Here is a 54580-nt window from a genome sequence, read left to right as displayed (position 1 = left end):
AGTTGGGCCTGAACCGAAGCATTTCAGAGCCGATATTTACAGGCGTGTTTGTGGTCGCTTGCGTTTTGGCGGGACTGAATTTTTACAGCAACAAAAGGCAGGGGCGCCGTGCTGAGAGGGCGCGTAAAGAGGAGTGATCAATCAACTATACGTTCTGTTTCGTTCCAGTCCTTTGCGCTGCTTGGTTGTTTTGGTTTGATTGAAGGGTTGAAAGGGCGAGCGCCCGTAAAAGGTTGTCAATTAGGGGTTGCGTGGCTAGGAACTCCAGTAAGTAAGTACTTTGTTTGAAAACGAAAATGGAATTCTACGATGAAGTATAAGCTAATCGCGCTCGCTGCGGCTCTTGCGCTTGTTTCCGCCTGCAATCCCGATCCACAAGCAGCCCACGATCGCCGCCAGATTCTGATGGCTAAGGTGTTCCCAAACCCTTCGGACAGAAAGGGCCTGCATTTGACTTTTCCAGTGTCGTCAAGTCTGGAAGTTATTTATTTTCCTGGGCAGGTTCGCCAGTCTACTGTTGATCGGCGTGTTGCCGGGTATTGTGCGCGTATCAACCACCCTGAAACAAAGATACAGCGGGCGCCTGAGGCGAGTACGTCTACTCTGGCTAATGGAGTGCAGGTCGCTTCCGTTACTGTTTGGTATGACTGCGACTAACCGTTTTCGGAGTTTGAAGGTGCGGCGAGCGGCAAGTTGCGGGCCCGCCAAACCTTTCCCTTGCCCCCACCCCCTATCTCCCCTATAGGAGCACATCGCTTGGGCTAAATCCGCCTTGGATTTGTCCCCTGTGATTCTTTTCTGCACTTTTCAAGTGCGGGTTTTACATAACCCACCAGATAACAAGGTGACCCTCACGGGGCCTTCTGGTGCTTTGGACAAGGAACAAAGGCGATGAACGCCAATGATCTGCGTGACAAGACCGTGGATGAACTCCGCGATGTGCTTGCCAACATGAAAAAAGAGAGCTTCAATCTCCGTTTTCAACAAGCTACCGGTCAGCTGGAAAACACTGCAGGCATCAAAGCGGCACGCCGCAATGCTGCCCGTGTGAAAACCATCCTGAACGAAAAAGCTGCAGCCGCAGCTGCAGAATAAGGAGCCTGACAGATGCCCAAACGTATTCTCACAGGCACCGTGACCAGCGACGCCAACGCCCAGACCGTAACAGTTTCGGTTGAACGCCGCTTCACGCACCCTGTTCTGAAAAAGACCATTCGTAAGTCCAAGAAATATCGGGCGCACGATGAACAGAACGCTTTCAAGGTCGGCGACCAAGTCCGCATCATCGAATGCGCGCCGAAATCGAAAACGAAACGCTGGGAAGTTCTGACCGCTTAAGAGACCGTAAGGTCCCATAAGCGGCAAGCTGACCAGTTTGTCGAAACCCTGGGGGACTACAGCACGCATCGCTGCCCCATAGGTCGGGAGAAACCACATGATCCAGATGCAAACAAACCTGGATGTTGCTGACAACTCCGGCGCTCGCCGAGTTCAGTGCATCAAGGTTCTGGGTGGTTCCAAGCGTAAATACGCATCCGTAGGCGACATCATTGTTGTCTCGGTTAAGGAAGCCATCCCCCGCGGTCGCGTTAAGAAAGGTGATGTCCGTAAGGCCGTCGTCGTTCGCACCGCCAAAGAAGTCCGTCGTGCCGATGGTACCGCGATCCGTTTTGATCGTAACGCCGCCGTCATCCTGAACACCAACAACGAGCCCGTAGGTACACGTATCTTTGGACCAGTTGTTCGTGAGCTGCGCGCCAAGAACTTCATGAAAATCATCTCGCTTGCTCCGGAGGTGCTGTAACAATGGCTGCTAAACTCCGCAAAGGCGACAAGGTTGTCATGCTGTCCGGCAAGGACAAGGGCAAAGAAGGCACCATTGCCTCCGTTGACCCCAAAGCTGGCAAAGCCATCGTTGATGGGCTGAACATGGCAATCCGCCACACCCGTCAGTCGCAGAACGAACAGGGCGGCCGTCTGCCCAAAGCACTGCCAGTCGATCTGTCGAACCTGGCTCTGCTCGACTCCAATGGCAAAGCAACCCGTGTTGGCTTCCGTGAGGAAGACGGCAAGAAAGTGCGCTTCGCCAAAACGACTGGGGAGACTGTCTGATGCTTGATAACGCAACCTACACTCCACGTCTGAAGACTCTCTACAAGGACACCATCTGTGGTACCCTGAAAGAAGAGTTTGGCTACAAGAACGACATGCAGCTGCCAAAGCTGGAAAAAATCGTTCTGAACATTGGCTGCGGCCGGGCTGCTGTTCGTGACAGCAAAAAAGCCAAATCCGCTCAGGCTGATCTGTCGACAATCGCTGGCCAGAAAGCTCTGACCACCATTGCAAAGAACTCCATTGCTGGCTTCCGCGTTCGCGAAGGCATGCCAATGGGCGCAAAGGTGACTCTGCGCGGCGACCGGATGTTCGAATTTCTCGACCGTCTGATCACCATCGCGATGCCCCGTATCCGTGACTTCCGCGGCGTATCGGGCACTTCTTTTGATGGCCGTGGCAACTATGCCATGGGTCTGAAAGAGCATCTCGTGTTCCCAGAAATCGATTTTGATAAAATCGACGAAAACTGGGGCATGGATATCGTGATTGCCACAACCGCGAAAACCGACGCCGAAGCGAAGGCACTGTTGAAAGCTTTCAACATGCCCTTCAATAGCTGAGCGCGGGAAGGATAGTAGAGACATGGCTAAGAAAAGCATGATCGAACGCGAGAAAAAGCGCGAGCGTCTGGTGGCAAAATATGCCGCAAAACGCGCCGAGCTGAAAGAAATCGCGAATGACGAATCCAAGTCGATGGAAGAGCGTTTCAAAGCGCGCCTGACATTGGCCAAACTGCCGCGGAATTCTTCGGCAACTCGTCTTCACAATCGTTGCCAGCTGACTGGTCGTCCTCACGCTTACTACCGTAAGCTGAAGGTCAGCCGGATCGCGCTGCGGGAACTGGGCTCGAATGGCCAGATCCCCGGTATGGTGAAATCGAGCTGGTAAGGGAGAGACAGATATGAACGATCCTATCGGCGATATGCTCACCCGTATCCGTAACTCGCAAATGCGTGGCAAATCCACCGTAAGCTCCCCGGCGTCAAAGCTGCGGGCTTGGGTTCTGGACGTGCTGGCAGACGAGGGTTACATCCGCGGCTACGAGAAATCCACTGATGAACGCGGCCATCCGGCGCTGGAAATCAGCCTCAAGTACTACGATGGCGATCCTGTCATTCGCGAAGTGAAGCGGGTTTCCAAACCTGGCCGTCGCGTTTACATGGGCGTCAATGACATCCCGTCGGTCCGTCAGGGCCTGGGTGTGTCGATTGTCTCCACCCCCAAGGGTGTGATGTCGGACGCAAACGCACGCGCAGCCAATGTTGGCGGCGAAGTGCTCTGCACCGTCTTCTAAGGAGGCCTAATCGATGTCCCGTATTGGTAAAAAATCGGTCGAACTGCCCAGCGGTGTTACCGCTGCTGTGTCCGGCCAGAGCATCGAAGTCAAAGGTCCCAAAGGGACCCGCAGCTTCACTGCAACCGACGATGTCACAATCACTGTTGAAGACAACGCTGTTTCGATCACGCCTCGCGGCATGTCCAAGCGCGCCCGTCAGCAGTGGGGCATGTCCCGCACCATGGTTGCCAACTTGGTAACCGGCGTGACCACCGGCTTTAAGAAAGAGCTGGAGATCCAGGGTGTGGGTTACCGGGCTCAGATGCAGGGGAATACCCTGAAGCTGAACCTCGGTTACAGCCACGATGTCGAGTTTGTCGCTCCGGAAGGTATCACCGTTACCGCGCCGAAGCAGACAGAAATCGTTGTGGAAGGGAACGACCAGCAGCAGGTGGGCGAAGTCGCGGCGAAGATCCGTGATTGGCGCCGTCCCGAGCCCTACAAGGGCAAAGGCATCCGCTACAAAGGTGAGTTCGTCTTCCGCAAAGAAGGCAAGAAGAAGTAAGGACCAGCACAATGGCAAACAGCAAACGTACCCTGTTTCTGAAGCGTCGCCTGCGCGTCCGGAACAAACTTCGCAAGGTCAACGCTGGCCGTCTGCGTCTTTCCGTCCACCGTTCGAACAAGAACCTCTCGGTTCAGCTGATCGACGATCTGGCAGGCAAGACACTGGCGTCCGCATCGACCCTGGAAAAAGATCTTGGCTTTGTAGGCAAGAACAACATCGAAGCAGCAACCAAAGTGGGTTCGGTTATCGCCGAACGTGCCAAGGCTGCTGGCGTCTCTGAGGCGTATTTCGATCGTGGCGGCTTCCTGTTCCACGGCAAGGTGAAGGCTCTGGCCGACGCTGCGCGTGAAGGCGGCCTCAAGATCTAAAGACCTGCGGGCGGCGATAGCGCCGCCCCGATGATCCGGGGGGCACGTCTTAGGGCGTGCCTCACCAGGATTGGAACAATTGGCGCCAGTCGCCACACACAAAGGAATGCTTTATGGCAGAACGTGAAAACCGCCGGGGCAACCGTCGCGACCGCGATGAGACACCTGAATTTGCGGATCGTTTGGTTGCGATCAACCGTGTATCCAAAACTGTAAAAGGCGGTAAGCGCTTTGGTTTTGCAGCACTGGTTGTTGTTGGTGACCAAAAGGGCCGTGTTGGCTTTGGCAAAGGTAAAGCCAAAGAAGTACCTGAGGCGATCCGCAAGGCCACTGAACAGGCCAAGCGTCAGATGGTCCGTGTACCTCTGAAAGAGGGTCGTACCCTGCATCACGACATCAACGGTCGCCACGGCGCCGGCAAGGTTGTCATGCGGACGGCTCCTGAAGGTACCGGTATTATTGCTGGTGGTCCTATGCGTGCAGTTTTCGAAATGCTCGGCGTCAAAGACGTTGTGTCCAAATCGATCGGCTCGCAGAACCCATACAACATGATCCGCGCCACCATCGACGGCCTGACCAAAGAGCAGAGCCCCCGTTCGGTTGCTCAGCGTCGTGGTAAAAAGGTTGCCGACATCCTGCCCAAGCGGGACGAAGCACCTGCTGCTGAAGCAGCAGAAGCGTAAGGAGACGGACAGATGGCTAAAACAATCGTTGTTAAGCAGATCGGTTCCCCGATCCGCCGTCCCGCCGACCAGCGCGCAACGCTGATCGGTCTGGGTCTGAACAAGATGCACAAAACCCGTGAACTCGAAGACACCCCTTCGGTTCGTGGCATGGTGCGCAAGGTCTCTCACATGGTGGAGATCATCGAAGAGCGCGACTAAGCCTCTTTCGACTGACCAACTAAAGGCGCCTCCGGGAAACCGGGGGCGTTTTTTGCGATGTGCTTGGGGTTCTTTCAGGGCTAAGGGTCTCCCTGATTGTTCAAAGCAAACGCGCGGCGTACGAGGATGTTTTGCCAGCATAACATACCGCCCTATGCGCTGAATGCATAGCGGATCGTCCCTTTACGGTGGTTGTTTGTAACGAATTTATTCCTTTATTTCAGGGACACCTAAAGCAGGTTTTAAAGGGCTGGGAAATGGGTCTCGGCCGGAGATAAGGAATACCCAATTGGCATTTGTTCAAAACACCACCACCGAATTTGGCCCCATCGCGCGTCTGCGCGCACTTGTGGCGCAAGCCAGTGCAAACTGGGAAATGAGCCGCGAGTACAAGCGCACCTATGCGCAGCTGTCTCGCCTCACCAATCGCGAATTGGCGGATATTGGCGTACGGCGCTGCGATATTGCCGATATAGCGCGCAAACACGTCAATCACTGTCACTAACCAGCCTGAGCCCTCCTCCCTCGGTTTTGGCTTGTTCCAGCGCCTCTGCAGCAGTGCAGGGGCGTTTGGCGTTTCGGGCCATTTGCAGCAGGTTTGGAGCGTCGCGGTGCTGTAGCGTCAAGTTGACGTTAGTCAATACGCTTGGGGCTTGATCCATTGGGGCTGGGGGGCTATATGCCTGCGGTGGCCTCTTGGGGTCATGGAATCATATATCTAAGACATGCCGTGGTTGATCCTGTTTACGCTTCTGGGATCACATCCGGCTAAGGAGAAGCGAAATGAAACTTCACGAACTCAGCGACAATCCAGGCGCCTCCAAAAAACGCATGCGCGTTGCCCGTGGTCCCGGCTCCGGCAAGGGTAAAATGGGTGGCCGTGGTATCAAAGGTCAGAAATCCCGTTCGGGTGTTTCGATCAATGGCTACGAAGGCGGTCAGATGCCATTGTACCAGCGTCTGCCTAAGCGTGGCTTCAACAAGCCAAACCGCAAAGCTTTCGCGGTTGTGAACCTGGGCCTGATCCAGAAATTCATCGACCTTGGCAAGCTGGACGCAGCCTCGATCACCGAAGACACTCTGGTGGCTTCCGGTCTGCTGCGCCGCAAAAAAGACGGTGTCCGCGTTCTGGCCAAAGGTGAATTCACCGCCAAAGCCACCATCTCGGTAACCGGCGCATCCGCCGCTGCTGTTGAAGCAGTTGCAAAGGCCGGTGGCGCATTGACCGTGGCAACAGCAGCCGCAGCTGAGTAACACCTTGTGAGCGGCGCAAATGCCGCTTACATAGGTCATCAGTTTTCCTATACGCCGTCCGAGCCGGAAAAGGGCTCCGGGCGGCGTTTTCGCAAAAAGAGACCCATTTCATGGTATCAGCAGCAGAACAAATGGCAGCGAACACCAGCTGGTCCGCACTTGGCAAAGCCACGGATCTGCGCAATCGCATCTTGTTTACGCTTGGCCTTTTGATCGTTTATCGCCTCGGCACCTTTATTCCGGTTCCCGGCATCGACGCCAACGCCCTTCGCAACTTTATGGAAGCGGCGGGGCAGGGCATTGGCGGCATGGTGTCGATGTTCACCGGTGGCGCCCTTGGCCGTATGGGCATCTTTGCCCTCGGGATCATGCCCTATATCTCGGCCTCGATCATTGTCCAGTTGCTGACCTCGATGGTTCCGGCACTTGAGCAACTCAAAAAAGAGGGTGCTCAGGGGCAGAAGAAAATCAACCAATACACCCGTTACGGCACCGTGGCGCTGGCAACAGCCCAGGCCTATGGTCTGGCGGTCTCGCTTGAGGCCGGTGATCTGGCGACCGATCCGGGCATGTATTTCCGCATGGCCTGCATGATCACCCTGGTGGGTGGTACCATGTTCCTGATGTGGCTGGGCGAACAGATCACCCAGCGTGGTCTGGGCAACGGTATCTCGCTGATCATCTTTGTAGGCATCATTGCCGAAGTTCCGGCCTCTATCGCGCAGTTCTTTGCCTCCGGTCGCTCCGGTGCAATCAGCCCTGCCGTGATCATCGGTGTGATCCTGATGGTGATTGCTGTGATCATGTTTGTGGTCTTTATGGAACGCGCCCTGCGCAAGATCCACATCCAGTACCCGCGCCGTCAGGTCGGCATGAAGGTCTATGATGGTGGCTCCTCGCATCTGCCGGTCAAAGTGAACCCAGCAGGCGTTATCCCGGCGATCTTTGCCAGCTCGCTTTTGCTGCTGCCAACAACGATCTCTGCCTTCTCTTCCGGTGCAACCAACGGTCCGGTGATGTCCTGGATGCTGGCCAACTTTGGCCCCGGTCAGCCGCTGTACCTGTTGTTCTTTGTCTCGATGATCGTGTTCTTTGCCTATTTCTATACATTCAACGTGGCGTTTAAGCCCGAGGATGTTGCGAATAACCTGAAGAACCAGAACGGCTTTGTGCCCGGCATTCGCCCCGGCAAAAAGACCGCTGAATATATCGAATATGTGGTGAACCGGGTTCTGGTTCTGGGTTCGATGTATCTGGCGCTGGTCTGTCTGCTGCCCGAAGTGCTGCGCGGCCAGTTTGCCTTCCCGGTCTACTTCGGCGGCACTTCGGTCCTGATTGTGGTCTCTGTGACAATGGACACCATCCAGCAGGCCCAGAGCCACCTCTTGGCGCACCAGTATGAGGGGCTCATCGAGAAGAGCCAGCTGCGGGGACGCAACAAGAAACGTGCAAAACGGGGGCCGTCTCGCCGATGACCAATATTATCCTCCTGGGACCACCCGGCGCCGGTAAGGGCACGCAGGCGCGCCACCTGACGGACAGCCGCGGTATGGTTCAGCTCTCCACCGGTGACATGCTGCGCGAAGCGCAGGCCAATGGCTCCGAGATGGGCAAAAAGGTCGCGGACGTGATTGCCCGTGGTGAGCTGGTAACAGATGAGATCGTTATTGGCCTGATCCGTGAGAAAATCGCTGAGGGCGCCGAAGGGGGATTCATCTTTGACGGCTTTCCCCGCACGCTGGGGCAGGCTGATGCCCTGGGTGAATTGCTGGCGGAAATGGGTCTGTCCCTGGACGCGGTGATCGAGATGGCGGTGGATGACGCCGCGCTTGTTGCCCGTATCACGGGTCGTTCGACCTGCGGCGGTTGCGGTGAAGTCTATCACGATGAGACCAAACCCTGGGCCGCTGACGGCAAATGCACCAACTGTGGCAGCACCGACGTAAAACGCCGTGCGGACGATAATGAGGACAGCCTCAAAACCCGTCTGATGGAGTATTACAAAAAGACCTCTCCGCTGCTTGGCTATTACTATGCCAAAGGGGATCTGACCTCGATTGATGGTCTGAGTTCGATGGAAGCGGTGCGCGATGATATCGCCAAGGTGCTCGGCTAAGACCTGCAAGCTGCAGCCAGATAAATTTGAAAGTGGGAGGGCCGGGTGCCTTCCCATTTTTGTTTCTGGGTCCGAAGTCTTGGTGCAGAGAGGCAACGTTCTGTGGCGGTCTGTTGAAAACACTGAGCAAAACACGCAGTTGCGGGTATCGTGACCGAGATCCAAATTCGAGGAGCCCTGAATGCGCGTCCTAATTGCCAGTTTGATACTCGCCGGTTCTGCTCAGATGGCAGTTGGCGAAGACGTCTATCTCAACGATCCGGAAGGCTGTGCCATAGTGGCGGGGAATCCGGATGGAGTGTTGGAGTTTGCCAGCGAAGGGGGATTGATCCTGGATGAGACCGGCTATTCCTCCATCGAATATCATTGCAGTTTTGAACCCGTCTTGAGCTTTGACTGGAGCGAAGCAAAAGTCACAACGCACGTTGGCTATTGCGAGGAGCCTGGGCCCTATATCATGCCGCAGCTTTTTTCGATTTTGCTGGACCCATACGCGCCGGGAGAGGTGACAATCTTTACCGGGGAAGATGAACCAACGCGTTTCTATGCCTGCGGTCTGTGAGGTCAATTGCCTGAAAAGCCCATGCTTTGCGGAAAAACGGCCCGTTAACCTAATGACGGGTTGACGCTCTGTTGAAATCCTCATACGCAAGCCCATCCCTTCGCGGGATGATTCCATGTGGGCGGATTCTTTTGCGCGCATGACCACCTCAAAATGCTGGGCTGAACGGCTGAATGCCAAGGTCAAGCGTTGTGAAAAAAGGTTCTGGGACTACGGAACCGCAACGAAAAGGAAAGTGACACGTGGCACGTATTGCCGGCGTAAACATCCCCGCTGCTAAGCGGGTGCCTATCGCCCTCACATATATCACCGGAATCGGAAACACCTCGGCCGCGACCATCTGCGAAGCCGTGGGCATTGATGTGACTCGTCGCGTCAATGAGCTGTCTGATGCCGAAATCCTGTCCATCCGTGAATTCATTGATGCAAACTTCACCGTTGAAGGTGACCTGCGTCGTGAAGTTCAGATGAACGTCAAGCGTCTGATGGATCTGGGTTGCTACCGCGGCCTGCGCCATCGTCGTAACCTGCCCGTTCGCGGTCAGCGTACCCACACCAACGCTCGCACTCGCAAAGGTCCTGCAAAGGCCATTGCTGGTAAGAAGAAGTAAGGGAGGGTTTGATCAATGGCACGCGATAAGACTCGTACGAAGAAAAAAGAACGTAAGAATATCGCCACTGGTGTGGCGCATGTGAATTCCTCGTTCAACAACACCAAAATCCTGATCTCTGACGTTCAGGGCAACGCAATTGCATGGTCCTCTGCTGGTTCCATGGGCTTCAAGGGCTCGCGTAAGTCGACTCCCTATGCGGCTCAGATGGCGGCAGAAGATGCAGGCAAAAAAGCCCAGGATCACGGTGTTAAAACTCTTGAAGTTGAAGTTCAGGGCCCCGGTGGCGGTCGTGAATCTGCCCTGCGCGCTCTGGCCGCAATCGGTTTCAACATCACCTCGATCCGCGACGTAACACCGATGGCACACAACGGCTGCCGTCCACCTAAGCGTCGTCGCGTCTAAGACGTCGAGCATTACGCTGGGGCCCTGCTTGTTTGCTGGGCCCCAGTCCGTCATTTTAAACCTCGGGCGTCTGCACCTTCGGACATGAGGTACAGACAGGAATGGAGGGACTGCATGATCCATAAAAATTGGGCCGAGCTGATCAAGCCAACACAGCTTGAAGCAAAGCCGGGCAACGATCCCGCACGTCAGGCAACTATTATTGCTGAACCGCTTGAGCGTGGCTTTGGCCTGACGCTGGGCAACGCACTGCGCCGCGTTCTGATGAGCTCGCTGCAGGGTGCCGCGATCACATCCGTACAAATCGACAACGTTCTGCACGAATTCTCCAGCGTTGCTGGTGTGCGTGAAGACGTGACCGACATCATCCTGAACCTCAAGGGTGTTTCCCTGCGCATGGAAGTCGAAGGCCCCAAGCGCCTGTCGATCAATGCCAAAGGCCCAGCTGTTGTGACTGCTGGTGACATCTCTGAGTCCGCAGGCATCGAGGTTCTGAACCGCGAGCACGTTATCTGCCACCTGGATGACGGCGCTGACCTGTTCATGGAACTCACTGTGAACACCGGCAAGGGCTATGTCTCTGCTGACAAAAACAAGCCAGAAGATGCGCCAATCGGTCTGATCCCGATTGATGCGATCTACTCGCCTGTGAAAAAGGTCTCCTATGACGTTCAGCCCACCCGTGAGGGCCAGGTGCTGGATTATGACAAGCTGACACTGAAGATCGAAACCGATGGTTCGATCACCCCTGACGATGCGCTGGCCTATGCCGCACGCATCCTGCAGGATCAGCTGTCGATCTTCGTCAACTTCGAGGAGCCCGAGTCGGCGAACCGTCAGGACGAAGACGATGGTCTCGAGTTCAACCCGCTTCTGTTGAAGAAAGTGGACGAGCTGGAACTGTCGGTGCGTTCGGCAAACTGCCTGAAGAACGACAACATCGTTTACATCGGCGATCTGATCCAGAAGACCGAAGCAGAAATGCTGCGCACGCCAAACTTTGGCCGCAAGTCGCTGAACGAGATCAAAGAAGTGCTTTCCGGCATGGGGCTGCACCTCGGCATGGACGTCGAGGACTGGCCACCGGACAACATCGAAGATCTGGCCAAGAAGTTCGAAGACACGTTCTAAGAACCTCTGACCACACCGGTTATAAGGGCAGGCCCCGGTCTGCCCTTAATCAATGCCCGCGAGTGCGGGGAAGATCCGGGCATCTGCCCCAAGGAGATCAGCTGACACGCATCGGCTGACAGACAAAGCAAAAACGCGAAAGAAGGAATTCAACAATGCGTCACGCACGTGGTTACCGCCGCCTGAACCGTACTCATGAGCACCGTAAGGCCCTGTTTGCAAACATGGCTGGCTCGCTGATCGAGCACGAGCAGATCAAAACAACTCTGCCCAAGGCAAAAGAATTGCGCCCGATCATCGAAAAGATGATCACCCTGGCAAAACGCGGCGACCTGCACGCCCGTCGTCAGGCCAATGCGCGCCTCAAAGAAGACCAGTATGTCTCCAAACTGTTTGATATCCTGGGCCCCCGCTACAAAGACCGTCAGGGCGGCTATGTTCGTATCCTGAAAGCGGGCTTCCGCTATGGTGACATGGCGCCTATGGCGATCATCGAATTCGTCGACCGTGACGTTGCTGCAAAAGGCGCCGCCGACAAGGCCCGCGTTGCTGCAGAAATCGAAGCAGACGACGCAGAATAAGACCATCTGACATTCTCAGATGGTATGGCCCTCGCTCCGCTGGAGCGGGGGCTTTTCTTCTGAAATGATATCAGAGGCGAGTATTCAACCGCGTGGTTGCTTTGGTGCCTTTGTGCCGTTTCACAAAACCACCGCGTCCGAACCGAGGGGTGGGACGCAAAGCGCCCGCCCCGTGGGGGCGGTTCGGGCGCTGTCAAAGCTCCGCTTTGGCAATTGGTGAAACAGCTGATTGTGAAAACCCTTGAAGGGGAGCTATGCGGACTTTCCTGCCGTTCAACGTGCTGAAATCAAAGACTGCTTTGCAGAGTACTGATGAAGTCATACGTAATTTGCCATGCTCACACGCCGAATGAATTCCGGCCATAGCCCCAACCAAGTTACACTGCCCATTGGGTCGACGGGGTCGCAGGAAAAAAAGTGTGGTTTGTCAGCTTCGTCGCAAAAGCCGAAATATGAGCCACCACCGTCGCTAGCAAATATCCTCCAAGTAGCGGGGTACATTTCGGCCCTGATCGACTCATACTCTTCGATTTCTTTGGTAGTCCAAAAGACTATATAGGCCTCGCCGACTTCTCCTCCGGAAGACTCATACAGCCGATAAAACTCGTTGAGCTCAAATGCTTTCCCACAGTCTGGCCACACAGCCGTTGCCAGTCTCGACGGCTTCCGCACGATCTTATTGGGCAGCATATCAAACGTCATTTCTGGGTAGACCCTTTGCTCTGATCCGAAATGGTGTAACAGCGTTTCAACTCCTGGCGGACAACAAAGGCTGTTTGAACCGTTTTCTGGATAACCGACATTCGCGCAGAATGCAGCATCCGACACATTGTGCTCAAAGCAGACGTTGTACTTTCGTCGAAGTGTTCTCCAAGCTTGGCTAGTACGGTTTTGAAAATACCACTTCCAACTTTCCTAATGACACCCCGCCGAATCTTCGCTAGCGTCGCCGACATGACCCAAACCTATGCTGCAATCTGGTTTTATTTTTATCCGGGCCGACAGGCGGACGGAGGGGTCTTGGCGTGCAGATGACATAAGCGCGCAAAGCAGATACCACACCAACCGCCCTCAGCAGATGGCGGTTTTTTGTATCCGCCGCCACGCTCCAGGGCCTCCCGCAAGGAACCTTAGGACCATGACCAACCAAATCGAAAACCTCCGCATCACCGATATGCAGGAATTGATCTCGCCGGATGAACTGGCGGCGAAACTGCCCAGCAATGATCTGGCCAGCAAAACCGTGCTGGACAGCCGTGCCGATATTCAGAAGGTGCTGCGTGGCGGGGATGACCGCCTGATCGTAGTGGTCGGCCCCTGCTCGATCCACGACACCAAGGCCGCGCTTGAATACGCTGAACGGCTGAAGACGCTGCGCGATGAATTGGCGGGGGAGCTGGAAGTGGTGATGCGGGTCTATTTCGAGAAGCCCCGCACCATCAGCGGCTGGAAGGGGCTGGTCAATGACCCTAGACACGATGGCTCTTTCCGCATCAACGAGGGGCTGGTGATGGCGCGCAGGCTCTTGCTCGATATCAACCAGATGGGCCTGCCAGTGGGGACAGAGTTCCTCGATACAGCAGTGCCACAGTATCTGTCGGATCTGATGGCCTGGGCCGCCATTGGCGCGCGCACCACGGAGAGCCAGATACACCGCGAGATGGCCTCGGGCCTCAGCTGTCCGGTGGGCTTCAAGAACGGCACGCGGGGCAATGTGCAGATCGCCATTGATGCGGTGCGCTCTGCGGCGCATCCGCATCACTTCATGGCCCTGGCCAAAAACGGCCGCGCGGCGATTGCGGCAACCAGCGGCAACCCGGACTGTCACCTGATCCTGCGCGGGGGCGGCGGTACTAATTTTGATGCTGTGTCCGTCGATGCGGCCTGCCAGAAGGCAGAGCAGGACGGCATTCGCGGCCATGTGATGATCGACGCCAGTCACGCAAACAGCGACAAAGATCCGGCAAAGCAACCCCTGGTACTGGCGGATGTGGGCGATCAGCTACGGGCCGGCGAGCAGCGTATCACTGGTGTGATGGTAGAGAGCCACCTGGTGGCAGGACGTCAGGATCTGGGCAAAGGCGATCTGACCTACGGCCAGTCTATCACCGATGGCTGCATCGGCTGGGAGGACACGGTGACGGAACTGCATAAGCTGGCGGAGGCTGTCAAAGCGCGCCGGGCCTTGCCCTCTCAGCTGGTCGGCTAACTCGCCCAAAACTTGATGCCACCCCTTTCGGGTAACTGACCTGGGGTGGCTCAGAGCTGGTCTCTTGGGCAATGCTTGCAATTGGGCGGCGGCAGAAGCATATCCTAGAGGGACACTTTCCCGGGAGATATCATGATCCGTGCAGCTCTTTCCGCTTCCCTGACTTTTGCCTTGATGCTGGGCCTTTCCTTGGCTCCGGCGCAGCAGGCCACAGCCGAAACCCGCGTGCCACAGTCGCAGGCTGAAATCTCGCTGGGCTTTGCGCCCTTGGTCAAACAGGCCGCGCCAGCGGTGGTGAACATCTATGCCAAGATCGTGCGGCAGGCGCAGCAGCGCTCTCCCTTCATGAATGATCCCTTTTTTGACGATTTCTTCCGCAACTTCTCCAATCCCCGGCCTCGGGTCGAGAGCTCGCTGGGGTCAGGCGTTATCCTATCAGAGGATGGCATTGTGGTCTCTAACTATCACGTGGTGGCCATGGCCACCGAGATCCGGGTGGTGACAACGGATAAGCGCGAATATGAGGCCCGCGTGGTGCTGGCCGATCAGGCCAGCGATCTGGCGATTTTGCAGCTTGAGGAAGTCTCGGGCCTGCCCTATCTGAACCTGCGCAACAGCGATCAGGTCGAGGTGGGGGAGCTGGCGCTAGCCATCGGTAATCCCTTTGGCGTAGGCCAGACCGTCAGCAGCGGTATTGTCTCGGGCCTCGCGCGCTCCGGCACCGCCTCGGGTGAGGGCTTTGGCTATTACATTCAGACCGATGCGCCGATCAATCCGGGCAACTCTGGCGGGGCGCTGATCGATGTAAACGGCGATCTGATTGGTATCAATACCCGCATCCTCAGCCGCTCTGGCGGATCAAATGGCATTGGTTTTGCAATTCCGGCCAATCTGGTGCGTGAGTTTGTCAAACAGGCGCGGGCGGGATCCGAGGGTTTTCAGCGCCCCTGGGCGGGTATGGCAGGTCAGCCTGTGGATGCGGATCTGGCGGGATCCCTGGGGATGGAACTGCCCGAAGGCATGGTGATTTCCGAGCTGCATCCCCAAAGCCCCTTTGCCAAGGCCGGATTTGAGGTGGGAGATGTGATCACCGAGGTCGACGGCGAGGTTGTGAACTCTCCGTCTGAGATGGTGTTTCGCATGTCGGTCGCCGGGCTGGATGGCACCTCGCAGGTTACCCGGCTGCGCGGTGAAGAGCGCGAGACCCTGGTGGTCGAGATGTTCACGGCGCCGAATGATCCCCCGGCGCGCTCTGTGGTGATGAATGACAAGAGTGTACTGCCGGGGCTGACGGTGGGTTTGATCAACCCTGTGGTTATTGTTCGCCTGCAGTTGTCTCTTTCTGCAACTGGTGTGGCTGTTTTGGATCCGGGCCCCTATGCGGCGCGTGCTGGTGTCCGGGCGGGGGATATTCTGCTGGCCATCAATGGCGAGGCAGTGAGTGCATCGGAAGATGTGCCTGCCTTGCTGGAGGCCGCCGGGCGCCGCCTGCGTTTTGATCTGAACCGGCGCGGTCAGCGGGTCAGCCTGCATATGCGGCGCTAATCCATGGCTGATCTGTTCGATAGTGAGGCTGAGGTGAACCCTGCGAAGGCTGCAGATGCAAACCGCCCTCTGGCGGATCGTCTTCGCCCTCAATCGCTGTCAGAGGTAATTGGTCAGGCGCAGGTTCTGGGAGAAGATGCGCCGCTGGGTGTCATGCTGTCTTCAGGGTCGCTGTCTTCGTTGATTTTCTGGGGGCCACCGGGTGTCGGCAAGACGACGATTGCGCGGCTTCTGGCGCGGGAAACCGATCTGCATTTTGTTCAGATCTCTGCGATTTTCACCGGAATCCCCGACCTGCGCAAAGTGTTTGAGGCCGCCAAGATCCGGCGTCAGAACGGCCAGGGGACCCTGCTGTTTGTCGATGAGATCCACCGCTTCAACAAGGCGCAGCAGGATGGATTTCTGCCCTATATGGAAGACGGCACCATCTTGTTGGTTGGCGCCACCACGGAGAACCCCTCGTTTGAGCTGAACGCCGCTGTGTTGTCACGTTCGCAGGTTCTGGTGCTGGAGCGGCTGTCGCTGGTGGATCTTGAGCTGTTGACCCAGCGGGCCGAACGGGAGTTGGGCCGGGCCCTGCCGCTCAGCGGTGAGGCGCGGGATGCGCTGCACGAAATGGCTGATGGCGATGGGCGCACGCTGCTCAATCTGATCGAACAGGTCGCGGCCTGGCGGGTGGCGGCTCCTTTGGGGCGCGAGGCGCTGGCAACCCGGCTGATGCGGCGGGCAGCAAAATATGACAAATCCGGCGATGAACATTATAACCTGATCTCCGCCCTGCATAAATCCATCCGGGGGTCAGACCCGGACGCCGCACTCTACTGGCTGGGGCGGATGCTGGAGGGCGGCGAGGACCCAAGGTTCCTGGCCCGGCGGCTGACCATGATGTCGACCGAAGACATCGGCCTGGCGGATCCGCAGGCCAATACCGTCTGCCTCAACGCCTGGAACACCTACGAACGCCTTGGCAGCCCCGAAGGCGAGCTGGCCCTGGCCAATGCTGCGGTCTATCTGGCCTTGGCACCAAAATCCAACGCGGTCTATGTGGGAATCAAGGCGGCCCGCCGTCTGGCCAAGGAAACCGGGTCTGCACCTCCACCCAAACATATCATGAATGCGCCTACCAAACTGATGGCAGAGCAGGGATATGGCGATGGTTACGCCTATGACCACGATGCCGAGGATGGGTTTTCGGGGCAGAACTACTTCCCGGACGGGGTGCGCCGCCCGGTGCTGTATCAGCCTGTAGAACGTGGCTTTGAGCGCGAGTTGAAACGCCGCTCCGAGTATTTTGCCAAGCTCCGGTTGCAGCGTAATAGCTAGCTGTTCAGGCGGGCTATTTCGGGGGCAGGCCGGGGATCAGGAACTCTTCCATGATTTTGACCGGGAGCTTCCAGTCATCTCGCTTGTTGTAGTTGCCGGCCTGAATGACCACCACGGTTCCGGTTTTTTGGCCAACGGTCAAACGCTGACCGCCATTGCCAAAACCCGCGGCCCAGACTGGCGGTGTTCCCATAGGCGCCAGCCACCATTGATAGCCATAGCGTAGCCCACCAACAGTGGCATGGGCGGTGAAACTGCGCTTGATCCAGTTTTTGGAAACGATCTGCTGACCCCGGTACTGGCCTTTGTCTGCAAGCATGCTGCCGATCCGCGCCAAATCCGGGGCTGTCAGGCGCAGCCCTGATGCTGCCGCGTGGGTTTTGCCATCCAGTCCGATCACCCAGTCGCACTTGGTGATGCCAAGGGGGTGAAACAGGGCCTCTTTGGCAAATTGATCCAGTGTTAGACCCGAACCACGGCTGATCAGCGCCCCAAGCAATGCAGTGGAGCCACCGGAATAGGTCCATTTGGTGCCGGGGGCGTCGACGATTGGGCGGGACAGAATAAAGCGCAGCTTGTCTTCGGCCAGCTCCATAGCGATCTCTGAGTTTTTAGGGTCTGAATAGGGCAGCCGCTCGTTCCAGTCCAAACCCATCTGCATGGTCAGAACATGTTCGATTGTGATCAAGTTCCGCTGAGGGTCAGCCAAGTCGGCATATTCAGGAAACTGCGCCAGCAATCCGGCCTCGGGCGGGGGCACCAGGCCCCTGTCCAGGGCAATACCATAAAGAAGACTGACGATGCTCTTGGAGACGGAGCGCAGATCATGCAGTTCTTCAGGGCCAAACTGGCGCTCCCCGAGCGGATCGCCCCAACGTTGATCCTGGCCTTTGAAATAACCCTCTGCCAGGGTCTGCCCGTCCCGGCGCACCAGGACGCCATGTAGACCCGATAGGTCTCCGGCATCAAAGGCAGCCTGCAACTGATCTTCGACATCATTGGCATAGGAGGTCTGGACTGAAAACAGTAGAGCGGAAATCGCCGCCAGAGATTTGAAGGACATCGACATGGAGGGCGCTCCTGTTGTTCGCTTTGCATAAGAGCTAGGGCGGCACTGCATGGCTTGCAACGGGAAAACTTGACATCTTTGCTCACCCGCGCCACAGACCCTTGATGATTTCAACGGTATCTCTGGTCGCCCTTGGTGGCGCGTGCGGAGCAGCGCTTCGCTACCTGACGGGCGTCGGGGTTCTGCGCCTGTTTGGTCACCAGGATTTCCCGCTGGCGATCATCACCGTCAACGTGGTCGGCTCCTTTCTGATGGGGGTCTTTGTGGTGGCAGCGGCGCAAAAGGGGCTGAATCATCTCAGCCCGCTGGTGATGACTGGTATCTTGGGTGGCTTTACCACCTTTTCGGCCTTCTCATTGGAGAGCGCCAATATGATCGAGCGCGGTGCTTTTGGGCAGGCTGCGGTCTATGTTTTTCTATCTGTCGGCCTGTCGGTTGGTGGATTGTTTTTGGGCCTATGGCTCGCAAGAGGAGTGTTCGCATGAGCGGCGTACAGATGATTACCGTAGCCGAAGCGGATGATGACCAGCGGATCGACCGCTGGCTGCGTCGGCTGTTCCCGCATGTGAACCAGGGTCGCATTGAAAAGATGTGCCGCAAGGGCGAGCTGCGCCTGGATGGTGGTCGGGTGAAGGCCAATACACGCGTTGCTGCCGGTCAGGTAGTGCGGGTGCCGCCTTTGGCGGAGACCGATCTGAAACGGGCCGAACCTCGGGCTGCGCGGATTTCCGAGGCGGATGCCAAGATGATCCGCGGCTGTGTCATCTACAAGGATGACGATGTGATCGTGCTGAACAAACCTGCGGGTCTGGCGGTACAGGGCGGCAGCGGCACCACCAAACATGTGGATGGTCTGGCCGATGCGCTGCGCTTTGACGCTGAGGAAAAGCCCCGTCTGGTGCATCGCCTCGACAAGGACACCTCCGGCGTACTGGTACTAGCTCGCACGCGGCTGGCGGCAAAATCGCTGACCGCCGCCTTCCGCCATCGCAACACCCGCAAGATCTACTGGGCATTGGTCGCGGGCGTTCCCACCCCCTATCTGGGTGAGATCAAAGCCGGGCTGGTGAAGGCCGGCGGTCATGGATCCAGTGGGGAAGGCGAAAAGATGATCGCCGTACACCCCAATGAGATCGACCGCACCCCGGGCGCTAAGCGGGCGCATACCTATTACGCGACCCTCTATCGGGTGGCGGGTCGTGCCTCCTGGGTGGCGATGGAGCCTGTCACCGGGCGTACTCACCAGTTGCGGGCCCATATGTCCGAAATCGGCCATCCCATCATTGGCGACGGTAAATACGGTGGCTCCGGCCAAGAGAACCTCGGCGATGGCTGGGGCGCACAATTGGGTGGTGTGATCAGCAAAAAACTGCACCTGCACGCACGGCGCCTGGTGTTTGAACACCCGACAACCAAAAAAGACATCGTGATGACGGCGGAGCTGCCGGATCACATGAAGGACAGCTGGGACACCTTTGGCTGGACCGAGGATCTGGCGGCGGATGACCCTTTTGAGGGGCTGATGTGAGCGCAGATCTGCGGCTGATCCTGTTTGATGTGGATGGCACCCTGGCGGATAGCCAGAATGCCATCGCCTCTGCCATGGCCTCGAGTTTCGAAGGGCAGGGGCTGAGAGTTCCGGCGCATGCCGAGATCCTCTCGATTGTGGGGCTTTCGCTGCCTTTGGCGATGGATCAACTGGCGCCGACCCAGCCGGCGGAGGTAAGGGCGCACCTGGTCGCGGGCTATAAGCAGGCCTATATGGACAAACGTCTGGCCCAGGGGGCAGGGCATTCGCCGCTGTTTCCCGGCGCGGCTGAGGTGCTGGCAGAATTGCATGCAGTGCCGGAATACCTGCTTGGGGTGGCAACGGGCAAATCGCAACGCGGCCTGGATGCGCTGATCGCGGCCCATGGGCTGGCGTGTTTTATGACGCGACAGGTGGCGGATCATCATCCCTCCAAGCCGCACCCCTCGATGGTGCTGACGGCCCTGGCAGAGACCGGAGTAGAGCCCGCCAATGCCGTTATGATTGGCGATACCAGCTTTGACATTGATATGGGGCGAGCTGCGGGGGTGCGCACCATCGCGGTTGACTGGGGCTATCACCCGGCGGCTGACCTGGGGGCGGACCATATCATCAGCCGCTTTGACCAGCTGGCCCCCTTGTTGCAACGGATCTGGAAGACATGAGACATGAGTGATTGGAAGCAAAAGCGGTTCTGGAAAGAAGCCTCTGCGGTTGAGGTCGATGGCGGATTTACGGTGCATCTGGATGGGCGCGGCGTGAAAACCCCGGCAAAGGCCGCGCTGACCCTGCCCAGTCGTGCCATGGCCGAGGCAATTGCAGCAGAATGGGATGCCCAGGTTGAAGGCATCAATCCTGAGACCATGCCCTATACCCGGTCTGCCAATGCAGCCATCGACAAGGTCGCGAATCAGCACGCCGAAGTCGCAGACATGCTGGCGGATTACGGCGATTCGGACCTGTTGTGCTACCGCGCCGACAGCCCACAGGAGCTGGTAAAGCGTCAGGCGGAGCAATGGGACCCTGCTTTGAGCTGGGCCAAAGAAGTTTTAGGCGCGGGTTTGGAGACCCGTCAGGGGCTGCAACATTCGGCACAGGACCCGATGGCCCTGGAGACTTTGCGGCAGGCTGTTCATGACCTGAGCAACTTCCAACTCGCGGCCTTTCATGACCTGGTTTCGATGTCCGGATCGCTGGTCTTGGGCTTTGCAACTGCTCAAAATTGGCGCAGACCGGATGAAATCTGGCAGATTTCGCGCCTGGACGAGACCTGGCAGGAGGAGCAGTGGGGAGTCGATGATGAGGCCCAAGAGACCGCAGACCTGAAGCGGGTGGCTTTTTTGCACGCCAAAAGTTTCTACGATATTTGCTGAGAAGACAGCAAATTGCGGGTGAGCTTCCCGTTAAGAAATTTTGTATCGAATAGTAGAGAGTTCGCTATTCGGACATCGAATTTCATGATCACACACTTGACGTTTGTTGATGAATGCGCCCAAACTCCCTGTACGAATTGGGGTTTCACTCCAGTTCACACCATTTCCGGCATCACTCGTGCTGGGCAAAAAAAACCACCGCAATAGGTGGAACATCAGGAAGAGGTAAACATGAAAAATACCGTAATTTTGGGCGCGCTGACCATTGCTGGTCTGTCGGCTGGTGCAGCTGCTGCTGGCACTCTGGACGACGTCAAAGCCCGCGGCAAACTGAACTGCGGCGTGACCACCGGTCTGGTTGGCTTTGCTGCTCCAAATGCAAGCGGCGAATGGGAAGGCTTTGACGTTGCCGTATGTCGCGCTGTTGCAGCCGCCGTACTGGGCGATTCCAACGCTGTTGAATTCGTGCCAACAACTGGCAAGACCCGCTTTACTGCGCTGGCGTCTGGCGAAATCGACATGCTGGCCCGTAACACCACCTGGACCTTCTCGCGCGATGTTGACCTGAAGTTCGAATTTACCGGCGTAAACTACTACGACGGTCAGGGCTTCATGGTTCCCAAAGAGCTGGGCGTTTCCTCGGCCAAAGAACTCGACGGCGCCACTGTCTGCATCCAGACCGGCACCACCACCGAGCTGAACCTGGCTGACTTCTTCCGTTCGAACAACATCTCTTACGAGCCTGTTCCAATTGAAACCAACGCCGAAGCACAGCAGCAGTACCTGGCCGGTGCCTGTGACGTTTACACCACCGATGCTTCCGGTCTGGCCGCGACCCGCGCCACATTTGAATCGCCTGACGCGCACACCCTGCTGCCCGAAATCATCTCCAAAGAGCCACTCGGCCCGCTGGTTCGTCACGGCGACCACGCCTGGGGCGACGTTGTGCGCTGGACTCTGAACGCGCTGATCTCGGCTGAAGAGCTGGGCGTCACCTCTGCCAACATCGGCGAGATGGCTGCTGGTACCACCAACCCTGAAATCAACCGTCTCCTGGGCTCCGAAGGTACCCTGGGTGAGATGCTTGGTCTTTCGGCTGACTGGGGCAAGAACGCGATCGCCGCTGGCGGTAACTACGGTGAAGTCTTTGCTGACAACATCGGTGAAGCAACACCAATCGGTCTGGCTCGTGGTCTGAACGCACAGTGGACCAAAGGCGGCCTGCTGTACTCGCCTCCTTTCCGCTAAGATCTACTGAGGAAAGGGCGCAGGACATCCTGCGCCCTTTTTCCTTCTGATACTATCCAACCAAAATACGCTTTAGATCTGACGCGAGCAGGGAACCAACCCCGCCGGATGGTAGATCTATGAGCTACGGGGATCCCTTTTCATGTCAACTCTCACTGACCCACCGCAGGAGCAGTTCCGGCTCTCTATGCTGGTCAACGATACCCGCTATCGATCATTGACCTTCCAGGCGATAGCCGCGCTGGTCCTGGCCTTGGCCATTTGGTACCTGGGCAATAACCTCATTCAGAACCTGCGTGCCGCTGGCCTGAACATTTCCTACAATTTCCTGGGCGATCGCTCTGGCTACGACATCGCCCAGCGTCTGGTCGAATATGACAGCCAGTCCAGCCATGCCCGGGCCGCAGTTGTGGGGATCCTGAACACCCTGCTGGTTGCCTTCTTGGCCTGTATCACGGCGACGATCTTTGGCGTCATTGCCGGGGTTTTGCGCTTGTCGAACAACTGGTTGGTGTCAAAGCTGATGGCCGTCTATGTTGAGATCTTTCGCAACATCCCGGTTCTGATCTGGATCATCATCATTTTCACCATCATGACGGCCGTTATGCCGGGTCCCCGCGAATTCCGTGGCGCAGACCCCTCAGCCAGCATGGTGTTTGACCTCTTTGCCTTTACCAACCGTGGTGTCTACACGCCGATGCCACTGTTTGCGAACGGGTTGTTTGCCTCTGCTGCCCTGAACTGGCTGCTGGTTTTGGCTGTTCTGGTTGGTTCCTTCTTTGTGATGCGCAAGGTCAACGCCAATGCGACCCAAAAGCAGGAAGAGACCGGCATTCGCCCCAATACCCTGTACATCGGCCTGGCTGTCTGGATCATTCCGGTTGTTGTTCTGATGCTGATCATGGGGCTGACCTGGGAAGTGCCAGAGCTGAAAGGCTTTAACTTCAAAGGCGGCATCAAGATTGGTGGCCCGCTGATCGCGCTGTGGTTTGCTCTGTCGATCTACACCGGTGCCTTTATCGCGGAAAACGTGCGCGCAGGCATTCAGGCGATCTCCAAGGGGCAGACCGAGGCTGCTGCAGCTCTGGGTATGCGCCCTGGCCGGATCATGAATCTTGTGGTTCTGCCGCAGGCTCTGCGGGTGATTATCCCGCCGCTGATCTCCAACTTCCTCAACATCACCAAAAACTCCTCGCTGGCGATTGCCGTGGGCTATGCGGATATCACCGCAACACTGGGCGGGGTTACCCTGAACCAGACGGGCCGCGCAATTGAATGCGTCTTGCTCTTGATGCTGTTCTATCTCACCGCCTCGCTGCTGATTTCGATGGTGATGAACGTTTACAACTCCTCCGTTAAGCTGAAGGAGCGCTGAGCCATGAGCGATAAACAAAACAATCCGATTGCCTTTGTCGCCGATGGCGTCATCCCTGAATCGCCGCCCCCGGCGCGTGATACAGGTGCCTACAAGTGGGTGCGCGAGAACCTGTTCTCTAGCGTCCCCAACTCTATCCTGACGCTTTTTGCCCTGGCACTGCTCTATTCTCTGCTCAGCAACACTGTGCCTTGGATGTGGAACGGGATCTGGACGACCTCTTCGCTGGCCGAGTGCCGTGAAATTCTGCAAGGCAAATCAGGCGCCTGCTTCTCTGTTCTTTCCGAGCGCTGGAACCAGCTGCTGTATGGTTTCAAATACCCAGGTGACCAATACTGGCGGCCAAATTTGGCGCTGGTGCTCTTGCTGGTCGCTTTGGCACCTGTGCTTTTCTTTGACCTGCCACGCAAGCTGCTGGCCTTCACTGTTGTCTACCCCTTCCTGGCCTTCTGGCTGATCTGGGGCGGAACCATCATGGTGCCAATCGTGGCGCTGGTTGGTTTTGCTGTGGCAGCCGTGGTGTTCCAAAAGCTGGGCAAAGGCAGCTTTGCTGCGGGCTTCTTTGGCGCCATAGTTGCGGCGCTGGTGATCTGGAAGGTCGGCGGCATGCTGATCCCCGAAGGTGCCTCTGAAAGCGCAATGCTGTCACCTGTTCCCTCGCGCGATCTGGGGGGCTTCATGCTCAACATGATGCTGGGTGTGACCTGTGTGTCGCTCTCGGTGCCGCTGGGTATTGCTCTGGCCTTGGGGCGTCAGTCCTCAATGCCGCTGATCAAGTGGATCTGTGTGGTCTTCATCGAGTTCGTGCGCGGCGTGCCGCTGATCACGCTGCTCTTTGTAGCTTCGGTGATGCTGTCCTACTTCTTCCCGCCGGATGCGACGGTGGATCTGTTCCTGCGCGTGGTCATCATGATCACCCTCTTCTCTGCGGCCTATATCGCCGAGGTGATCCGGGGTGGTCTCGCGGCCCTGCCAAAGGGACAGTATGAGGCGGCGGATAGCCTAGGCCTGGATTACCCACAGGCGATGCGTCTGATCATTCTGCCGCAGGCACTGAAGATCTCTATCCCGGGTATCGTGAACGTGGCCGTTGGCCTGTTCAAGGATACAACGCTGGTGTCGGTCATTTCGATGTTCGACATGGTTGGGATGATCCGTGGTCCTATTCTTGCCTCGACCGAGTGGAACGGCGTCTACTGGGAGCTCCTGGGCTTCGCAGCCGCTTTGTTCTTCGTCGTTTGCTACGGCATTTCTCAATACTCTCAGTGGCTCGAGCGTCGTCTCGCCACTGGTCACCGATAAGGAGGCCGGACAATGGCTGACACTTCTCAAATGCAAGTCTCTGACGAAATCGCAATCACCATCAACCAGATGAACAAGTGGTACGGGTCTTTCCACGTGCTGCGCGACATCAACCTGACGGTCAACCAAGGCGAGCGGATTGTTATCTGTGGCCCTTCGGGCTCCGGTAAATCGACCCTGATCCGTTGCATCAACGCGCTGGAAGAACACCAGCAGGGGAGCATCGAGGTTGACGGTACACTGCTGTCCAACGATCTGAAAAACATCGACAAGATCCGGTCCGAGGTCGGCATGTGCTTCCAGCACTTCAACCTCTTCCCTCATCTGACCATTCTGGAAAACTGCACGCTGGCACCGATCTGGGTTCGCAAGACACCCAAGAAAGAGGCCGAAGAGCGGGCGATGCATTTCCTGGAAAAGGTGAAAATCCCGGATCAGGCCAACAAATACCCCGGCCAGCTTTCGGGCGGTCAGCAGCAGCGTGTGGCGATTGCCCGCTCGCTGTGCATGATGCCGCGGATCATGTTGTTTGATGAGCCGACTTCGGCGCTCGACCCCGAGATGATCAAAGAGGTGCTCGACACCATGATCGAACTGGCGGAAGAGGGCATGACCATGCTCTGCGTGACCCACGAAATGGGCTTTGCCCGTCAGGTGGCGAACCGGGTGATCTTTATGGATGCGGGGCAGATTGTGGAGCAGAACGAACCGGAAGAGTTCTTCAACAACCCACAAAGCGAACGGACACAGCTGTTCCTGAGCCAGATCCTGGGTCACTGATCCAAGCCTGACTGACTGACGAGAAACGGCCCTTCGGATTTCCGAGGGGCCGTTTTCATTGCGGAGACACTAAACCGAGCCGCCCAGCCTGCGCTGCAGGCCTCTGGGTCAGGCGGGCAGTTCTTCACCGAGCAGTTCACGGGGAACAACAAAGTCCATGACCTTGCCGGAACTCCAGCTCAGCTGGGTCCAACTGTCGATGTCGAACCGCACCACCAGGGTCGCACCGGTTGGGTAGTCGTCAAACCGCACGTGATCCGGTGGGCTTGAAACGATGGCATGGGCAAAGGCGGCGATGCCCGGGTTATGGGAAACAACCAGCACCCGGTTTTGTTCGGCTTCACGCAGGGCCTGAAAGATGATTTCCGCGCTGGCATGATACAGCCGCTCGCTAAAGGAGCTTGGGGCCTCGAAACCCATCAAGGCCTGGGTCTCGCGGGTGCGTTGTGATGAGGAAGACAGGATTTGATCCGGAACATGGCGGTTTTGCCGTAGCCAGTCTCCCAGGGCTTTTGCAGATCGGCGGCCCCGCTTGTTCAGGGGGCGGGCGTGGTCACTGGGCGAGTTGCTGTCCCAGGCGGATTTGGCGTGGCGGGTCAAAATCAGGGTACGGGTCATGATGGGTGAAAATACCTCATGTGATGTGCGGTTTGTTCTATGCGTCGTCCAGCCCCCTGGCTCAGAGGGCATGCGCACCGGGCGAGGCATCCCTGCGTCATGCAGGCTACTCCGGCCGGGGTGTCTAGATGTTGGTGACAGGCGGTTAGATCATAGGGGCCGCCATCAGCCAGTGCATGTACCGGGCATGTATTCAAACATGGCTGGGTTGTGCATGTCGCGCAGGGAGAGTGTGCCAAAGGAGGGGGGGGTATGTCAAAGCTTTGATCGAAGTGGAGCGCTCCCCGGTAGGATATCAACATGCCGACCTCATCATGCACCATCATTTGTGACGGGGATGTGAAGGCACGCCCCGAGGCCAGCGCCCAGTTCACAAAGGGCGTATAGGGTGGGCCACAAAAAGGGAAATAGGCCGTCGCCCCCAGCGCACTGCCCAGGGCGCCAATCACCCGGGCCGACCAAAGGTCCACCGGATTGGGCTGGTCGTCCAGATGCTCAGGAGACTGCGTGAAGACTTGCCAGAACCGTGCCCCCGTGCCCAAGAGAACCAGGGTGCCATGGGAGAGGTTCTTCACCGGGCGCTTGCCGGGATGGAGCGCGCCATAGATGTTCAACCCCTGCTCCAGCACCGCTTGCAAGGTCTTGTCATAGCTTGGGGGGGTCTCTGGGCTGCCAGATCTGTCTGCGGTCATCATATCCTCCCCTCCTGTCTGTAGGAGAGGATATCAGACTGAACCGCAAGACACGCGCAGAAACGGCGCTCTCCGTCCAGATGCGCCGCTTGGGGGAAGGACCGCGTTTAGGCGCGGATCATCGAGCCCGCGCCGTGATCGGTAAACAGTTCCAGAAGAACCGCGTTCTTTACCCGCCCATCGACAATGGTACAGGCGCGCACACCTGAACGTACGGCCTCAAGCGCGGTTTCGGTCTTGGGGATCATGCCGCCGGCAATCACGCCCTCAGCGGTCATCCGCTCGACATCGGCGGCCTTCAGCTCGGTCACAACCTCGCCGGTGGCATCTTTGACGCCAGACACATCAGTGAGCAGCAGCAGCCGGTCAGCATTCAGCGCGGTGGCGATGGCGCCGGAGGCAGTGTCGCCGTTGATGTTGAAGGTCTCGCCATTGTGACCGGCCCCAATTGGGGCAATCACCGGAATGATGTGTTTTTCAAACAGGTCATGCAGCACCTGCGGGTCCATCTTTGAAGGTGCACCAACAAAGCCAAGCTTGGCATTGGCCTGATCGCAGGTGATCAGATTGGCATCTTTGCCAGAGAGGCCAACGGCACGGCCCCCCTGGGCATTGATCGCCTGGACGATGCGTTTGTTGACAACCCCCGAGAGCACCATCTCCACCACTTCCATGGTGGCCTGATCGGTGACGCGCTTGCCGTCGACAAACTCCGACTGGATCTGCAGCTTGTCCAGCATAGCATTGATCATCGGACCACCACCATGCACGATCACCGGATTGACCCCGACCTGGCGCATCAGCACGATGTCGCGGGCAAAGGTTTCCATCGCTTCATCGCTGCCCATGGCATGGCCACCCAGCTTGATAACAACAATGGCTCCGTCATAGCGCTGCAAATAGGGCAGGGCGCTTGAGAGAGTTTCGGCAGTGGCAATCCAGTCGCGGTTCATATCTTGTTTCTTCATGGCTCAGGGTCCTCTTGGCGTCTGGTGTTACGCGGTTCTGGCACCGCTGCCAAGTGTGACATCAAGTGCGACATAGAGATTGCGGCCCCGGATTAGGCTGGTAGGGTCGCCGCATCGATGAATTAGACGGAAATCACGCCATGCGCCAAAAGACTTTGCTTCTGACCGGCGCCAGCCGCGGTATTGGCCACGCCACTGTGCGCCGCTTCAACGCCGAAGGCTGGCGGGTGATCACCTGTTCACGCCAACCCTTTCCCGAGGAATGCCCCTGGGGGGGCGGTGCTGAGAATCACGTGCAGTTGGATCTGACTGATCCCTCCGACACCATCAACGCCGTGGGGGTCATTCAGGAACGTCTGGGTGGCCAGCTCGATGCGCTGGTCAATAATGCTGGCATTTCCCCCAAGGGCCCCGATGGCGAACGGCTGAGCACCCTGGACACCGATCTGATGACCTGGGGCAAGGTGTTCCACGTTAATTTCTTTTCCTCGGTGGTTCTGGCGCGGGGGCTGAAGGATGAACTGGCAGCGGCCAAGGGCTCGGTGGTGAATGTGACCTCTATTGCCGGCAGTCGGGTGCACCCCTTTGCCGGGGCGGCCTATGCCACCTCCAAGGCGGCGCTGGCCGCGTTGACCCGCGAGATGGCGCATGATTTTGGCCCTCTGGGGGTGCGGGTCAATGCCATTGCCCCCGGCGAGGTCGAGACGGCCATTCTGTCACCCGGAACTGACAAGATTGTCGAGAAACTGCCAATGCAGCGCCTGGGCCAGCCCGAAGAGGTTGCCGCTGCGATCTACTTCCTGTGTTCAAAGGAAAGTTCCTACATCTCTGGGGCTGAGATCGAAGTGAACGGTGCTCAACACGTATGAGGTTCGATTTTTTTGAGGAAAAGCCATTGGCGTTTAGATTATTGAACTGGTCATTTGCAGCCGTATTTCTGGTGGCTTGCACACCGCAAATGCCCGACAGCTATAAGGAAACCCTGGTCCCGGCTGAGATCGAAGGGGAGCCCCCACGAGAAAAGTATTACTATTCAAACTGGTTCGGACAAGCATCTCTACTCCATGCGAGAGAAAGCCCTCTGGAACGCTGATTTGAAGGATGACGAGGTATTGGTTGTCAGACTATCAGTCTTGCCGAGCCACGGGGGGGGGGCAGCCTTGTGCGCCTTAGCCTCATGGATGAGGGAAAGGGTCGTTTTGTTCAAAAGGACCCCGCTGGGATTTTTGGTTATGAAGTTAACTGGCTACATGATGTGGATGCTGGCTCCATTTCCAGACAGGAAGTGGACAACATTCAAAAAGTGGTAAGTGATCTGCGACTCTTTGAGGGGGGGATCGCCAACGGGTTCGATGAAACTGTGCCCTACCTTGGGGAGGACGGTGAACCTGCTGACCTCGTGGCTTTGGATGGGACTATCATCGTTCTGGAGTTCAAGAGCCGACAGGACTATTTTGTCCTTCAGCGCCATGAAACCGAGGTGCGCCGATCGTCCCGTTTGGGGATGCTGATTTCCGATATTGCCCAAACCGGTGGGAAATCCCCGTTGATCTCGCCTTATGTTTGGAACCCACGGCCTTAGTCGTGAGCAGCTACATTCGCGGGATAAATGTTCCTGTTCTAGCATTGGTTTTAGTAATCGACCCCGCAGAGGAGTCTAAGCTCTGCGAGGTCTTTGTGGTCAGCAGGGAAATCAGGGACGCAAAGGCCCTGCCAACCCGGCGCCTGCCAGTTATCGGAGATATGGCAGAGGCCTGTTCACAAGCCTCTGGGCGGTTTAGCTGAGGGCGCGTTTCATCGCCGGGATGTTGCTCAGGATCAGGATATCAAAGGCCAAAACCGCCAGGAGGGTGGCACCCACCAATGGGAAGGCCATCGAGGTAAAGAGACCGATCAGCACAGCGCCTTTCCAGAACGGCAAATCTGCGGGCACCGGAGGGGCGGCGAGACGGCCGGCCTGGGAGGGGCGGCGTTTGACCCACATGACCACACCGGAGAGGGAGACAAAGATCACCGAGAGGCAAAAGACTACGTTGAGAATGAAATTCCAGGTGCCCATCAGCCCCATGTGGAAGGGAATGCCAACGGCCATGGCCTTGCCGGCCCAGGAGTAATCTTCGTATTTCACATCCGCCAGGATCTTGCCGGTGTATTGGTCGATGTGGATGGTGCGGTCGACAAAAGGATCATCTGAATCGCTGCTCATGCTGTCGCGGTTGATGGTCCAGACACCACCTTCGCCGCCTGGATAGGCCACCCGAAACCGGCCTTCCATCCCCAGCATACGGCCCAGCACGACGATGCTGTCGACATTCACCGCAGTGCCGTCGGGAATGCCCGTGAGACCCGCTTCAGAGCCCGACGCGGGCATCGGTGTTTGTTCCAGCGCCCAGGGTACATCATTGGTGGAGCCGTGGTTCATATCCGCATGGATTGAATCCGACAGGGGAACATTGTCCCATTTCTCTGCCGGGAAGGTGCTCCAGGCCTGTACCATTTTGCCGCCCCAGATGCCGGTCCAGGACAGGCCGGAAATCAGAAAGACAACCAGCAGCGCGGAGATCCAAAACCCGGTTACCGCATGTAGGCTCTTCCACCAGGCGCGGCCCTTGGCGCGGAGGTCAGGCACAAAGGCCGACAGGGCGTTGCCACGGGGCCACCAGATATAGAGCCCGGTCAGCACCAGTAGCAGGCCAAGGCCCGCCGCGATTTCAATCATGCGATCCCCGGCCGTGCCAATCAGCAGGTCGGAATGGATATTGTCGGCAAAATCGTACCAACCGGCACGACGATCCCAGATCTCCACCACCTCGCCGGTGTATTGGTTGAGCGCAACAAGGCGCTGGCCAGCATCCGTCTTGATGCGGAACACGGTTGCCAAGTCTGGCGCTTTGGGACCGATCCATTCGGCCACGGTGCCGGGTTGTGCCTCCAGGGCGGCTGCAGACTGATCGGCAAGGCTTAGCGCGACCTCACCCTGGATGATCCGGATGGTTTCGCCGTCGCGCCCGTCAAACTGGGTGATGAACATCATCATCAACCCGGTGACGGCAAGGGTCAGGAAAAACGGGATGACATAAAGCGCGGCATAGAAGTGCCAGCGCCAGGCGGCGAAGTAGAATTTCTCAGAAAACGAGCGCAATTGGCCCGCGTCTTGCGGTTGGCTGGTGGCCATTGGGGTCTCTCCATATCAGAACAGTGCCCGGACCCCGATCTGGGGCAGGCGGATCTCAAAAATTGTGGTTTTGAAGTTCAGGAGAGAGCGGGAGGCCCGCGGGCATCATAGCGCCAGTGAAAGCCGGCGGTGTGATGGGTAAAGCCCTCATGCATCCAGCGGGCGGTGAGGGGGGCGTTGTCCGCCAGAACAAAGCCACCATCAGGCAGCAGAGCCGTGGTGGCCAGCGCGGTGAAGGGACAGCTGCGATCATCCATCTGTTCTGTTGGCGCAGGCGTTTCACCGCCCAGATCGACCCAGCGTTCCTCGGTGCCGTCGGTGGTACAGATGACCAACAATACTTTTCCGTCGCTGCCATGCGCAGGCATCCAGCCCGCCGGGATCAACCCGGCGGCCAGGATGGCCAGCATCATGAGATATGACAGCAGGCGGCGCATTTATTATTCGAGACCGGTGATGATCGAACGCAGGGTGGCGATGCCATCGCCTTTTTCCGATGAGGTCAGCACGATCTCGGGATAGGCCGCAGGGTGACGCCCCAGAGCTGTCTTCACCTGCTCGATCACCTTCTCGCGGTCTTTGAGCTTCACCTTATCGCCCTTGGTCATGACCACCTGAAAGGTCACGGCAGAGCTGTCCAGCAGGCTCATGATTTCCTCATCGACATCTTTGACGCCATGACGGCTGTCAATCAGCACAAAGGCCCGGCGAAGGGTCTGGCGACCGCTAAGATAGCGCTTTAGCAGCTTTTGCCACTTTTCCACCACGGCCAGCGGTGCGTTGGCATAGCCATAGCCGGGAAGGTCAACGAGATAGAGCTCGGGGCCCTGGGTGAAATAATTGATTTCCTGGGTGCGCCCCGGCGTGTTGGAGGCTCGCGCCAGACCCTTGGTTCCGGTCAGGGCGTTGATCAGGCTGGATTTCCCAACGTTGGAGCGGCCTGCAAAGCAGACCTCCATACGGTCCGCATCGGGCAGGCCCGACATGGCGACAACGCCTTTGACAAACAGGGATTCGCCCGCAAACAGCTTGCGGCCCTTTTCAGAAGTGAACTGGTCTGGCTCTTCGGCCAGGGAAAACTGCATCTGCATCAGAGTACCTTTACGCTATCGCCCAAACGGATGTCACCACCTGTGACGACCTCGGCATAGACTGAGAAATCCTGATGGCCCCAATTTTCCTTGAGCGTCTTCAGGGTGTCGGCGTCGCGGACGCCGGTTTCGGGGTTTGCGGTGGTGGCAAGGCAGCGCACCACGGGTTCGCGCACCAGAAAAACCGCTTCACCGATTTGGATTTTTTTTCCGACCAAATCGTTTTCAACCCAGGCTTCGCCCAGATCAAACCAGATATTGCCGCGCCAGCGCAGCGGCGACAGGTCTTGTCCCATGGCAGCTTCGACCGCGCGATGCGAGGCCCAGTTGCACAGTGAAACCGAAGGAAAATCCGTATCCGTCATGCCGCGACCGGGGACCCGGATGATGCGGGCAGAAGCTGCGCGATTGGCGGGCGTCAGCGGCTTTTCCCAATCCAGAAACCGGTGCAGGTCCGCCGGAGCATTGGGGTCAAACGTCAGATCGGGTTGATCCGGATGGCTGAGTGTCAACGCGCCACTGGCGTCGTCCAGCTTGGCGTTGATGGCCATCAGTTGCGGTGCCTTGGAACCACGGGTGAAATTCTGGCAAGGGACCCATTGGCTGCCGTCTGCCTTTGACGAGTCATGAGCAACCGCCCAGACACGATCGCCGGGCATTGTCTGCCCGGCGATCATGGTTACGCTCTCTAGTGCTTCCCGCCCGTGAGATTTGAGCGGGTGGCGCCAGATATTTGTAACGGTTTTGGTCATTTCTGATCCGTCTTCGGCTTGCGTTTGACGCTGGCTTTGATGTTGCCAAAGACGTCAGGTTTGTAGCCGTGGCTGCGCATGATCAGATACTGCTGGGTGAAGGTGATGGTGTTGTTGGCGATCCAGTAGACAACCAGACCAGAGGCAAAACCACCCAGCATGAACATGAAGACCCAAGGCATCCAGGCAAAGATCATCTGCTGAGTCGGATCCGTTGGCGCCGGGTTCAGCTTTTGCTGCAGCCACATGGAGATACCCAGGAGCAGCGGCAGGATACCGATAAAGACCAGAGCCATGATGCTTTCGGGGGCAGGTCCCTCAAAGGGCAGCAAACCAAAGAAGTTCATGATCGAGGTCGGATCCGGCGCGCTCAGATCCTGGAAAGGACCAAAGAAGGGCGCATGACGCAGTTCCAGCGTCACAAAGATCACCTTGTAGAGCGAGAAGAAGATCGGGATCTGGATCAGGATCGGCAAGCAGCCCGCAGCAGGGTTCACTTTCTCCCGCTTATAGAGCTCCATGATCTCTTTTTGCTGCTTCTGACGATCGTCACCGGCGCGTTCTTTCAGCTTCTCCATCTCCGGCTGCAGCTCTTTCATCTTAGCCATCGAGGCATAGGATTTATAAGCCAGCGGGAAGACGATGATCTTGATCAGAACCGTCAGGGCGATGATGGCCCACCCCATGTTGCCAATCAGCGCATTGAGCCAATGCAGCACGGCAAAGATCGGTTTGGTCAGGAAGAAGAACCAGCCCCAGTCGATGCTGTCGAGGAAGCCAGCAATGCCGCCCTTCTCATAGGCGCGGATGGTTGCCCATTCCTTGGCGCCGGAGAACAGCTGGGTGGTGACCTCAGAGGTTTCACCAGCGGCCAGGGTCATGGTCGGCAGCACAACGTCTGTCTGATAGATGTCGCGGCGTTCGTCATATTTGACCGAGGACCGGAAGGCCTGTCCCGGTGCCGGGATCAGCGTCGACATCCAATAGTGGTCGGTAAACCCGATCCAGCCATTGTCTGCCACCTGTTTGACCTCAGAACGCGATCCATCGCGGGGATCCACGTCAAAATCGGCAACATCGGAGTAATCCAGCTCGGCCAGCTCGCCGTCGGCCATGCCAACAACGCCCTCGTGCAGGATGAAGAAGTTCTTCATGTCCGCAGGCTCACCATGGCGCGCCAGCGTGCCATAGGGGGCGAGCGAAACGCTGGCACCGGACGCATTAGTGACCGACTGGGTGATCGCGAACATGTAGTCTTCGTCCACCGCAATGGTGCGGTTGAAGGTCAGACCCTTGCCATTGTCCCAGGTCAGGGTGACAGGGCTGTCTGGTGTCAGCTCAGCGCCGGCAGGCGCGGTCCACAGGGTATTGGCCCCTGGCACGTCCTCAGCGCCCAGACCACTGCCTGGTGCCCAGCCATAGAGCGCGTAGTAAGCACCCTGTTGACCAACGGGAGAGAGGAACTGGACAATTTCCGGCGCATCATTGGTGATGCGGTAGTCCTTGAGCGCCAGATCGTCGATGCGACCACCCTGCAGCGAGATGCTGCCGGTGATGCGATCAGATTCGATGCTGAGGCGAGGCGCGTCAGAGGCACTGGCCTCTTCGCTGGTCTGGCTGGTCACAGCTTCGGCTGCAACGGCACTGGGGCTACTGGCGGTACCGTCTGCGGGTGCCGTCTCAGTTGCCACGGCTTCGGGAGCCGGGGTTACCTCTGGGGGTGGGAAAAAATACATCCACCCAAGAAGCACGAGGCTGCTGAGTGCGATTGCGACAATGAGATTCTTGTTCTGGTCGTCCATTTGGGACTGCCACCTCGTGTAGGGAATGACAGGGTGTGGTTCAACAGAGAAGACCCCCAAAGGTCAAGCGGAATCGCCGGAATCCGGGGCGGCAAAGCGCCCCGAGCACAGAAAACCAGTGTTCAGCGGCTGATAAGACAGTGTTGAGCCAGGTGCCGGGCTGCGATCAGCGGGTGTGCCGACCAATTTCCGGAGCATCCTGCAGCTTGGCCTCATGAGCAGTGATCCAGTCCAGAGTCTGGTCAAATGGCATGGGGCGGCCAATGCCAAAGCCCTGCACATGACCACAGCCAAGCTGTGACAGCAGCGCGTGTTCACCAACGGTTTCGACACCCTCTGCCAATGTCTCAAGATCGAGACGCTCGGCCATGGTCAAAATGGCGGCAATCAGTTTCTGCTGGTCCGGGTCACGATCGGCGCGCAGCACAAAGGAGCGGTCGATCTTGATGCGGGAGATATTGAAACGGCGCACTGCCGAGATCGAGGCATGGCCGGTGCCAAAATCATCCAGTTCGATATGACAGCCCAGATCGCTGAGCGCGGCGATATTGCGGGTCACCACATCATCGGGACGGTCGGTCATCACAGTTTCCAGGATTTCAACCGAAAGACGTGCAGGGGGCAGGTCGAATCGCTCCAATTCCCATTTGATATTCTCTGCGAGATTTGGATTGCGCAGCTCTTGGGTGGCAAAGTTCACCCCAACAGCAGGCACCTTCAATCCGGCAGCGTCCCAGGCATTGAGCGCAGTCAGCGAGTGATAGAGCATGACCTGGCTGAGCCGTTCCATCAGGCCGGCTTCCTCCAGTACGGGCAGGAACTTGCCGGGGGGAATCAGGCCGCGTACCGGGTGCATCCAGCGGGCCAGGGCCTCAAACCCTGAAACACGGCCGGTATCGGTGCAGATCTGCGGCTGAAACCAGGGCAGAATTTGTCCGGCTTCCAGCGCCTCGGCCGCTTCTTCGCGCAGGTTGCCACGGGCTTTGCTGCGCTGATGCATATCGGCGGAAAAGACCCGGATACCCGAGGGCCCGTTTTGTTGTGCCTCATTCAGCGCGGCACAGGCGGCAGCCGACCAATCGGTGTATTCTGTGCTTGGGGCGCGGGTGTTCAGGCAAAACCCTACCGAGCAAGAGGCATAGACTGTGGTGCCGTCAAGCGAGATCGGCTCCTCCACCGCGGCCTGGATGCGGCCGGCCATTTGAACACAGGTTTCGAGATCCAGCTGAAGCACCGGGGTCAGACAGACGGCAAATTTGCTGTCGCCGATTCGCGCCACGGTATCGCCATTGCGCAGGGTGCTGGCAATCCGCTCGCCGCAGCTCTGAATGATGCGGTCGCCTGCGTCCTGACCTTCGCGGGTGACGAGTTCTTTGAATTCATCAATTTCGATATAGTAGAGCGCCGAGCGCAGCTCGGTCTTTGTGCAGTCCTCCACAATGCGCTTCATGGCCTGTTCAAAACCCTCGCGCAGCATCAACCCGGTGACGCTGTCGCGTGGAATTGGGTTGCGGCCATGGGCAGAAAAGCCGCCAAAGGCTGCAAAGATCAGGGGTATGCCCAGCGCCACCCAAAGCAGCGCAGCTTCACCACCGAGCCAAAAGGTCGCGAGGGTGAGGGCGGGCAAGAACGCAAGAATGGGAGGCGACAACAGCGCCGGGGCCAATCTCGTCCGAATTCGGTTAAAAAGACCGGAATTCGCTTTTGTCATGTTCAGACCTTTCGCCTAAAGCAGGAGTGCTCCGGCAGAATAGAGGTCTGTTTCTGACTCCGGAGTTAACGCAGCAGCGGAATCTCGTCTGAATCTGCACTTTCCGCGCTGATTTTGCGCTCCAGCCCGGCAAAGTCGAACAGTTTGGGGTCCAACAGATGCGAAGGGCGCGCATTGGTCAGAGCGCGGAACATCACTTGGCGGCGACCGGGACTGTTGGCTTCCCATTGGTCGAGAATCTGTTTGACCTGCTGGCGTTGCAGCCCATCCTGACTGCCACATAGGTCGCAGGGAATGATGGGGTAATCCATTGCTTTAGCGAATTTTTCACAGTCCACCTCGGCCACATGGGCGAGGGGGCGATAAACAAAAAGATCGCCTTCTTCATTGACCAGCTTGGGTGGCATGGTGGCGAGGCGACCACCATGGAAAAGGTTCATAAAGAAGGTTTCCAGGATGTCATCGCGGTGATGACCGAGAATCACTGCCGAACAACCTTCTTCACGGGCAACCCGGTACAGGTTGCCGCGGCGCAGCCGTGAGCAAAGCGCGCAGAATGTCCGCCCGGCAGGCACCTTGTCGACAACGATACTATAGGTGTCCTGATACTCGATCCGGTGCGGCACACCCATTTTTTCCAGAAAGGCGGGCAGCACGGTGGCCGGAAACCCGGGTTGACCCTGGTCTAGATTGCAGGCCAGCAGATCCACCGGCAACAGCCCGCGCCACTTCAGCTCATGCAGCACGGCCAGCAGTGTATAGCTGTCCTTGCCCCCCGACAGGCAGACCAGCCATTTTGGCGTGCTGCCATCGGCAGGGCGCTCCACCATGCCATATTGCTCGATCGCTTCGCGCGCCTGACGCACGATACGTTTGCGTAGCTTTTTGAACTCGGTGGTCGAGGGCGCTCCGGCAAAGAGCGGGTGGATTTCGGTCTGGTCATCATCAAACATGTCGGCCCCCTAGCCCCTGGCGCGGCATTTGCCAAGAAAAAAGGACAACTCTGGCCTTTGAGCATCGGAGCGATACTAGTCTTTTTGCAGAGATTTTTCGTGTTCAGGGTCGCTGCCGGGGACCGGATCATAGCCATCGCCGCCCAGCGGGTGGCAGCGGCCGATGCGGCGCAGGGTCAGGTAAGCCCCCTTGATGGCGCCGTGTTTTTCCAGTGCTTCCAGCGAATAGGCGGAACAGGTTGGCTGATAACGGCAGTTGAACCCCACCCAGGGCGAAAAGATCAGCCGATAGGCGCGGACCGGTAGCGCCAGGATATGAGCAAGCGGTGTCATGGGACCAAGATAGGGGGCGTACTGTGATGCGTGTAGGTCATCCGTGGATCTTTTTGACTGCATAGGCCAGATCGCGCTTGAGATCTTCAAAGTCACGGTTGGCGGTGACCAGGGCGCGGCCGATCAGCACGTAGTCCCAGCCGTCCCGGCCAAGACCGGGCAGCACATGACGCGCGGCTTCGCGCAAACGGCGCTTGGCACGGTTGCGGGCCACGGCATTGCCGACCTTTTTGGAACAGGTAAAGCCGACGCGAAATCCTTCGGCTTCGCCTTCTTTACGTTGGCGGCCCTGGACCATCATGCTTTTGGTTCCCTGGCGGCGGGCACGGGCGGCAGCGAGAAATTCGCTGCGTTTGGACAAAACCACCAGGGGGGCCGATTTTACGCGGGGCTGGGGCGTGTCTGCGCAAACAGAAACCGCCGAAGGCTGGTTCCCGGCGGCAGCTGAGCTGTCCTGAGGGGCCTTCGGCGGTGTCATATCTGTCAATCCTTGGGGCGTCGCGCTTATGCGCTCAGCTCCTTGCGGCCACGTGCGCGGCGTGCGTTAAGGATCTTGCGGCCTGCCTTGGTGGCCATGCGCGCACGAAAACCGTGGCGACGTTTACGAACCAGGTTCGAAGGCTGATAGGTGCGTTTCATCGCTCCGGTCTCCAATTTCTACAGGGCAAAGCGGAATCGCTACCCGTGGGGTCTATCTCGAAGCCCGGTCTTTAGAAGGGATTCTCCGGCAAGTCAAACGCTGAGCCCCGCCTTTTGGCAGCTGAGGGCAAGATTTCTGTCAAAAAGCGTCACAAAAGCCCGCCCTCTGCAACGGAATGTTGCAAAACCCCTAGGCAAGGCTGCGAATCCTCACGAAAAGACGCCTATCAGATCAAGGCCGCGTGATCAGCCCCGGTAAAACCTCGCGGGTCTCATAGATTGCGCGTAGCACCTGAAAGCAGAGCGCAGCTCCATAAGCCGAGGCCAAGAGAGAAGAATAAGATGACCGAGACGCCAAAACGCGGGCTAGCCCGTCACCTCCCCCTGATTATCGTGGTCGTGATCGCGCTGATCGGGGCCGCAACGCTCAAAGACCATCTCAGCTTTGATACGCTGCGCGACAACCGCGAGGGTCTGATGGCGTTTCGCGATCAAAACTTCCTGGGGTTGGTGGCGCTTTTTGTGGGGATCTACATCCTGATTGTGGTGTTCTCACTGCCCGGTGCTGCGGTGGCCTCGGTGACGGGGGGGTTCCTCTTTGGACTGACAACGGGAACCGTGCTCAATGTGCTGGCCGCAACCATCGGGGCCTCTGGCATCTTTCTGGCCGCTCGGCTGGGGTTGGGGGAGATGCTGACCTCCAAGCTGGAGGCGGCAGAGGGCCGGGTGCAGATGCTGAAGCGGGCGCTGCGTCAAAATGAGATCGAGGTACTACTGCTGCTGCGTCTGGTGCCTGCGGTGCCCTTCTTTGTTGCCAACCTGCTGCCCGCGCTGGTGGGTGTTCGCTTTGGCAACTTCCTGTGGACCACGGCCCTGGGCATCATTCCCGGCGCAATTGTTTTCACCTGGATCGGGGTTGGCGTTGGCGAGGTGTTTGACCGCGGTGAAGATCCGGATCTGTCCTTGCTCTGGGAGCCGCATGTGATTGGCCCCTTGCTGGGGCTTTGTGTTCTGGCGGCGATGCCGATCATCGTCAAATCCCTACGTCCCAAGAAAGCGAGCTGAGCCATGAGCGCAAAGACAGAAACCCAGATCAAATGTGATCTTTTGGTGATTGGGGCTGGCTCTGGCGGGCTTTCGGTCGCGGCAGGCGCCAGCCAGATGGGCGCCTCGGTGGTGCTGCTGGAGGGCCATAAGATGGGCGGCGACTGCCTGAACTTTGGCTGCGTGCCCTCCAAGGCGCTGCTGGCCAGCGCAAAGGTGGCACAGACCCAGGCCCATTCCGCCGCCTTTGGTGTCGCGGATCAGGTTCCACAGGTGGATTACGCTGCCGCCAAAGCCCATGTGCACAACACAATCGAAACCATCGCGCCAATGGACAGCCAGGAACGGTTTGAAGGCTTTGGCGTGCAGGTCATTCGCGAATTTGGCGAATTCATTTCCCCGACGGAAGTGAAGGCGGGCGATCATGTGATCCGCGCGCGCCGAGTGGTGATCGCCACCGGGTCCTCGCCGCTGGTGCCACCGGTGCCAGGGCTGGAGAGCGTGCCCTATGAAACCAATGAGACCCTGTTTGATCTACGTGAACGCCCCGAGCATCTGCTGATCATCGGCGGCGGCCCCATCGGCATGGAAATGGCGCAGGCGCATATCCGGCTGGGTTGTAAGGTCACGGTGATCGAGGGCGCCAAGGCGCTGGGGCGCGATGATCCCGAAGCCGCCGCCGTGGTGCTGGAGGCGCTGCGCGCAGAGGGCGTCGAGATCATCGAGGGTGCGCTGGCGGCTGAGATAACCGGTGAAGCTGGCGCTATTGAGGTGAAGACCAAAGATGGGCGCAGCTTTGCGGGCTCGCACCTGTTGATGGCGGTGGGGCGCAAAAGCAATGTGGATCGGCTGAACCTTGAGGCTGGCGGAATCGAGCCGAGCCGCACAGGCATCAAGGTAGATGCCTCACTGCGCACCAGCAACAAAAGGGTCTATGCCATTGGTGATGTGGCGGGTGGGCTGCAGTTCACTCATGTCGCTGGCTATCATGCCGGGGTGATCATTCGCTCTTCGCTGTTTGGCCTTCCCTCCAAAGCCCAGGAGCTGCACATCCCGCGCGCCACCTATACGGATCCGGAACTGGCGCAGGTCGGTTTGAGCGAGGCCGAGGCGCGGGCGCAATATGGCGATAGGCTGGAGCTGGCCCGGTTCGATTTTCACCACAATGACCGCGCTCTGGCGGAGCTGAAAACCAAAGGCTTTATCAAGGTGATGGTGGTCAAGGGGCGGCCGGTTGGGGCGACGATTGTCGGCCATCAGGCCGGTGAATTGATTTCATTGTGGTCGCTGGCTTTGGCGAATAGGCTGAAGATGAGTCAGGTCGCCGCGATGGTGGCACCTTACCCGTCGATTGGGGAGATCAACAAACGTGTTGCCGGTGCTTATTTCTCACCACGGCTCTTTGAGAGCCAAATGGTCAAACGTGCGGTGCGGTTTGTGCAACGCTGGATCCCTTAAACTGGAAAGGGCTCTATGCTGAATTCTCTTTCAGGCAGGTTTCTGGTCCTGACCGTCGTCTTTGTGATGCTGGCCGAAGTTCTGATCTTTGTGCCCTCTGTTTCTCGTTTTCGTCTCGACTATCTGTCCGAACGTCTGGAGCGGGCGCAGATTGCCTCTCTGGCCTTGCTGGCAGACGACATGCTTGAGACCGATCTGGAGGCGGAGCTGTTGGAAAATGCCGGGGTCTATAACGTGGTCCTGCGCCGCGATGAGATTCGCCAGCTGATGTTGTCCTCACCCATTCCGCAGCCGATAGCGGGCACATATGATCTGCGCATGGCCAATGCCATGACGCTCATCGGTGATGCCTTTCGCCAATTGGCCAGCCCCGAGAACAGGATCATCCGGGTGATTGGCGCGCCGGTGCGGGATGCGGGGCTGCTGATTGAAATCACCATCGAGACCGCGACGCTTAGGGCGGCGATGATCGACTATGGGGTGCGGGTTCTGCTGCTTTCTGCGGTAATCTCGATCTTTACCGCCCTGCTGCTGTTTGCTGCGGTGCGGGTGTTTCTGGTGCGCCCGATCGAGGGCGTGGTTGGCTACATGCAACGCTACGCTGCCGCGCCAGAGGATGCCCGTGGTATCATCCAGCCCAATGCTGGCGTCACCGAGCTGCGCGAAGCAGAAGAGGCTTTGCAGCAGCTGCAGACCGAATTGACCCAGGCGCTGCGGCAGAGGGAACGGCTGGCGCAATTGGGCGGGGCGGTGGCCAAGATCAGCCATGATCTGCGCAATATCCTGACCTCGGCGCAGCTGTTCACTGACCGCATCGAGATGAGCGAAGACCCTCTGGTGCGGCGGCTGGCACCAAAACTGGTGAACTCCATCACCCGCGCGGTTTCGCTCTGCGAAGGCACCCTGGCCTTTGGCCGGGCCGAAGAGCCCGCACCGACCTTCTCTCATGTGGCGTTTTGCGAGCTGGTTGAGGACATTGTGGAAAGCGAGCTTTTGGCGCCGGGAGATGTTGCAGTTGATCTGATCAATGCAGTGCCCAAGGGGATGATGCTGCGCGGTGATTCCGAACAGCTGTTTCGGGTAGTGATGAATCTGGTGCGCAATGCGCGTCAGGCGATTGTGGCCACAGGCAAGCCCGGTTGTGTGACAATCGCGGCCCGCGACGAGGAAGACGCCTGGTGGATCACCGTTTCTGATACCGGGCCGGGACTGCCCAAGCGTGCACAAGAAAACCTGTTCACCCCGTTCCAGGGCAGCGTCCGCAAGGGAGGCAGTGGTCTGGGGCTGGCCATTGCGGCAGAGCTGACCAAGGGACACGGCGGCTCGGTGATGCTCAGCCGGACTGGTCCCGAAGGCAGCAGCTTTGAAATTCACCTGCCCAAGGGTGATGGCACCCTGTGATCGGCAAGCCAGAGGGCGTGTTGCCAAAAGCCGGAAATGAAAAAGACCGGAACTTATTTGTTTTTGGGGTTGCGCGCCTCACCCCCTAGCACTAAACCCCGCCGCAGTGGACCGATAGCTCAGCTGGATAGAGTACCTGACTACGAATCAGGGGGTCGGGGGTTCGAATCCTCCTCGGTCCGCCACTATTTCAAATCGCCCTCAGGGCTGGTTTGGGAAGGTTTGGGAGTTAGCCGCAGTTTGGCTTGCTTCTCTAGAGCAGGGGCCTTAAATCCTGACGCAGTGGACCGATAGCTCAGCTGGATAGAGTACCTGACTACGAATCAGGGGGTCGGGGGTTCGAATCCTCCTCGGTCCGCCACTGCCTCCCCGCCTTATGTAAGACCCTGCCTTCGAGAACATGACTTGGCCGAGATGCTGTCATCTAGGATGGCTGCAGGGCCGCTGGGTAGAATGTCGCATTTTATTTTTTGAATGTGATGGCTAAGATCTCTGGCAATTGCGCCTATGCGTTGCAGTAACAGAGGTCTCGGTATGAATCTGCCCAGTATGATCCTGAAGGCGGCATCTGACGTCAAAGCTTTGATCGGCTCGGCAGCAAGCCGACCTGCCTTGCAGGACGGCCAGCAGAATAGCGGGGGATTGCCGGATGGCGTCACAGCTGAAACGGGAGGGCTGGGCATGATCTGGATCCTTATTACTGCTGCGGCGTTTGTTTTCCCTGGTCTTGCCTCTGGGCAGGGGCTTGGTGTGCAATCCGTGACGCCGGGGATCTGGGCAATTGTTGGCCCCAAAGAGCAGCGCAACCCGGGCAACCATGCCAATAACGCAACCTTTGGATTGGTCGAAACCGAGGCGGGCGCGGTTCTTGTCGATCCGGGCGGATCCTGGAAGGGCGCCGAGGCCCTGCATCAGCTGGTGCGCAGGCTGACGGATCAGCCAGTAAGATATGTGATCAACACCGGCGGACAGGATCACCGTTGGCTTGGCAATGGCTATTGGCAAGCGCAGGGCGCAACCGTTATCGCCTCAGAAGCGGCGGTGGCGGATCATAGGGCGCGGGCTACGCAGCAGTTGTCGGCGCTGACCCATATGCTGGGGGACTCTCTGTTAGGTACAGAGCCCTCCTTTGCCGATCTCACCTTTGAACATGACTACCAGCTGGACATCGGTCAGATGCGCTTTGAGATCATGCACCGTGGCTCGGCCCATACCCTGGGGGACAGCTTTGTCTGGCTGCCAGAGCAAGAGGTGATGTTCACTGGCGATATCGTCTATGTGGATCGTATGTTGGGGATCGGGCCAGCGGGGGATAGCGCCAGCTGGCTGGAGGTTTTTGATGTCATGGCAGGTTTTGGTGCGCGCCATATTGTGCCGGGTCATGGCAGGGCAACGGATATGGAGCAGGCCCGGGCGGAAACCCGTGATTACCTCGCCCATCTGCGCCGCGAGATTGGCAGGGTGATCGAGGCGGGCGGATCCATTGAGGAGGGGACCGACATTGATCAGACCCAGTTCAGCCATCTCGCGGTTTTTGAACAGATCGCCAGGAAGAACGCGCAGAACGTCTACATGCAGATGGAATGGGAATGATCTATCGGGTGGTTTTCTGATTTCTTGCCTTAACGTAGCGGGAGCTGACTTGTTTCTCAGGCCGCGACGGACAATTTGATGAAACGAAGCCACCAGTGAAACGACCCGAGAGATTTTGCCATGCGCCAGCTGCTCAGCCCAGACGCCATTCATCCTGCTATTGATGCCGCGATCAGCACTTACCACAGAGACATAGTACAAGAGGCCATCACGGCGGTCACTGGCAATGGGGTTGTGGTGATTGGGATGAAGTACAATCCCTTCGTTTCAAAAGCGCGCAAGGCGCTGCAGGCGGCAGGTATTCCTTTCACCTATCTTGAATACGGCAGCTATACCTCGCAGTGGCACAAACGACTGGCTCTCAAGATGTGGTCGGGCTGGGCAACTTTCCCCATGGTCTTTGTCGACCAGAGGCTTGTAGGTGGATATTCGGAACTGCAAGCGTTGCTGACGGACCCAAAGACGGATCTGCCATCGTTGAAACAGAGCTAAGAAATTCGCAGGTGCTTTTGTCGCTCGGCGAACATTTGGAACAGCCCTCCGCAAAGCGCCTGCGCCTGGACGAATCTGTGCGATCCAAGGCGCTCGCTCTCAAAAAGAGAAACATTTATATGTAGATGAGCTCGTAGTTGTGCCCAGGCTTTGGCCGTGTTGCAGAGATTTTGGCAGGCATGTGCCTATTTTGTTATCAAAAAAATGATCACTTATCTGGCTTTACGTAGGGGTCACCCGTTGTGATTAAGAAAAAAAAAGGAATTCCAGAGGTATCTACTTTGCGAGTATTGAACAGATTGCACGTGGAGTATGACATTGTTTTTCAAGAAAAAGTCTCAAAAAGAGAGTTCCGAAGTTGAGACGAGCAAGGTCATTGCAGGGGTGATTGACCGCACGCAGGCGACCATTCAGTTCGACCCACAGGGCGTGATTTTGACGGCAAACAAGAACTTCCTGCAGGCTGTTGGCTATGAATTGGAGGAAGTCGTCGGCCAGCATCATTCGATGTTTGTCGCGCAGGATATTGCGCAAAGCCCTGAATATAAGGATTTTTGGCAGAGGTTGGCCAAGGGTGAAGATATCACTGACCAGTTTCCCCGTTTAGCCAAGGATGGATCTACAATCTGGATTCAGGCGACCTATGCCTCCTGCGCCGGGGCTGACGGAACTGTGGAGCGCGTAGTAAAGGTCGCCAGCGATGTGACTGCGCGGCGCCGTGGGCTGGGCGCGATTGCCGAAGGGCTGGACGCGCTACGGCATGGGAACCTTGTCCACCGGGTTGTGGTGTCGGATATCGCTGACATTGGCAACCTCGGAAGGGCCTTCAACGATTCCGTTGAACAGCTGGAAGCCACGGTCACAAATGCCAAAACGGTTTCTGTCGGAGTTGGACGGACTGCCGGTGATATCAGCCAGTCTTCCAGTGACCTGTCGGCGCGAACTGAAAGCCAGGCCGCCACTCTGGAACAAACCGCCGCCGCGCTAGAGGAGTTGACCACTACCGTTCAATCCTCAGCGACCGGGGCAAAAAAGGTCGAAGTGATCGTGGGCGAGGCGCAGGCTGTCGCCACCAAAAGCGGTGTTGTGGTTGGAGAGGCCATTGACGCCATGTCAAAGATCGAAGGCTCTTCGGATGAAATTGCCAAGATCATCACCGTGATCGACGACATTGCCTTTCAGACCAACCTTCTGGCGCTGAACGCCGGAGTCGAGGCCGCAAGAGCCGGGGAGGCCGGTCGTGGTTTTGCTGTTGTGGCTTCTGAGGTTCGCGGATTGGCGCAGCGCTCTGCCGATGCGGCTGGCGAGATCAAGGATCTGATTGCTCAGAGCCAGCATCATGTGACCAGCGGTGTTGATCTGGTGGGCCGAACCGGAGAGGAGCTGGAACGGATCATCAAAAGTGTCGGTACAATTTCTGTCCATATCGGCGATATCGCGCGTGGTGCAGCTGAGCAGTCCTCGGCCCTCTCCGAAATCAACACCGGTGTGGTGCAGCTTGATCAGGTGACCCAGCAAAACGCTGCCATGGTCGAAGAAACCACCGCCGTTAGCCATACGCTCTCCAATGATGCCGGGCAATTGACCCAGCAATTGGGCGCCTTCAAGGTCAAGTCGAACAATGGCGGAGCAGGTGGCTCAAACGTGGTGCCCATGCCGCTCCAGCACGAGACCCTTGCTGCCCCGGTCATGGCACAGGCCGGCACCGGGACTGGGGGCGTGGCCTCGGCGCATAGTGCTCCGGCGGGTTGGGACGATTTTTAACGCGCCCTCCGACATCTCAAACTGAAAAACTTATAAATTGCAGCGGCCTGGATCTCCGGGCCGCTTGCGATTCCTCCCCCCTGACTTCAGCAATCTGTGGGCCCTTGGCTAAATCTATTGTGACCCATTGGTGGCGCGATGAAGTCAAAAGGAATATTGACACTGGGCTGGCCTGCCGTGACGGTGGCGCGATACTTTGCAGGGGGCCTCTGGGTGACACAAAGCGCGTTGAGTTTTCCAATCATTCGCACCGCCGGATTGGACGGTATGCTGGTGACATTTGCGGATGCCTTGAGCGAACCGTCCAATCGCGCCACTCTGGCCTTTAGCGAGGCGGTGAAGGCCTGCGCATGGCCGGGGGTTCAGGAGGTCTCGACCTCGCTGGCCTCTGTCTTTCTGCGTTTTGACAGCGCTGCGCTGTGCCATGCGGCGCTCAAAGATTTGCTCTTGGCCTTGCTAGAGACACAGGATTGGCAACAGGCGGCGCTGCCCCCGGGGCGGCGGTTGTGGCGGGTGCCGACGGTCTTTGGCACCGGGCTGGCGCCACAATTGGCCGAGGCTGCCGATGCTGCTGGCATGAGTGAGGCGCAGGCCGTTGAAAGCCTGGGCAGCGCGCGGGTGCGGGTCTTGACCATTGGATTTGCGCCGGGGCAGCCCTATCTGGGGCCGCTGGGCGCGGAATGGAACCTACCGCGCCAGACAGAGCTGACACCGCAGGTGCCGACTGGGGCGCTGGTGCTGGCGATCAGCCAGTTTGTGCTCTTTGCCACCACCGCGCCCACCGGCTGGCGTCACGTCGGGCAGACAGGGTTTCGCGGCTTTCAGCTGGGGGCAGAGGATCCTATCGCCCTGCGGCCGGGGGATGAGATGATTTTTACGCCGGTCAGTAGATCCGATTATGATCGCTTTTGTCTGGAGGACAGCCATTTTGGTGGTGCCAGCCGCGAGGAGATCCCGGCATGAACGCACTCAAGGTTCTTCGCATTGGTCCTCTTGCCTCGATCCAGGATCAGGGGCGCCCCGGGCAATTGCAGCAGGGGGTGTCTCGTGGCGGGGCGGCGGATCTTTTGGCCCTGGCCGAAGGTGCGGCCCTGTTGCGGCAGGATATGCATCTGGCAGCGCTGGAAATGGCTGGCATCGGCGGCCTGTTTGAGGCCACATCCCCGATGCGTATTGCCCTCACAGGCGCGCCAATGCAGGCGAGCCTTGATGGCGAAAACCTGGCCTGGAATGCCTCGCACCAGATGCTGGCCGGGCAAAAACTCGAAATTGGAGCTGCGCGCAAAGGCGTCTACGGCTATCTGCACCTGGGCGGCGGCATCGACAGCGCGGTTCAGCTCGGTGCCCGTGCAGTGCATTTGATGTCTGGCCTCGGCAATCCGGTGGCGGTTGGCGATCTACTGCCCTGTGGCGCGGACCCAGGGCGTGAGGTCGGGCTTGGGCTGCAGGCTGAGGATCGTTTTCAGGGCGGCGCTTTGCGGATTGTCGAGGGGTTCCAGTCGGATCTCTTTGACGCTGAGGTCCGTGCGCGCTTTGCCGATACTGCTTTTAAACGCGGGGGCCGTGCCAACCGGATGGGGGTCGAGATGGTCTCTGACGGCGCAGGGTTCGCAGCGGCGGGGCAGCTCAATATCCTGTCCGAGATCATTCTGCCGGGCGATGTGCAGATGACCGGCGATGGCAAACCCTTCGTGCTGCTGCGCGAGGCCCAGACCACCGGCGGCTATCCCCGGATTGGTACGGTCCTGCCCTGTGATCTGAGCAAGGTAGCGCAGGCGCAGGCTGGGGTGGATCTGCAATTCAATTGGGTTTCATTAGACGAGGGGCTGGCGATACAGGCCAAACAGGATGCCCTGATGAAAGCGCTGCCCTCGACTTGCAAGCCCCTATTGCGCGATCCGGCACTGATGCAGGATCTGCTTTCTTATCAACTGGTCGGCGGGGTGATCTCGGCCCAGGCGGACCCGTTTGACACTGGAGATATCACATGAGCACCACGGATACGGCAAAAACTGTCGATCTCAACGCGGATATGGGCGAAAGCTTTGGCCCCTGGAACATGGGGGATGACACCGCGCTGTTGGATATCGTGACCTCCGCCAATATCGCCTGTGGCTTTCATGCGGGTGATCCGGATGTGATGGCGGCGACCATGACGCTGGCGCGGGACAATGGGGTTGGCATCGGCGCCCATCCCGGCTTTCCCGATTTGCAGGGCTTTGGCCGTCGCAAGATGCATATGTCTGCAGCGGGTCTCGGCAATATGGTCCGTTACCAACTGGGCGCGGCTCAGGGCATGGCAAGGGCGCTGGGCACTGAAGTCCGGCATCTGAAACTGCACGGGGCGCTCTCCAACATGGCCTGCGTTGATCACGATATGGCGCGTGCCTGTTATGAGGCGGCGCTGGAGGTCGATCCGGATATCATCATCATGGTTCTGGCGGCAACCGCGATGGAAGATGTGGTGCGCGAGCTGGGCTGCAATTGGTGCGGCGAGATCTTTGCTGATCGCGCCTATAACGATGATGGCACTCTGGTGGATCGCTCCTTGCCGGGGGCGGTGATCCATGACGCCGCGCTGGCCGGGCCGCGCATCCTGCAGATGGTACAGGAAGGCGCAATCATTACCGAGAGCGGCAAACGTATCCCAACCTCGATCGACACCATCTGCCTGCATGGCGATACGGCTGAGGCGGTGGAGCTGGCAAAATCGGTGCGCAGCAGTCTAGAGGCGGGTGGTGTTAAGCTGGCGCAGTTCAGCGGACGGCAAGGCTAGTCTGTCTTAGCCCATAGCGTTGAGGATCAGCGTGGCAATCTGGGTAGAGGAATGAACCCCCAGCTTGCCATAGGCGCGGCGGCGCAGGGTGCGGATGGTGTTCTCTGATACGCCCAGCTCCAGCGCCGTACCTGCAACGCTCATGCCTTGCACGCCAAGGTCACAGACCTCAGCCTCGCGCGGGGTCAGCGCCCCAAAGGGGCCGGCATCCTGTTCCCGCAGGGTCGAGGCCCGCGCACTGGCAGCCTGTCCAATGGCGGCGGCCCCGGCAATCCGGTGTCGCAATCCGATGAGTTCATGCGCCAGCGGCAGAACCTGTTGCAGGCGCTGCATCTCCTGATCGGAAATCCAGCCAGATTTCTCCCCCCGTAGAAAGAAGGACTGAAAGCCAACCCGGTCGCTTAAGGATGAGACAGTGACCCGCTCAATCACCTGATCGCGGGCATAGATCGGGCCGATCGGATCATCTGGGGTGGGGCGCCAGCGCTCGATCACCAGCCCGTTGCCCTCGGAGGCGCGGATCCGTTGCAGAATGCTCTGCATCAGGCGGTCATCTTTCAGGATTGTGCTGGCATTGCGGTTGAACCAATAGCCGCTCATCTCTCCGGCCCAGATCGACAGGACCGGCGCGGGGCGGGACATATCTGCGACATAGAAGGTGCCAAAATTGGCAATCTCAGCGGCCTCGCGGATATAGCTGAGCAAGTGGCTAGCAAAATCCGGCCTGACAGTGGCGGCTGCAAGCGCGGCAACATCGTCTCGGGGGAGAGGTCTGGGGGGAAATGTGTCACTCATTCGGGTGACAGACTGAGACTGCCCTCGTGGAATAGTCAAGGCACTTGCACAGATCCCAGCTCAAAGGCCCGGCCATCATGACCAAAGTCTTTTCAACCCGGCAGCGCCCGATCCATCTGGGCCCCTTTCCGATGGAGCGACTGGTGCGCGGGCCAATGCCGGATCTGGGCGCGGTGCCGAGGTCGCAGCCGCTGGAGTTTCGCCGACCAACCGCGCCTGCCTCGATCGTCAATGCCATGGGGGAATACCAGGCGATGATGGATGCGATCCGTGACGGGTTGGTGAATAAGGCACAGGCCAGCTGCCCGAGTGACCCGCAGGAGCGCGCCGATCATATCAAGGCCTTTGGCTATTTCTCTGATGCGTCGATGGTTGGTATTGGCCCGGTTCCCGCCTCGGCGCGGCTGGCGCAGCCCTATCGTAATCCGGGCATTGATCGTCTGTCGCAGGATCTGAAAACCCGCCAGACAAAGACCCTGGCAGCGGGGATTGACCATATCATGGCCGATCTCAAGGAGGCGATGCAGGCGCCGCCCACCACCATCGGCGATCACAAACACGCCATTGTCTTCCTTTATGATATGCCGCGCGATCCGCGCCCGGACGAGGAGGGCGCGGAGTGGATCCAGGGGGCAGAGCAGCACCGCGCCTGCCTGCGGGCCAGCGAAACTGCCGTGGTGCTGGCCAATTACATCCGGCTGCTGGGCTGGGATGCCAAGGCCCATACTTCCACCTCGTCGGATGTGGACCTCAACCAGCTGGCTGTGGCAGCTGGTCTGGTCACATTGCAAGATGGGTATCTGGTCAGCCCCTATCTGGGGGGGCGCTTTGGTCTGGCGGTGGTGACCACCGATTTTGATCTGGCGGTGGACCGCCCGCTGCTGCCGCTGGATCAGCAGCCGATGATGCAGGTCAAGGGGCCGAAGTGGTGGCTGGGCCTTGGCTCTGAACGCTCGGCCCTCAACAGTGATCCCTATAAGGCGCGCGATTTCAAGGATGGGCCGCATCCCTTTGAAACGCTGAAGCGGGTGGAGGATCCCACCACCTATATTGATGAGCCCAATGTGGCGCGGGTGCCCAAGCGCACCGACATGTTCGCCCGCAGCCAGTTCGGCGACATGGGCAAGGGCAATCAAAAGGCGGCGACCGGCGGCTTTTATGTGCGCAAGGCTGCCCCCTCGATGGCGCAACGCCGGATGCTGGGGGCCTTTGTCTTGTTGCAGGACGGCACGCCCGCCGATGGCCCGCGCCCCAGTGATGCAGCCCGTAATGCGGCCAATGTCAAAGCCGCCAGCTATTGGCTGGGCATCGATGCGGTTGGTATCAGCCGCTGCCCGGACTGGACCTGGTATAGCCATGATGCCACGGGGGCTGAAATCCACCCCGATCATGATCAGGCGATCAGCATGATTGTCGATCAGGGCTTTGACACCACCGAGGGCACCTCGGGTGATGACTGGATTGCGGTGGCGCAGTCGATGCGGGCCTATCTGCGGTTTTCCTTGCTGGGGGGCGTCATCGCCCGCCAGATCCGCAACCTCGGCTACAAGGCCAAGGCCCATACGGTGATGGATGGGGAGGTCTTGCAGCCGCCGCTGTTGTTGATGGCTGGACTGGGCGAAGTCAGCCGCATTGGTGAGGTGATCCTCAACCCCTTCCTTGGCCCAAGGCTGAAATCCGGTGTGGTGACCACGGATATGCCGATGGATCATGACAAGCCAATTGACTTTGGCTTGCAAAAATTCTGTGAGGCCTGCAACAAATGCGCCCGCGAATGCCCCTCGGGGGCGATCACCGCCGGGCCAAAGCTGATGTTCAACGGCTATGAGATCTGGAAATCGGACAGTCAGAAATGCACCACCTACCGGATCACAACGCCGGGCGGCGCCATGTGTGGACGTTGCATGAAGACCTGCCCCTGGAATCTGGAAGGCATCTTTGCGGAACGTCCCTTCCGCTGGGCGGCGATGAACCTGCCAAAGGCAGCACCTGTGCTGGCCAAGCTTGACGATGCGCTGGGCAATGGTGAGATGAACCCGGCCAAGAAATGGTGGTGGGATCTGGAGATGGAAGAGGACGGCGGCTATCGCCCGACGCGCCATCCGGTCAATGCGCGCGCCCTGCAAAAGGATTTGGATCTGAAGCATGAGGATCAGACCCTGGCGGTTTATCCGGCGCATCTGGCCCCTCATCCTTGGCCATATCCTTTTCCGATGGACCGAGAGGCCGGGATTGAGGCCTATCAGCAGATGATCACCGCAGAGGAATACAAGGCCCGGCGTGCCAAAGGTGAGACCGGGGCATGGGATCACCGCTACAGCAATGATGTTGACAGCCCGGTGCTGGGCGTGCGGGTGTCGCGTGTCCAGGCCATGAGCCCGGATGTGACCAAATATGAATTCCAGAGCCTGGACGGCAGTGCGCTGCCGGAATGGAGTGCCGGGGCGCATCTCGATATCGTGGTGGCGCCGGAATACCTGCGTCAGTACTCGATGTCTGGCGATCCGGTGGATCGCTCCAAATACCAGATTGGGGTGCTGCGCGAAGACGCAGGCCGTGGCGGTTCCCAGCTGTTGCACCGGATCTTTGCCGAGGGCCGCAAAATCTTCATCTCGCGTCCGATCAACCACTTCCCGCTCAATGAGGGCGCGGTGAAATCCTACCTCATGGGCGGTGGTATTGGCGTCACGCCGATGATTGCCATGGCGCATCGCCTGCATGCGCTGGGCCAGGAGTTTGAGCTACACTACTCGATCTCGAACCGGGCAGGGGCAGGCTATTTGGAGGATCTGGCCAAAATGCCCTGGTCCGACAGGGTTCATATCCATGTCTCAGCTGAAGGGACACGTGCAGATCTGGATCAACTGCTTGCAGGCTACGCGGCGGGGCAGCATGTCTATACCTGCGGCCCGGATCGCTACATGGAGGGGGTAATGCAAGCGGCGACCCGCCAGGGCTTCCCGGAGGAGGCGCGTCATCTGGAATACTTCTCGGTGCCGGAGCTGCCGGAATATGAAAACCATGCCTTCACCCTCAAACTGGCCCGTTCCGGTAAGGTGCTAGAGGTGCCCGCAGATAAAACTGCGACCGATGTGCTGCTGGAAAATGGTCACCACATTGATGTGAAATGCTCTGACGGCATCTGCGGCGTCTGTAAATGCGGCCTTGTTTCTGGTGAGGTCGAGCACCGCGACTTTGTCTTGTCAAAGGCGCAGCGCAAAGAGGCCGTGATTTTGTGCCAGTCTCGCGCCGCTACAAAGCAGGGTGTTATCGAAGTAGACCTGTAGCCGGGCGCCTGGGGGCTATTGGCCAAACCAATCAGGCAGGGTGGTGCGGAATTGGAACCGCAGGCTCTGGCAGCGCAGGACGGACTTCCCCACGTCCCGCACCGGGCTTTGCAGGCTGCCCCAAGCGGTTTCCTCAGCCTCCAGCCAGGGGAGACTGGGCAGGGCCTGCGCCTCGGCTATCTTATCGATGGCTTCCTGTTGCGCCTTTTGCCAGGCCTTGCCCGGAAGTCCTGGTCCCTTGGTATTGCCGACCTCCTGGCGGATCTCACTCATGGTCGCCAACGCAGTGGCATCGGCAAACTTCAGATGTGCGAGGTAAACGCCACGCGGCATGACAAAAGGAAACTCTGCCAGCCGTGCAGGACGCAGTTGAAGGCCATGACGACGCAGCCCAATCGATCTGCGAACAGCCCAGGCCTTGCTGTAATGTCCGGTGAAAACCACGTCGCGGGCCTTGGTAAAGACAGGCTCTTGGGTGGCGGTTTCAGAGAAATCAAACAGGTTGAACCCAAGAGCAAAAAGCGCAGGGGCGTCCTGAGCTTGCAGCATATCAGCAAAAGAAGCCCAACGCGCGGGGTCCAGGCAGATCAACTCATCCGCATCACTGCGAATGACCCAGTCATAGATCTCCAATAGCCCCTGCTGAAACCCATTCAGCATCCGCCCGCGCCAATGATCAAACCCTTGCAGGCGATCCCTTGGAATGGTCAGGATCGAGGCACCCGGGCAGATGTCTTGAATGCGCGGGTCGGTGCCATGGGACACGACATAGAGGTTCTCAGCGCCAAGCTGTCGGCTGTAGTGGCGGTACCATTGGTCCAACGCCCAGTGGTCCTTGTAGACCATGGTAAGTGCACAGATTTTCATGCCTCGCACTATGGTTGGGACGGGGGCTAACGCCAAGAGGGTTTCCTGAGAAAGCCATGGTTGACCCAAAATCAGTTGAGTAAGGCCTATCTGCCCTGGGCGACTCGGCTGGCAAAATCACTTTAGTGGCTGCGGAATTCGAACCGAGTCGGGAACTGTCTTGTGGGTGGTGGTGGAGAAGTGACTATATGTAGAGGGGTGCGCTGCAGCCTGAACAAAAGGGGCGTAACAGTTGCGGGGCTGTTCGGTGGGTGTCCAGTATTTCCCGCTGGGTAACCCGCATCTAACTACTTGAACTCTTTACTTTTTCCTTCCTTATCCAAAAAAGATGTGATTTTTGTAATTTAGGGCTTGCGGGTTCCCGGGGTTATACTTAGAACCCCCTCTACCGGCAGCGGAGACGCGGCACGGTGGGCGGCGGAGGCGCTGCTGACACACTGGAAAGACGGTGCTGACGGACTGGAAAGACAGTGCTGACGGACTGGAAAGACAGTGCTGACGGATCGGAAAGACGGTTGGACGCTCAGGAGAGACTGGGGCATCTGATGGCATGATGTGAGGCGGTTGCGCTAAGGAATTGGCGTAGTGGTCTTGTTTTTGGCCTTTTGGTGTTGCTCTTTGACATTGATGATAACTGAAGAGATATGTGGGCGGTTTGGTTCGTTTCGATGGATCAACGTCTGTATATCAACGCTCTTAGTAATACTGCGGCGCTCAAGTAGCGAAGCGGTAGCGCGATGATAGAG

61 protein-coding genes and 2 tRNA genes (1 of these 63 cut by a window edge) are annotated in these 54580 nt (G+C 58.2%); 47 read left to right on the top strand and 16 right to left on the bottom strand.

The window, feature by feature from the left end:
• From ED661_RS00405 to ED661_RS00285, 25 genes are all read left to right on the top strand, one after another.
• Positions 1-137, top strand: the end of a protein-coding gene (locus tag ED661_RS00405; protein WP_162929988.1) for a hypothetical protein. The gene continues 184 nt to the left of window position 1, outside the view; the window shows 137 of its 321 coding nt (coding positions 185-321); the start codon falls outside the window, past its left edge; its stop codon occupies positions 135-137.
• A 172-nt stretch (positions 138-309) separates the two neighbouring features.
• On the top strand, positions 310-657 hold the full coding sequence (locus ED661_RS21775; RefSeq protein WP_162929987.1) for a hypothetical protein: 348 nt from the start codon (positions 310-312) through the stop codon (positions 655-657).
• Between the two features lie 234 nt (positions 658-891).
• Positions 892-1095: a 50S ribosomal protein L29 gene (gene rpmC / locus ED661_RS00400; RefSeq protein WP_009810825.1), complete on the top strand. Its 204-nt coding sequence runs from the start codon at positions 892-894 to the stop codon at positions 1093-1095.
• A 12-nt stretch (positions 1096-1107) separates the two neighbouring features.
• A complete protein-coding gene (gene rpsQ / locus ED661_RS00395) occupies positions 1108-1338 on the top strand; it encodes a 30S ribosomal protein S17 (RefSeq protein WP_009810826.1) in 231 nt (76 codons plus the stop codon).
• A gap of 97 nt (positions 1339-1435) precedes the next feature.
• A complete protein-coding gene (rplN, locus tag ED661_RS00390; protein ID WP_009810828.1) occupies positions 1436-1804 on the top strand; it encodes a 50S ribosomal protein L14 in 369 nt (122 codons plus the stop codon).
• A gap of 2 nt (positions 1805-1806) precedes the next feature.
• Positions 1807-2112, top strand: coding sequence for a 50S ribosomal protein L24 (rplX, locus tag ED661_RS00385; protein ID WP_122071983.1), 306 nt, complete (start codon positions 1807-1809; stop codon positions 2110-2112).
• Entirely contained in the window at positions 2112-2675 is a 564-nt protein-coding gene (gene rplE, locus ED661_RS00380) for a 50S ribosomal protein L5 (protein WP_122071982.1), read from the top strand. The genes rplX and rplE overlap by 1 nt, the downstream gene beginning before the upstream one ends.
• A gap of 22 nt (positions 2676-2697) precedes the next feature.
• Positions 2698-3003 carry a 30S ribosomal protein S14 gene (rpsN, locus tag ED661_RS00375; protein ID WP_054463230.1) on the top strand — a complete coding sequence of 102 codons (306 nt, stop codon included), beginning with the start codon at positions 2698-2700 and terminating at the stop codon, positions 3001-3003.
• Positions 3004-3016: 13 nt separating this feature from the next.
• Complete coding sequence (gene rpsH, locus ED661_RS00370; protein WP_122071980.1) at positions 3017-3409, top strand: 30S ribosomal protein S8; 393 nt, start codon at positions 3017-3019, stop codon at positions 3407-3409.
• 13 nt (positions 3410-3422) lie between these two features.
• Complete coding sequence (gene rplF, locus ED661_RS00365) at positions 3423-3956, top strand: 50S ribosomal protein L6 (RefSeq protein WP_122071979.1); 534 nt, start codon at positions 3423-3425, stop codon at positions 3954-3956.
• A gap of 11 nt (positions 3957-3967) precedes the next feature.
• Positions 3968-4327, top strand: coding sequence for a 50S ribosomal protein L18 (gene rplR / locus ED661_RS00360; RefSeq protein ID WP_058335703.1), 360 nt, complete (start codon positions 3968-3970; stop codon positions 4325-4327).
• Positions 4328-4440: 113 nt separating this feature from the next.
• A complete protein-coding gene (gene rpsE, locus ED661_RS00355) occupies positions 4441-5010 on the top strand; it encodes a 30S ribosomal protein S5 (RefSeq protein ID WP_122071977.1) in 570 nt (189 codons plus the stop codon).
• A gap of 12 nt (positions 5011-5022) precedes the next feature.
• Positions 5023-5211 carry a 50S ribosomal protein L30 gene (gene rpmD / locus ED661_RS00350; RefSeq protein ID WP_009810836.1) on the top strand — a complete coding sequence of 63 codons (189 nt, stop codon included), beginning with the start codon at positions 5023-5025 and terminating at the stop codon, positions 5209-5211.
• A gap of 289 nt (positions 5212-5500) precedes the next feature.
• Positions 5501-5716: a DUF1127 domain-containing protein gene (locus ED661_RS00345; RefSeq protein ID WP_122071976.1), complete on the top strand. Its 216-nt coding sequence runs from the start codon at positions 5501-5503 to the stop codon at positions 5714-5716.
• 278 nt (positions 5717-5994) lie between these two features.
• Positions 5995-6465, top strand: coding sequence for a 50S ribosomal protein L15 (gene rplO, locus ED661_RS00340; protein ID WP_122071974.1), 471 nt, complete (start codon positions 5995-5997; stop codon positions 6463-6465).
• A 110-nt stretch (positions 6466-6575) separates the two neighbouring features.
• A complete protein-coding gene (gene secY / locus ED661_RS00335; protein ID WP_122071972.1) occupies positions 6576-7940 on the top strand; it encodes a preprotein translocase subunit SecY in 1365 nt (454 codons plus the stop codon).
• Positions 7937-8581 carry an adenylate kinase gene (locus tag ED661_RS00330; protein WP_122071971.1) on the top strand — a complete coding sequence of 215 codons (645 nt, stop codon included), beginning with the start codon at positions 7937-7939 and terminating at the stop codon, positions 8579-8581. Before secY ends, ED661_RS00330 begins: the two co-directional genes overlap by 4 nt.
• A 181-nt stretch (positions 8582-8762) precedes the next feature.
• Positions 8763-9143, top strand: coding sequence for a hypothetical protein (locus ED661_RS00325; RefSeq protein WP_122071969.1), 381 nt, complete (start codon positions 8763-8765; stop codon positions 9141-9143).
• A 242-nt stretch (positions 9144-9385) separates the two neighbouring features.
• Positions 9386-9754 carry a 30S ribosomal protein S13 gene (rpsM, locus tag ED661_RS00320; protein ID WP_122071968.1) on the top strand — a complete coding sequence of 123 codons (369 nt, stop codon included), beginning with the start codon at positions 9386-9388 and terminating at the stop codon, positions 9752-9754.
• Positions 9755-9769: 15 nt separating this feature from the next.
• Complete coding sequence (rpsK, locus tag ED661_RS00315; RefSeq protein ID WP_009810843.1) at positions 9770-10159, top strand: 30S ribosomal protein S11; 390 nt, start codon at positions 9770-9772, stop codon at positions 10157-10159.
• Between the two features lie 114 nt (positions 10160-10273).
• A complete protein-coding gene (locus ED661_RS00310) occupies positions 10274-11290 on the top strand; it encodes a DNA-directed RNA polymerase subunit alpha (RefSeq protein WP_122071966.1) in 1017 nt (338 codons plus the stop codon).
• Between the two features lie 155 nt (positions 11291-11445).
• Positions 11446-11871, top strand: a complete 426-nt coding sequence (gene rplQ, locus ED661_RS00305; protein WP_122071965.1) for a 50S ribosomal protein L17 — start codon at positions 11446-11448, stop codon at positions 11869-11871.
• 1138 nt (positions 11872-13009) lie between these two features.
• Positions 13010-14080, top strand: a complete 1071-nt coding sequence (locus ED661_RS00295; RefSeq protein WP_122071962.1) for a 3-deoxy-7-phosphoheptulonate synthase — start codon at positions 13010-13012, stop codon at positions 14078-14080.
• 132 nt (positions 14081-14212) lie between these two features.
• Positions 14213-15625: a trypsin-like peptidase domain-containing protein gene (locus tag ED661_RS00290; protein WP_122071961.1), complete on the top strand. Its 1413-nt coding sequence runs from the start codon at positions 14213-14215 to the stop codon at positions 15623-15625.
• A gap of 3 nt (positions 15626-15628) precedes the next feature.
• Positions 15629-16948: a replication-associated recombination protein A gene (locus ED661_RS00285; protein WP_122071959.1), complete on the top strand. Its 1320-nt coding sequence runs from the start codon at positions 15629-15631 to the stop codon at positions 16946-16948.
• A gap of 13 nt (positions 16949-16961) precedes the next feature.
• Here ED661_RS00285 and ED661_RS00280 read toward each other — a convergent pair whose 3' ends face one another.
• Entirely contained in the window at positions 16962-18017 is a 1056-nt protein-coding gene (locus ED661_RS00280) for a serine hydrolase (RefSeq protein ID WP_216822425.1), read from the bottom strand.
• A 104-nt stretch (positions 18018-18121) separates the two neighbouring features.
• On the opposite strand from ED661_RS00280, the gene crcB reads away from it, so the two are divergent.
• The 8 genes from crcB (at position 18122) to ED661_RS00240 (ending at position 25623) form a co-directional block, all read left to right on the top strand.
• Positions 18122-18502 carry a fluoride efflux transporter CrcB gene (gene crcB / locus ED661_RS00275; protein ID WP_122072246.1) on the top strand — a complete coding sequence of 127 codons (381 nt, stop codon included), beginning with the start codon at positions 18122-18124 and terminating at the stop codon, positions 18500-18502.
• Complete coding sequence (locus ED661_RS00270; protein WP_122071958.1) at positions 18499-19545, top strand: RluA family pseudouridine synthase; 1047 nt, start codon at positions 18499-18501, stop codon at positions 19543-19545. The genes crcB and ED661_RS00270 overlap by 4 nt, the downstream gene beginning before the upstream one ends.
• Complete coding sequence (locus ED661_RS00265) at positions 19542-20210, top strand: HAD-IA family hydrolase (RefSeq protein WP_122071956.1); 669 nt, start codon at positions 19542-19544, stop codon at positions 20208-20210. Before ED661_RS00270 ends, ED661_RS00265 begins: the two co-directional genes overlap by 4 nt.
• A gap of 3 nt (positions 20211-20213) precedes the next feature.
• Positions 20214-20918 carry an ATP12 family chaperone protein gene (locus ED661_RS00260; protein ID WP_122071955.1) on the top strand — a complete coding sequence of 235 codons (705 nt, stop codon included), beginning with the start codon at positions 20214-20216 and terminating at the stop codon, positions 20916-20918.
• 231 nt (positions 20919-21149) lie between these two features.
• Positions 21150-22166: an amino acid ABC transporter substrate-binding protein gene (locus ED661_RS00255; RefSeq protein ID WP_054463207.1), complete on the top strand. Its 1017-nt coding sequence runs from the start codon at positions 21150-21152 to the stop codon at positions 22164-22166.
• A gap of 142 nt (positions 22167-22308) precedes the next feature.
• Complete coding sequence (locus ED661_RS00250; protein ID WP_122071953.1) at positions 22309-23541, top strand: amino acid ABC transporter permease; 1233 nt, start codon at positions 22309-22311, stop codon at positions 23539-23541.
• Between the two features lie 3 nt (positions 23542-23544).
• A complete protein-coding gene (locus ED661_RS00245) occupies positions 23545-24843 on the top strand; it encodes an amino acid ABC transporter permease (protein WP_122071952.1) in 1299 nt (432 codons plus the stop codon).
• Positions 24844-24873: 30 nt separating this feature from the next.
• Complete coding sequence (locus ED661_RS00240; RefSeq protein WP_009810857.1) at positions 24874-25623, top strand: amino acid ABC transporter ATP-binding protein; 750 nt, start codon at positions 24874-24876, stop codon at positions 25621-25623.
• A 108-nt stretch (positions 25624-25731) separates the two neighbouring features.
• Here ED661_RS00240 and ED661_RS00235 read toward each other — a convergent pair whose 3' ends face one another.
• The 3 genes from ED661_RS00235 to argB form a co-directional block, all read right to left on the bottom strand.
• Positions 25732-26241 (bottom strand): histidine phosphatase family protein, encoded by a 510-nt coding sequence (locus ED661_RS00235; RefSeq protein WP_122071950.1) that lies wholly within the window; start codon positions 26239-26241, stop codon positions 25732-25734.
• Complete coding sequence (locus ED661_RS00230; RefSeq protein ID WP_371412375.1) at positions 26238-26936, bottom strand: ferredoxin; 699 nt, start codon at positions 26934-26936, stop codon at positions 26238-26240. The genes ED661_RS00235 and ED661_RS00230 overlap by 4 nt, the downstream gene beginning before the upstream one ends.
• A gap of 104 nt (positions 26937-27040) precedes the next feature.
• Entirely contained in the window at positions 27041-27901 is an 861-nt protein-coding gene (argB, locus tag ED661_RS00225) for an acetylglutamate kinase (protein ID WP_122071949.1), read from the bottom strand.
• A 140-nt stretch (positions 27902-28041) separates the two neighbouring features.
• Between argB and ED661_RS00220 the strand changes: the two genes are divergently transcribed.
• Positions 28042-28770, top strand: coding sequence for an SDR family NAD(P)-dependent oxidoreductase (locus ED661_RS00220; RefSeq protein WP_122071947.1), 729 nt, complete (start codon positions 28042-28044; stop codon positions 28768-28770).
• A 308-nt stretch (positions 28771-29078) separates the two neighbouring features.
• Complete coding sequence (locus ED661_RS00210) at positions 29079-29483, top strand: hypothetical protein (RefSeq protein WP_122071944.1); 405 nt, start codon at positions 29079-29081, stop codon at positions 29481-29483.
• A 195-nt stretch (positions 29484-29678) separates the two neighbouring features.
• Here the strand turns inward: ED661_RS00210 and ED661_RS00205 are convergent, their stop codons facing one another.
• The 10 genes from ED661_RS00205 to rpmH all read right to left on the bottom strand — a co-directional run bounded on the left by ED661_RS00205 (position 29679) and on the right by rpmH (position 38357).
• A complete protein-coding gene (locus ED661_RS00205; protein ID WP_122071943.1) occupies positions 29679-31076 on the bottom strand; it encodes a PepSY domain-containing protein in 1398 nt (465 codons plus the stop codon).
• Between the two features lie 77 nt (positions 31077-31153).
• Positions 31154-31513 (bottom strand): DUF2946 family protein, encoded by a 360-nt coding sequence (locus tag ED661_RS00200; protein WP_174214151.1) that lies wholly within the window; start codon positions 31511-31513, stop codon positions 31154-31156.
• A gap of 3 nt (positions 31514-31516) precedes the next feature.
• Complete coding sequence (gene yihA / locus ED661_RS00195; RefSeq protein ID WP_122071941.1) at positions 31517-32167, bottom strand: ribosome biogenesis GTP-binding protein YihA/YsxC; 651 nt, start codon at positions 32165-32167, stop codon at positions 31517-31519.
• Positions 32167-32919 (bottom strand): MOSC domain-containing protein, encoded by a 753-nt coding sequence (locus tag ED661_RS00190; RefSeq protein WP_122071940.1) that lies wholly within the window; start codon positions 32917-32919, stop codon positions 32167-32169. The genes yihA and ED661_RS00190 overlap by 1 nt, the downstream gene beginning before the upstream one ends.
• A complete protein-coding gene (gene yidC, locus ED661_RS00185; protein WP_122071938.1) occupies positions 32916-34721 on the bottom strand; it encodes a membrane protein insertase YidC in 1806 nt (601 codons plus the stop codon). Before yidC ends, ED661_RS00190 begins: the two co-directional genes overlap by 4 nt.
• 166 nt (positions 34722-34887) lie before the next feature.
• Positions 34888-36432 (bottom strand): bifunctional diguanylate cyclase/phosphodiesterase, encoded by a 1545-nt coding sequence (locus ED661_RS00180; protein ID WP_122071937.1) that lies wholly within the window; start codon positions 36430-36432, stop codon positions 34888-34890.
• Positions 36433-36497: 65 nt separating this feature from the next.
• A complete protein-coding gene (ttcA, locus tag ED661_RS00175) occupies positions 36498-37385 on the bottom strand; it encodes a tRNA 2-thiocytidine(32) synthetase TtcA (RefSeq protein ID WP_122071936.1) in 888 nt (295 codons plus the stop codon).
• A gap of 75 nt (positions 37386-37460) precedes the next feature.
• Complete coding sequence (gene yidD / locus ED661_RS00170; protein WP_122071934.1) at positions 37461-37718, bottom strand: membrane protein insertion efficiency factor YidD; 258 nt, start codon at positions 37716-37718, stop codon at positions 37461-37463.
• 37 nt (positions 37719-37755) lie between these two features.
• The gene (gene rnpA / locus ED661_RS00165; RefSeq protein WP_122071933.1) at positions 37756-38196 is read right to left on the bottom strand and encodes a ribonuclease P protein component; all 441 of its coding nucleotides are present in this window, start codon (positions 38194-38196) and stop codon (positions 37756-37758) included.
• Positions 38197-38222: 26 nt separating this feature from the next.
• A complete protein-coding gene (gene rpmH, locus ED661_RS00160) occupies positions 38223-38357 on the bottom strand; it encodes a 50S ribosomal protein L34 (RefSeq protein ID WP_008554144.1) in 135 nt (44 codons plus the stop codon).
• A gap of 342 nt (positions 38358-38699) precedes the next feature.
• Here rpmH and ED661_RS00155 point away from each other — a divergent pair, with 342 nt between their 5' ends.
• The 11 genes from ED661_RS00155 (at position 38700) to ED661_RS00105 (ending at position 48885) form a co-directional block, all read left to right on the top strand.
• Entirely contained in the window at positions 38700-39422 is a 723-nt protein-coding gene (locus ED661_RS00155; protein WP_122071931.1) for a TVP38/TMEM64 family protein, read from the top strand.
• Positions 39423-39425: 3 nt separating this feature from the next.
• Positions 39426-40859, top strand: a complete 1434-nt coding sequence (locus tag ED661_RS00150; RefSeq protein WP_122071930.1) for an NAD(P)/FAD-dependent oxidoreductase — start codon at positions 39426-39428, stop codon at positions 40857-40859.
• 15 nt (positions 40860-40874) lie between these two features.
• On the top strand, positions 40875-42260 hold the full coding sequence (locus tag ED661_RS00145) for a HAMP domain-containing sensor histidine kinase (protein WP_122071928.1): 1386 nt from the start codon (positions 40875-40877) through the stop codon (positions 42258-42260).
• Between the two features lie 108 nt (positions 42261-42368).
• Positions 42369-42445 (top strand) — tRNA-Arg (locus ED661_RS00140).
• A gap of 99 nt (positions 42446-42544) precedes the next feature.
• Positions 42545-42621: transfer RNA gene (locus tag ED661_RS00135), tRNA-Arg, on the top strand.
• A 173-nt stretch (positions 42622-42794) separates the two neighbouring features.
• Positions 42795-43853 (top strand): MBL fold metallo-hydrolase, encoded by a 1059-nt coding sequence (locus ED661_RS00130; protein ID WP_162929986.1) that lies wholly within the window; start codon positions 42795-42797, stop codon positions 43851-43853.
• A 120-nt stretch (positions 43854-43973) separates the two neighbouring features.
• Complete coding sequence (locus ED661_RS00125; RefSeq protein WP_122071925.1) at positions 43974-44345, top strand: glutaredoxin; 372 nt, start codon at positions 43974-43976, stop codon at positions 44343-44345.
• A gap of 318 nt (positions 44346-44663) precedes the next feature.
• Entirely contained in the window at positions 44664-46109 is a 1446-nt protein-coding gene (locus tag ED661_RS00120) for a methyl-accepting chemotaxis protein (RefSeq protein ID WP_122072243.1), read from the top strand.
• Positions 46110-46247: 138 nt separating this feature from the next.
• Complete coding sequence (locus tag ED661_RS00115) at positions 46248-47072, top strand: allophanate hydrolase subunit 1 (protein ID WP_256385540.1); 825 nt, start codon at positions 46248-46250, stop codon at positions 47070-47072.
• On the top strand, positions 47069-48100 hold the full coding sequence (locus ED661_RS00110) for a biotin-dependent carboxyltransferase family protein (protein ID WP_122071924.1): 1032 nt from the start codon (positions 47069-47071) through the stop codon (positions 48098-48100). Before ED661_RS00115 ends, ED661_RS00110 begins: the two co-directional genes overlap by 4 nt.
• On the top strand, positions 48097-48885 hold the full coding sequence (locus tag ED661_RS00105) for a LamB/YcsF family protein (protein ID WP_122071922.1): 789 nt from the start codon (positions 48097-48099) through the stop codon (positions 48883-48885). Before ED661_RS00110 ends, ED661_RS00105 begins: the two co-directional genes overlap by 4 nt.
• A gap of 6 nt (positions 48886-48891) precedes the next feature.
• Here ED661_RS00105 and ED661_RS00100 read toward each other — a convergent pair whose 3' ends face one another.
• Positions 48892-49680: a helix-turn-helix transcriptional regulator gene (locus ED661_RS00100; RefSeq protein ID WP_122071921.1), complete on the bottom strand. Its 789-nt coding sequence runs from the start codon at positions 49678-49680 to the stop codon at positions 48892-48894.
• Positions 49681-49757: 77 nt separating this feature from the next.
• Here ED661_RS00100 and ED661_RS00095 point away from each other — a divergent pair, with 77 nt between their 5' ends.
• Positions 49758-52967, top strand: coding sequence for a 2Fe-2S iron-sulfur cluster-binding protein (locus ED661_RS00095; protein ID WP_174214149.1), 3210 nt, complete (start codon positions 49758-49760; stop codon positions 52965-52967).
• Between the two features lie 15 nt (positions 52968-52982).
• Here ED661_RS00095 and ED661_RS00090 read toward each other — a convergent pair whose 3' ends face one another.
• Entirely contained in the window at positions 52983-53834 is an 852-nt protein-coding gene (locus tag ED661_RS00090; protein WP_122071919.1) for a glycosyltransferase family 2 protein, read from the bottom strand.
• Positions 53835-54580 lie beyond the last annotated feature (746 nt).

The sequence above is a fragment of the Pseudophaeobacter sp. EL27 genome, assembly GCF_900313025.1.
Taxonomy (GTDB): Bacteria; Pseudomonadota; Alphaproteobacteria; order Rhodobacterales; family Rhodobacteraceae; genus Pseudophaeobacter.
The sequence above is the reverse complement of the archived record's forward strand: the minus strand, read 5'-3'. Positions and strand labels throughout refer to the sequence as shown.

Bases quoted from the DNA above. Each gene is read 5' to 3' on its own strand.
- ED661_RS21775 (WP_162929987.1), top strand. From the start codon at position 310: ATGAAGTATAAGCTAATCGCGCTCGCTGCGGCTCTTGCGCTTGTTTCC.
- rpmC (WP_009810825.1), top strand. From the start codon at position 892: ATGAACGCCAATGATCTGCGTGACAAGACCGTGGATGAACTCCGCGAT.
- rpsQ (WP_009810826.1), top strand. From the start codon at position 1,108: ATGCCCAAACGTATTCTCACAGGCACCGTGACCAGCGACGCCAACGCC.
- rplN (WP_009810828.1), top strand. From the start codon at position 1,436: ATGATCCAGATGCAAACAAACCTGGATGTTGCTGACAACTCCGGCGCT.
- rplX (WP_122071983.1), top strand. From the start codon at position 1,807: ATGGCTGCTAAACTCCGCAAAGGCGACAAGGTTGTCATGCTGTCCGGC.
- rplE (WP_122071982.1), top strand. From the start codon at position 2,112: ATGCTTGATAACGCAACCTACACTCCACGTCTGAAGACTCTCTACAAG.
- rpsN (WP_054463230.1), top strand. From the start codon at position 2,698: ATGGCTAAGAAAAGCATGATCGAACGCGAGAAAAAGCGCGAGCGTCTG.
- rpsH (WP_122071980.1), top strand. From the start codon at position 3,017: ATGAACGATCCTATCGGCGATATGCTCACCCGTATCCGTAACTCGCAA.
- rplF (WP_122071979.1), top strand. From the start codon at position 3,423: ATGTCCCGTATTGGTAAAAAATCGGTCGAACTGCCCAGCGGTGTTACC.
- rplR (WP_058335703.1), top strand. From the start codon at position 3,968: ATGGCAAACAGCAAACGTACCCTGTTTCTGAAGCGTCGCCTGCGCGTC.
- rpsE (WP_122071977.1), top strand. From the start codon at position 4,441: ATGGCAGAACGTGAAAACCGCCGGGGCAACCGTCGCGACCGCGATGAG.
- rpmD (WP_009810836.1), top strand. From the start codon at position 5,023: ATGGCTAAAACAATCGTTGTTAAGCAGATCGGTTCCCCGATCCGCCGT.
- rplO (WP_122071974.1), top strand. From the start codon at position 5,995: ATGAAACTTCACGAACTCAGCGACAATCCAGGCGCCTCCAAAAAACGC.
- secY (WP_122071972.1), top strand. From the start codon at position 6,576: ATGGTATCAGCAGCAGAACAAATGGCAGCGAACACCAGCTGGTCCGCA.
- ED661_RS00330 (WP_122071971.1), top strand. From the start codon at position 7,937: ATGACCAATATTATCCTCCTGGGACCACCCGGCGCCGGTAAGGGCACG.
- ED661_RS00325 (WP_122071969.1), top strand. From the start codon at position 8,763: ATGCGCGTCCTAATTGCCAGTTTGATACTCGCCGGTTCTGCTCAGATG.
- rpsK (WP_009810843.1), top strand. From the start codon at position 9,770: ATGGCACGCGATAAGACTCGTACGAAGAAAAAAGAACGTAAGAATATC.
- ED661_RS00310 (WP_122071966.1), top strand. From the start codon at position 10,274: ATGATCCATAAAAATTGGGCCGAGCTGATCAAGCCAACACAGCTTGAA.
- rplQ (WP_122071965.1), top strand. From the start codon at position 11,446: ATGCGTCACGCACGTGGTTACCGCCGCCTGAACCGTACTCATGAGCAC.
- ED661_RS00295 (WP_122071962.1), top strand. From the start codon at position 13,010: ATGACCAACCAAATCGAAAACCTCCGCATCACCGATATGCAGGAATTG.
- ED661_RS00290 (WP_122071961.1), top strand. From the start codon at position 14,213: ATGATCCGTGCAGCTCTTTCCGCTTCCCTGACTTTTGCCTTGATGCTG.
- ED661_RS00285 (WP_122071959.1), top strand. From the start codon at position 15,629: ATGGCTGATCTGTTCGATAGTGAGGCTGAGGTGAACCCTGCGAAGGCT.
- ED661_RS00280 (WP_216822425.1), bottom strand. From the start codon at position 18,017: ATGTCGATGTCCTTCAAATCTCTGGCGGCGATTTCCGCTCTACTGTTT.
- crcB (WP_122072246.1), top strand. From the start codon at position 18,122: ATGATTTCAACGGTATCTCTGGTCGCCCTTGGTGGCGCGTGCGGAGCA.
- ED661_RS00270 (WP_122071958.1), top strand. From the start codon at position 18,499: ATGAGCGGCGTACAGATGATTACCGTAGCCGAAGCGGATGATGACCAG.
- ED661_RS00260 (WP_122071955.1), top strand. From the start codon at position 20,214: ATGAGTGATTGGAAGCAAAAGCGGTTCTGGAAAGAAGCCTCTGCGGTT.
- ED661_RS00255 (WP_054463207.1), top strand. From the start codon at position 21,150: ATGAAAAATACCGTAATTTTGGGCGCGCTGACCATTGCTGGTCTGTCG.
- ED661_RS00250 (WP_122071953.1), top strand. From the start codon at position 22,309: ATGTCAACTCTCACTGACCCACCGCAGGAGCAGTTCCGGCTCTCTATG.
- ED661_RS00245 (WP_122071952.1), top strand. From the start codon at position 23,545: ATGAGCGATAAACAAAACAATCCGATTGCCTTTGTCGCCGATGGCGTC.
- ED661_RS00240 (WP_009810857.1), top strand. From the start codon at position 24,874: ATGCAAGTCTCTGACGAAATCGCAATCACCATCAACCAGATGAACAAG.
- ED661_RS00235 (WP_122071950.1), bottom strand. From the start codon at position 26,241: ATGACCCGTACCCTGATTTTGACCCGCCACGCCAAATCCGCCTGGGAC.
- ED661_RS00230 (WP_371412375.1), bottom strand. From the start codon at position 26,936: ATGATGACCGCAGACAGATCTGGCAGCCCAGAGACCCCCCCAAGCTAT.
- argB (WP_122071949.1), bottom strand. From the start codon at position 27,901: ATGAAGAAACAAGATATGAACCGCGACTGGATTGCCACTGCCGAAACT.
- ED661_RS00220 (WP_122071947.1), top strand. From the start codon at position 28,042: ATGCGCCAAAAGACTTTGCTTCTGACCGGCGCCAGCCGCGGTATTGGC.
- ED661_RS00210 (WP_122071944.1), top strand. From the start codon at position 29,079: ATGGATGAGGGAAAGGGTCGTTTTGTTCAAAAGGACCCCGCTGGGATT.
- ED661_RS00205 (WP_122071943.1), bottom strand. From the start codon at position 31,076: ATGGCCACCAGCCAACCGCAAGACGCGGGCCAATTGCGCTCGTTTTCT.
- ED661_RS00200 (WP_174214151.1), bottom strand. From the start codon at position 31,513: ATGCGCCGCCTGCTGTCATATCTCATGATGCTGGCCATCCTGGCCGCC.
- yihA (WP_122071941.1), bottom strand. From the start codon at position 32,167: ATGCAGATGCAGTTTTCCCTGGCCGAAGAGCCAGACCAGTTCACTTCT.
- ED661_RS00190 (WP_122071940.1), bottom strand. From the start codon at position 32,919: ATGACCAAAACCGTTACAAATATCTGGCGCCACCCGCTCAAATCTCAC.
- yidC (WP_122071938.1), bottom strand. From the start codon at position 34,721: ATGGACGACCAGAACAAGAATCTCATTGTCGCAATCGCACTCAGCAGC.
- ED661_RS00180 (WP_122071937.1), bottom strand. From the start codon at position 36,432: ATGACAAAAGCGAATTCCGGTCTTTTTAACCGAATTCGGACGAGATTG.
- ttcA (WP_122071936.1), bottom strand. From the start codon at position 37,385: ATGTTTGATGATGACCAGACCGAAATCCACCCGCTCTTTGCCGGAGCG.
- yidD (WP_122071934.1), bottom strand. From the start codon at position 37,718: ATGACACCGCTTGCTCATATCCTGGCGCTACCGGTCCGCGCCTATCGG.
- rnpA (WP_122071933.1), bottom strand. From the start codon at position 38,196: ATGACACCGCCGAAGGCCCCTCAGGACAGCTCAGCTGCCGCCGGGAAC.
- rpmH (WP_008554144.1), bottom strand. From the start codon at position 38,357: ATGAAACGCACCTATCAGCCTTCGAACCTGGTTCGTAAACGTCGCCAC.
- ED661_RS00155 (WP_122071931.1), top strand. From the start codon at position 38,700: ATGACCGAGACGCCAAAACGCGGGCTAGCCCGTCACCTCCCCCTGATT.
- ED661_RS00150 (WP_122071930.1), top strand. From the start codon at position 39,426: ATGAGCGCAAAGACAGAAACCCAGATCAAATGTGATCTTTTGGTGATT.
- ED661_RS00145 (WP_122071928.1), top strand. From the start codon at position 40,875: ATGCTGAATTCTCTTTCAGGCAGGTTTCTGGTCCTGACCGTCGTCTTT.
- ED661_RS00130 (WP_162929986.1), top strand. From the start codon at position 42,795: ATGAATCTGCCCAGTATGATCCTGAAGGCGGCATCTGACGTCAAAGCT.
- ED661_RS00125 (WP_122071925.1), top strand. From the start codon at position 43,974: ATGCGCCAGCTGCTCAGCCCAGACGCCATTCATCCTGCTATTGATGCC.
- ED661_RS00115 (WP_256385540.1), top strand. From the start codon at position 46,248: ATGAAGTCAAAAGGAATATTGACACTGGGCTGGCCTGCCGTGACGGTG.
- ED661_RS00110 (WP_122071924.1), top strand. From the start codon at position 47,069: ATGAACGCACTCAAGGTTCTTCGCATTGGTCCTCTTGCCTCGATCCAG.
- ED661_RS00105 (WP_122071922.1), top strand. From the start codon at position 48,097: ATGAGCACCACGGATACGGCAAAAACTGTCGATCTCAACGCGGATATG.
- ED661_RS00100 (WP_122071921.1), bottom strand. From the start codon at position 49,680: ATGAGTGACACATTTCCCCCCAGACCTCTCCCCCGAGACGATGTTGCC.
- ED661_RS00095 (WP_174214149.1), top strand. From the start codon at position 49,758: ATGACCAAAGTCTTTTCAACCCGGCAGCGCCCGATCCATCTGGGCCCC.
- ED661_RS00090 (WP_122071919.1), bottom strand. From the start codon at position 53,834: ATGAAAATCTGTGCACTTACCATGGTCTACAAGGACCACTGGGCGTTG.